This is a genomic window from Alistipes sp. AM16-43, assembly GCF_003435745.1.
GTDB classification, from domain to species: Bacteria; Bacteroidota; Bacteroidia; order Bacteroidales; family Rikenellaceae; genus Alistipes; species Alistipes onderdonkii.
Window position 1 is genome coordinate 115,343 of the sequence record NZ_QTUQ01000004.1, and the last position, 57,671, is coordinate 173,013.

Genomic DNA, 57,671 nt, shown 5'->3' on the forward strand with positions numbered 1-57,671 from the left:
GGGGTAAATCTCGGTATAGAGCGACCCGTCGGGTTTACGGCACGACGCGTCGTAACCGCGGTCGCGCTTATAGCTGTCGGCCGCCGGATCCCAGAGCCGGCCGTTGATATAGGGCGTCACACGCGCCCCCAAAGACTGGGCGCTCCGCACCATCCCTGCGAAACGCTCCTGTGCGGGCAGGTAATCGGGATAGTGGGTATCGTAGGGGTAATGATGCCAGAAATACCAGTGCACCCCCAGCCCTTGCCCGAAATACCGGGCGGCACGCCGGACGGCATCGTACGTCCGGTCGGTCACATGCTTGGCACGCACCCACGCGTCGGCATCGTAACACCACTGCGGGATATTGCGCAAGGCGAGCGGCTTACGACCCCACTCGGTCGTGAAGGTAAACGGACGGTACCACCTGACAACGGCATCTTCCCAACCCTTCGGCGTGAAACCCGTGACCGAGATCCACGGCAGGCGGAACGTCCCGTCCGCGATCCACCCGGCCGAGGCGGGGATGGCATCGCTGAACGCAACCGTCGTCGGCGTACACTGCGCCGAATAGGTCTTTCCGCAGCCGCGGCGGTCTTCCGTCCCGTAATAGAACGCACCCTCGGCATTGTGTACCACGAGGAACTGCATGGCGGAGGCATGCGACGGGTAACGGGCTTCGAACGTGGCGATGTCGAGCGGCTTCTCGACGCCCCAGCCTTCGGTGGTGATGATCCTGCCGTCTTCGGGGCGTTCGATCACGACATTGGGGAATTTCAGATCCGTGACCAGCCACCCGGCGGGCAGGTCGGCCTCTATGTTCCATTGCAGCAGCTCGCCGCCGTCGGGAAGCGTCACGTACATCCGCACGGGATATTTCACCGGCGAGTAGTCCAGCGTCAGCTCCCACGTGAACACCAAAGTTTTGGCATGGGCGTCATCGCGCACCTGCACCCCACGGTAAACGGCATGTTCGGGTTTCAACTCCGGGTTTTCTCCCTGGGAACCTTTGTATATCAGGATCCACGGCGTTTCGTTCTTGCCTGCCGCGACGACCTGTTTCCCGTTGAGCACCAGTTTCTCGATGTCGAAGCTTCCGCTCCCGCTGAAAACGGCCTCGACCGCACCGTTCGACAGGGTGTAGTCCTCGCCTGTACGGCTTGCGGCCGTTTTATCCTGTGCGAATATTTGCGTGTGTAGCAGGAGGCCCGCCACCAGCATACAACAATTTTTAATCATCATTTATTCCGGGTATTTTATTGAATTTTCAACTCAGCGCAGTTCCATGCGGTACGGCCGGCGTAGCCGGATGCGGGCATAAACGGCAAATATAATATACATAGGTATACCTTGTTAGCCGGTAAGCCCGAAAGTTTACAGGACAAAAATAAGCAAAAATATTTTACTTACAAGCCCAGGAACAGTAAAAAACTTTTCAAATCATTGAAGCGGCAAAAATCAGGGCATGCAATTATTATCCGTCAGGAACAATTCGGGAACAAGCGAAATATAAAAATATAAAATATTGTATTACACAATCTTAAGAACAAAGACCAGCCTAAGCCAGTGCCCAGAAGCCAAGTGCCTGATAAAAAGGATATTAGTTTTTCAAAAAAAATCACGGTTCGAAAGCAAGGAACAAAATATTGATAATCAATAAATTATATATACAAATTCGCCAACAGGCAAATCGCACCGCACCGCATTAAAGTAAAAAAACTTATCAAAAATAGTAATGATAATAATTTTATTGTTATATTTGTTACCGGATAATGAATACTTTTAACTGAATTTCACAGAAAAGAAAGTACCACACAGGCCGTATGTTGTCGTGTATCAAGTTCTTTCGGCATTGACGGCCGTATCGGCAGACGAATTATAAAACCGACTAATTATTCACCATACCTAAAAACTAAAACATGCCTATGGTAAAACAGACGAGACCCGAACTATTGACTTCCTGAAAACACTAATCCAAAGTGCTTCTAGCCAAGCAAGGATCAATCCAACACGTACGGGCCTGCGGCGCCCGACCGACGCCCGAACCGTACAAATCTACATTAAGTAATTATAAATGAGGAAATATGACAATGACTATACAAAAGCTCTTTTGTAAAATAATGCTCCGGTCATTCGTGTTGATACTGGGGCTTATATCGGTTACGGAATTGAGCGCAAATCCCGAATTTGTGTATTCCGCAAGCAGCCTGGAATCGTCTGTTACCGCCCCGCAAGGGGGGGGGAACGTCAAGATGACCGGACGCGTCCTGGACGAGACCAAGGCGGGTGTACCGGGAGCCACCGTGATCGTCAAGGGCAGTACCCGCGGTGTCATCACGGGTAATGACGGTACTTTCTCGATCGACGTGAAGCCGACCGATGTAATCGAGATTTCGTACCTGGGTTATGAAACCCAGAGCATTCCCGTCGGAACGAAGACCAACATCGTGACCGAGCTGGTGCGCAAGGTTTCCGAACTGGAGGCGGTAACCGTAGTCGCATACGGTAAACAGCGCAAGGAGAGTATCATCGGCGCCATCAACACCATCGACGCCGGCGAACTGGAAGTGGCAAGCGGCTCGCTCTCCTCGAACCTCGCCGGCAAACTGGCGGGTATCGTCGTAATGCAGCGTACGGGCGAACCCGGATCGAGCGCCGAGTTCTGGATCCGCGGACAGAGTACGTTCGGTGCCAAAACCACCCCGCTGGTGCTCGTCGACGGTATCGAGCGCGACATGGACTTTGTCGACGCGGACGACATCGCCACGTTCTCCATCCTGAAGGACGCAACGGCGACCGCCCTCTACGGTGTGCGCGGTGCGAATGGCATCATCCTGATCACCACCAAACGAGGCACCGAAATGACGGCGCCCCAGATCCGCGTCAAGGCCGAATTCGGCATTACGCAGCCTGTCCAGCTGCCCGAGCTGGCGAACGCTTCGCAGTGGATCGACTACTACAACGAACTCTACCGCGACAGCGGCAGCACCGAGATGCCGATTTCGGACTATGCCCGCCAGATGTACCTGAGCGGCCGCGACCCCGACCTCTATCCGAACGTCGACTGGGTCAACACCATCTTCAAGGACTTGGCCATGACCGGGCGCGTACACGCGAGCGTCACGGGTGGCTCCCCGAAAATCCGTTACTACGTTTCGGCATCCTACTACACGGAAGGCGGTATGTTCAATGTCGCGGACAATGACCGTTACGATGCCCAGATGAACTTCAACAAGTACAGCTTCCGCTCGAACATCGACATCGACATTACCAAGTCGACGCAGCTGGGTCTTTCGCTGTCTACGCAGTATACCACCAAGAACGCGCCATGTACGAGCACGAACGACCTGTACGCCTATACGATGTACGTAACCCCCGTGGCTACGCCGACCGTATATTCCAACGGCATGCTGGCGATCCCGCAGGAGTCGGGCTCGGTCAACCCCTACAACATGCTGAACAACACCGGATACAGACGTTACAACACCATGGTGGCGCAATCCCTGTTGTCGCTTACGCAGGATTTCTCGGACATCATTACCCCCGGACTGAAAGCCAATGTGAAATTCGCATGGGACGCCCAGAATGCGACCCTCCTGGAGCGGGCAATGTCCCCGGTAACCTACTACGCCACCGGGCGCGATGAAAACGGCGAACTGATGCTGACCGCTGCCAATCCCAACGGCAGTAACTATATGAAGCTCGCAACATCGGACTCCTCGGGTACGACGGCCATCAATTTCGAGGGCTCGCTTATCTATGAGCGCCTCTTCGCGGAAGACCACCGCGTAAGCGGCATGTTCCTCTACTCGGTACGCAGCAAATCCAAGAACAGGCCGCTCAATTACATCGACGCCTACCCGACTAAGAACATGGGTATCGCCGGACGTTTCACCTATGCCTTCCGCGACAAGTATTTCGCCGAGTTCAACTTCGGTTACAACGGTTCGGAGAATTTCGCTCCCGGCAAGCGCTACGGCTTCTTCCCCTCCTACGCCGTAGGATACATGATCAGCAACGAAAAATTCTGGGAGCCGCTGCGCGACAAGATCAACATCCTGAAGATCCGCGCCTCGTACGGTAAGATCGGTAACGACGAAATCGGCGGAAGCCGCCGCTTCGCCTACAACACGACCATGAACACCAATGCCGGCGGGTTCACTTTCGGTGACATGGGACAAACCTACCTGCCCGGCTATTCGACCGGCGAGTACGGCAATCCCGACGTTGCCTGGGAAGAGGCTACGAAGGCCGACGTCGGTATCGAACTGGGGCTGTTCAACAAGATCAAGATCCAGGCGGACTATTTCTATGAGAAACGCGAAGGCATCTTCATCCAGCGCGAATCCACCCCGTCGGTGGTCGGCACGAAAACGGCGCAGTGGGTCAACCTCGGCCGCATGAAGAACCAGGGTTTCGACATGTCGCTCGAATTCGACCACAGCTTCAACAAGGATTTCAGCATATCGGCACGCGGTAACTTCACCTACAACCGCAACAAGAAACTCTACGACGACAAACCCGACCAGATCTGGAAATACCAGAACCTCGCCGGCTTTGCCAACAACCAGCAGTTCGGCCTGATTGCCGAAGGACTGTTCGAGTCGGAAGAGGATATCGCCAACTGGCCCAAGCAGGATTTCGGTACCGTACGCCCGGGTGACATCAAGTACCGCGACGTCAACGGCGACGGCGTGGTCAACACCTTCGACAAGGTGGCCATCGGCTATACGCTCGTACCGGAGATCAACTACGGTTTCGGCGCCAGCCTCAAATGGAAAGGCATCGACGTATCGGTATTCTTCTCGGGCGTGGGCCACGTGACCCGCATCATCCAGGGCCAGAACCTCTTCGGCGCTTCGTCGACGATCCTCCGCATGGGACAGATTTTCGAGGATGTGGCCAAGAACCGCTGGACGCTCGACAACCAGAATCCCAACGCACCCTACCCCCGTCTGTCGCTCAACAAGGTGGACAACAACCAGCAACTTTCGACCTACTGGCAGCGCGACATGAGTTTCCTGCGTCTGAAAGACGCGGAGATCGGCTATACACTCCCCGAAAGCATGACCAAGAAATGGGGCCTGTCCAAGATCAGGTTCTATATCCAGGGAAAGAACCTGGTTACATTCAGCGATTTCAAGCTCTGGGATCCTGAGGTAAATGCGAATTACGGTAATGTATACCCCCTTATACGTACCTTTGCAATCGGTGCAAACGTCAACTTCTAAAAAAGGATAAGCTATGAAAAAAATACGAATATTCGCAACCGCCCTCTTACTGGCCTTTACGCTGTCCTCCTGCGAGTCGTTCTTCGACGTGGAACTGGACGACCAGGCCAAGATCGAGGATATTTTCCGGCAAAAAACCGAAGTCCAGAAATACCTGAGCCACCTTTACTCCTACATTCCCCAGGAAGAAGAGGTCGTAGGCATGCACGGCTGGACGGTAGGACGCTCCGACGAAGCGCTCTTCTCGTGGTACCAGTGGGTCTACTACACCCAGTTCAGAACCGGTAATTACAGTAGCGCCACGACCAACTTCAATTACTGGCCGGATTACTACATCGGCATCAACCAGTGCTCCATCTTCCTGAAATATATCGACCTCGACAAGGAAGACACCCCGACGACAGTTGCCTATATGAAGGCCGAGGCCCGCTTCCTGCGCGCCTACTACTACTTCCTGCTGTTCCGCCAATACGGCCCGGTATTCATCTGGGGCGACCAGATCGCCGACGAGACGATCGACGCCAAGAGCGTAGACCGCCACACCGTACAGCAGAACATCGACTTCATGGTCGGGGAGCTCGACGCAATCAAGAACGACCTGCCGGTACGCACCGACGACATCGGTATCGACGGCAAACAGTGGGCCGGCCGTGTTACGCGCGGTGCAGCCCTGGCGCTGAAATCGCGCATACTGCTTTACGCAGCATCGCCGTTATACAACGGGTGCGACCTTTACAAAGGCCAGATGCAGAACATTCGCGGGGAATTCCTCTTCCCGCAGAGCAAAGACGAGACCAAATGGGAGGCAGCCGCACAGGCAGCCTGGGATGTGATCGAGTTGGCTGAGACCGGTTTGTACGATCTCTACAAGGATACGGAACAGACCGATGAGTTCACGCGTTACATGTCCTCTTATCAGGGCGTAAGGCTGAAGCCCTGGAACAAGGAGACCATCTGGGGCTGGTGGAGCCGCTCGGGCGGTTATTCGTGGCTTGGCGGCACCGGAGGTCTGCTGGCATGCGCCATGCCCGGCATGACAAGCGGCGGCGCATCGGGTGTCGTTTACCAGGGATACGGCGGTATCCAACCTTCGCTGAAATTGGTAGACAGCTATCCCATGTACACGACCGGACGCTATCCCGTGACAGGCTACCAGGGTGAGAACGACATGTCGAAACCCATCGTCGACCCGCAATCGGGTTATCAGGCCACCGGCTTCACCGAAGGGTACAAACAGCCCGGTATCGACTGGGGCGACGGCATCAAGGCCCACAACAGTTGTATCAACCGCGATCCCCGTTATTACGCCTGCCTCGTACCCAACGGTTTCTGGTGGCCCAACAAGACGGAGAATATCAAGTTCACCTGCTACAACAACGATGCTTGCACCAATAAGTGGAATGCTGGTGAAGGCGGCGGTATCACCCGCGTAGGCTATGTATGGCGCCGTTTGCTCGAAACCAACAAGTCGCTGCGCGAAGCCAAGGATTACACTTCGATGCAAACGGTTTATCCGGCCTTCCGCCTGGCGGAAATCTATCTCAACTACGCCGAGGCCTGCAACGAAAAGCCCCAGCGCGACGAGACCGCAGCGCTCGAATACCTGAACAAGGTGCGCGAACGTGTCGGACTGAAAAAGATCGAGGTCGCTTACCCCGAAATCAAAGGGAACAAGGAGCTGCTCCGCTGGTGCATCCAGAAAGAACGCATGGTAGAGTTCGGACTGGAAGCGATGCGCCACTACGACGCCTGCCGCTGGATGATCGCCAAGGAAGAATACCCGAGCGAGAACTGGACGCTGCACGTAAGCGCCACCACGTACGAAGAGTCCTACGAACGCGTACACACCGACTACGTCGGCGCCCCGGCCGTATTCCGCGACAAGGACTATCTCCACCCGATCAATGCGGCACAGATGGCCGAAATGACCAATATGACCCAGAATTACGGACATTAATAAATGCTCGAACCTATGAAAATAAATATGTGGAAACTGTTGATTGCAGGACTGTTTGCTTCGGCCGCTCTGGCCGGCTGCGAGGACAATCGCAACAACTTCATGGTAGACGATACGCTCTCATTCGTCAATGAGGAACAATATGCAGGCGTATCGGTTTATAATGGGAAATACGAATTCGCCATACTGAAAAACGGCAAGGGGCAGCAAAGCGCCAAAGCGCTCCTCAGCGTCTCGGAAACTGCCCTGGCCGAGTACAACGCGGCCAACGGCACCAACTACGCGGTGCTGCCGGCGAATTGTTACAAACTCTCCTCTTCGACGATCGGGTTCTCGGATGGCGACACCCGTAAATTCGTTGAGGTTACGTGGGATGACGCAGCCATCTTCGCCCTCGGCGAGGGTACGGAGTATGCCATTCCGCTTGAGCTCACCACGGTCAACGACGCGCTGGCCGTCGACGCGAACCGCAATGTGAAGATCATCAACCCCAAGCGCGCTTCGATCGGCATGGAGAAGGAACTGGCAACACCGTTCCACCCCACCGCTACGCACGAGGAGATTACCTTCGACGGCAACATCGTGCTCGACAATGCCATCACGACAATGGATCTGACGGTGAACTACGCGATCGACAACAGCCTCGTGGAGGCCTACAACCAGGCCAACGGGACGAACTACCTGGCCGCGCCCGAAGGATTCGCCAGGCTCGACGCCGCCAGCTCGCAGATCGCAGCAGGCGAGACGACGGCCAAGTTCTCGGGCAAGATCAACTCCGACAAGCTGTTCACGGGCAGCAACCTCGATATCGTGGGCGACCTGCTCGTGCCGGTGCGCATCACCTCCGCGTCGCTGGACGGTATCACCGTCACCACCGAGGTCATGTATGTCCCCTTCTCGATGGACAAGGAACTGAAGGGCCCGTGGAAATTACTCGAAGGCGAGGATAACTGCTATGCAAAAGACCCGAACAACGGCGGGGCCGCATGGATCATGCAGTATACAGCCGACAAACTGTTCGATGGGGAAATTACCGCCGGCCACGAATGGATATCCTGGTTCGCCACTCAAATCGAATTCCCGATAACGTTCGTCGTGGATATGGGACAGCGGCAGGTGTTCACGAAGTTCCGGATCAGCGATTACTCGACCCACCAGGGTAACTACCGGGATTATGAGATCTACACGGCCGAAGAGTATAGCGGTGCAAGCACCCAGTGGAATCTGGTAGCCAGCGGTAAGCGTGATTTCAACTGGACAGGTGTGCCGACGCCCTATGACTATGCAGTCCAGAAAACGATCGCAGGCCGTTACCTGAAATTCGTGATTGTCAAACCCGAATACGCCCAAACCGGAGACTATCTGTATGGCCGCGGTAAACTGGCTGACGTACAGGGTCTGGGATTCTAACGACAGATGTTGAATAATTAATCCCGTTGTGAGTTCATTCTCTTTCACAACGGGATTAATTTTAATTTTACGAATTACGACTTACCGACTACGATGCTCAAATTCCTGAAAAATATCGTTCCGTTCGCAGCGGCCGCAGGATGCCTGCTTCTCGCGGGCGGTTGTTCCCGGACTATGTACCCGCAGGGGCAGCACCGCAGAGACCTGCAAACCCCCACGGATGCCGTGTTATGTTACGGCGGCAGCCACCACCGAACCCCTTTCCTGTGGGATAAGGAGCGGCTGGCACCCTATGTCACCTATGTCGATAAAGAGGGCACAGAGCACTGGCTCTTCGACGGGTTCATCTTCCTGGAATTCCAGGACACGAACCGCCCCGACGCAGAACTCTACGCCTTCGAGACGGGGCATCTGCGTGACACGGGCGAATCGGCCGGCAAAGCGCAATGGCAGGAGCTGATCGACTATTATTTCACGGACGGCAACGGGGTCGAGGCCCTCGAAGAGGCCGTGAAGGAGGCCGCCGCGCGGTTGGGCAAAGCCCCGCAGAAGCGCAAGGTCATCATGGTACTCCCCGACCCGGTGATTCACCGGCACTATATCGACACGACGTCGAGTACGACCTATTGGGGAGCATTGGACGGGCGGCAGTTGGATTTCAGCAGGAACGAAGACCGCATAGCCGCCTGCAAATGGTATATCGACCGGGTACGGGAGCGGTTCGCCCGGGGCAACTACGAACACGTCGAGCTGGCGGGATTCTACTGGCTGCGCGAGATCGTCACCCGGCCGGTGGACACGCAGTACAGCTACCACCTGACCCGCTCGGACATCATGCTCCCGCATATCGCCGACTACCTCCACAAGCTGGATTATACGTTCAGCTGGATACCCTACTACGGCTCGCGCGGGTACGACGTATGGCAGCAGTTCGGGTTCGACCAGGTCTACCTGCAACCCAACTATTACTGGAAGCCGCAGAACGACATGGATGAGGTTTGCAGACAGATCGACAGCCTGGGCATCGGCATGGAAATAGAGTTCGAACCCACGCTGCTCAACGCACGCGAAGGCAGCGGAACATTCCGCAAGCGGCTGCGCGACTACATCGACTACGCCAAACGACGCAACATCTACGGCAAACGGCCGTTCGCATATTACCACGGCACCAACGGGTTCTACGACCTCCACGCTTCGGACGACGAGGCCGACCGGGAGTTGTTCGACGAACTTTGCCAGTTCATCATAAACAATCCGTTACGGGCACAACGACCGACAACGGACAGGAAATAACCCATAAACGGATATATTGACCCCGGACGGAAGAGACTGCTCCGGGGTCGGATAAAAACGACAAGACATGACTCGCAGACTTTTTACAGTAGCAATTGCAGTGGTAACAGCCTTGGTTTTCACGCTCCCGACCGGCACCGCAGGCCCGAAGGACAAGCTGTACCCGTGGGAGAAGAAACACAAGAGTCCGGCGACCACGACCGATGCCGTATTATGCTACGGTGCCAGCCATCACCGCAACCCCTTCCTGTGGGACAAGGGGCGCTTCGCCCCCTATGTCACCTACGTCGACCCCGACGGGAAGGAACAATGGCTATTCGACGGCTTCATCTTCCTGGAATCGCAGGATGTCGACCGCCCCGACAGCGGCGCCTACTCGTTTATGACGGGCGTGCTGCGCGACACGGGCGTATCGGCCGGCAAGGAGCAGTGGCAGGAGCTGATCGACTACTATTTCACAAAGGGCAACTGTGTCGACGCCCTGGAACAGGCCGGCAAGGAGGCCACCGCACGGTTGGGCAAAGCGCCCTGCAAACGCCGCGTGATCATGATGCTCCCCGATCCGATCATCCACCGACACTACATCGACACGACCACCACGACCACCTACTGGGGAGAACTCGGCGGGCGCCGGTTGGATTTCAACAGCAACGAAGACCGCGTAGCGGCCTGCAGGTGGTACATCGACCAGGTGCGGGCACGGTTCGCCCAGGGCGATTACAAATACATCGACCTGGCCGGGTTCTACTGGATCCGCGAGATCGCCGCCCAGCCGCACGACACGGAGTACAGCTACCACCTGACCCGTTCGGACATCCTGCTCCCCGAGATCGCCGACTACCTCCACCGGCTCAACTACACGTTCAGCTGGATTCCGTTCTACGACGCCCGCGGCCATGACGACTGGCGCAAATTCGGCTTCGACCAGGTCTACATGCAGCCCAACCACTACTGGAAGCCGGAAAACGACCTGGATTCCGCCTGCATGAAGATCAACCGTGCCGGGACGAGCATCGAGTTCGAATTCGAGGCTTCGATCCTCAGCGCGGATCCGCACAGCGACATATACCGGGCACGGATGCGCAAATACATGGAATACGCAAAGAAACACGGCATCTACGGCACCCGCCCGCTGGCCTATTACCAGGGGAGTAATGCCCTCTACGACCTCTCGGTCTCCACGGACGAAACGGACAGGGAGTTCTTCCACGAATTCTGCAGTTTCGTCGTAAACAACCCGGTACGGACGCAACACTCCGGAAAGGGAAACAAATAAAAAAAAACTGACATCCCATGACGAACTACCGAATCATTTTCACGCTTCTCTGCTGCCTGTCGTTCATCGGCTGCGGAGACGGGGACGACGAGCCCTCCGGGGGCCCGAAACCGGCCCTGAGCATGACGATCGCATCGTCGGGCGCCAACTCGGTGACGCTGAACATGAAGCGCACGAACGCCACGTCCGTCAAAATCATATACAAGGCCACAGGGGTCATTACGTCCGAAACGGCGCAGAGCGTCGCCCAGAACGGCACGCAATACACCGGGACGACGGTCGAGATCGACGGCCTGGCGGCGCAGACGACCTACACGGTCTTCGCCGTGGCCTGCAACGACTCGGGCGAATACAGCCAGATGCAGTATGTCCGGTTCACCACCGACGCCCCCGGCCCGCAGATGTACCCGTGGGAACAAAGCCGCAACGGGATACTCTCCTATACGGACATGGTGCTGTGCTATGGCGGCAGCCACCACCGCACCCCGTACCGCTGGGACAAGGAGCGTTTCGCCCCGAGCGTGAGCTACGTGGACGAACAGGGCAAGGAACATTGGCTGTTCGACAGCTTCCTGTTCATCGAATTCCAGGACAGCAGCCGTCCCGACGGCGGTTATTACGCCTACATGGTTGGGCTGATGAAGGACTACGGGTTCTCGGCCGGAAAGACGCAATGGAAAGAGCTGATCGACTATTGGTTCGCCGGCGGCAGCGGCATGGATGCCCTCGAAGGAGCCGTGAAGGACGCTTCGGCACGCCTGGGCGCACCCCCGTCCAAACGCAAGGTCATCATGGTACTTCCCGACCCGATCATCTACAAGGTTTACGACGGCAAGGGCAACGGCAAGGGCGACCCCGGCTCCACGGTTTACTGGGGCGAGCTGAACGGCCGCAAAATGGACTTTTCGACGGCCGAAGACCGCATCGCGGCCTACAAGTGGTATGTCGACGAGGTACGCAGGCGTTTCGACCTGAGTAACTACCAGTATATCGACCTGGCGGGGTTCTACATCATCTCCGAGGAACTCGTCACGCCGGGCGACGGCTGGAACCACGAACTGAAGAAATCGGACGAGATCATCCCTCCGCTCGCGGAATACCTGCATGCGATCAACCAATCCCTGAACTGGATCCCGTACAACCGCGCCGCAGGGTATAAGAAATGGAAGCAGCTGGGCGTAGACTACGCCTATATGCAGCCCAACTATTTCTGGGAGGGACAGAAACCGCTGTCGCAGTTCTTCTCCGACGTCAAGGCCAACGGCCTGGGCATGGAATTCGAATTCGACGAGGCGCTCCTCGAGGGCAATGCCGACTGCGACACCTACAAGAAGCGTTTCCGCGAATACATGTCCGGAGCCAGGCTGAACAATGTCTACGGCACAAAGCCGCTGAGCTACTACCACGGCACCAACGCCTTATACGACCTGTCGAAATCGACGGCAGCCAAAGACAGGGAGTTCTACCACGAATTCTGCCGTTTCGTACTCGACAACCCGATGCGCAAATAACGATTAACGACCCGTAAACAGATGAAAAAACTCAAGACCTTCGCATTTTGCACCCTCTTAGCGGCATTGGCCGCAAACCATACGCCCGCCACAGCGGCGAACGGCCCCACGGGCGACGCGGCCCCGGCAACCCGCGATTCCGAACCGAAAATGTATGCCTGGGAACAGGAACGCGACGCGATACCGTCCTATACCGACCTGGTATTGTGCTACGGTGGCAGCCACCACCGCACCCCGTACCGCTGGGACAAGGAGCGTTTCACCCCGTTCGTGACCTATGTGGACGAGAGCGGCAGGGAGCACTGGCTCTTCGACGGGTTCCTCTGCCTCGAATTCCAGGACAGCAGCCGCCCCGACGGCGGTAAATACGCCTACATGGTAGGCGTGCTGCGGGGCCAGGGCATTTCGGCCGGCAAGCAGCAGTGGAAGGAGCTGATCGACTACTGGTTCGACGGTGACAACGGCGTGAACGCCCTCGAAGCGGCCGTAAAGGAGGCTTCACAGCGGCTGGGCACGCCCCCGGCCAAGCGCAAGGTCGTCATGGTAATGCCCGACCCGATCATCTACCGGAAATACGACGACACGAAGGAGTCGACAACCTACTGGGGTTCGCTCGACGGGCGGCGGATGGATTTCGCCAAGGGTGCCGACCGCGTTGCGGCCTGCAAATGGTATATCGACCAGGTGCGCAGGCGCTTCGACGAGGGGAATTACCAGTATGTCGAACTGGCGGGGTTCTACCCCATCTCCGAGGAGATCGTAACGCCGGGCGACGGCTACTGCCACGAACTGAAAAAGTCGGAAGAGGTCATCCCCCAGGTTGCGGAATACCTGCATTCGATCAACCAGAGTTTCTGCTGGATACCCTACAACCGTGCCGCAGGCTACACCAAATGGAAGGAGATGGGCATCGACTACGCCTATATGCAGCCCAACCACTATTGGGACGACAAGGGCGCAAGGCCGCTGTCACGCTATTTCTCCGACATCAAGGCGCACGACCTGGCGATGGAATTCGAATTCGACGAGAACATCCTCGAGGGGGAGCAGAACTCCGAGGTTTACAAAAAAAGATTCCGCGAGTATATGGAAGGAGCGAAAAAACACGGCGTATACGGAAGCAAGCCGCTGAGCTATTACCACGGCACCAACCGTTTTTACGATCTGTGGGCATCGACGGCCGCAAAGGACAAAGAACTGTTCCATGAATTCTGCCGGTTCGTGATCGGCAACCCGCTGCGGCAACAGCCCGCCGCGTCCGGCAAACCCGCCGCCGAGCAGGGCTACCGGACGACCGGAATTCAGGATTTGGCTCTGATCTACCAGGGCGGCAGCCACCGGCTGGACTGGACGGTCGATGAATTCCGTCCCTATGTCGTACACCGGTTTGCCGACGGCTCGAAAGACTGGCTCTTCGACGGCTTCCTGTTCCTCGAGTTCAAGGACGGCTCGGGACGCAACTACACCGTGGGCTACGAGAAACTCAACGCCCGCAGGACAGAATGGGAGTGGCTGCTGGATCGGATTTTCGAGCAGGGCAAGTCGCTTTCGGCGCTCGACCGTTGCATCGGACAGGAGATAAAAGAGCTCGGAAAGCCCGCCTTCAGGCATCAAATCGTACTGGGGCTTCCCGAAGCGATCCGCGGCCAGAAGGACTGGGGCAAGCTCGACGGCCGGGAGATGGATTTCTCGAAAGAGGAGGATCAGATCGCCGCGACCAAATGGTACATCGGGGAGCTGGTCGAACGTTTCAAGGCCGCCAAATACAAGCACCTGGAACTCTCGGGCTTCTACTGGGTCGCCGAGGACACCCACCACTGCGCGGAGCTCACCATTCCGCTGAGCGAATACATCCACTCCGAAGGCAAGCTTTTCTACTGGATTCCCTACTGGCAGGCCAAAGGCCATGAGGAGTGGAAACGCCTGAGCTTCGACGTGGCTTACCAGCAGCCCAACCACTTCTTCAACCACTCGATCCCCGACAGCCGCCTCGACGAGGCCTGTGCCACGGCCCGCCGCCACGGGATGGCCATGGAGTTCGAATTCGACGAGAAGGCCACGGCGGCGATCCCCAATTCGTCATACGACCGAATGGTGGCTTACATCGACCATTTCGAAAAGAACGACGTCTTCAACTCTTCGGCCGTCGCCTACTACTGCGGGAACCGCGGCGTACTGACCCTCGACGAGTCGGACAACCCGAAAGACAAGGCCCTGATGGATCGCCTGGCCCGGATCATCCAGGCACGCCGCTACCTGAAATACGGCATCCCGATGAAGAACAAGACCCGCGTGGTCGCACACCGGGGCTTCTGGCACACCGACGGCTCGGCACAGAATTCGATCGCCTCGCTCCTCAAGGCCGACCAGCTGGGCGTGTACGGCGTGGAATTCGACGTATGGATGGCCTCGGACGGCGTTCCGGTGCTCAACCACGACGGCTGGCACGACGGATACGAGGTACAGAGCACCCCTTCGACCGTGCTGACGACGCTCAAGCTCGAAAACGGGGAGCCGATGCCCACGCTGGCGCAATACCTCGAGGCCGCCAAGGATACGAAGGTACACCTCGTTCTGGAACTCAAGCCCCACGCCACACCCGAGGCGGAAACCGCAGCGGCCGAGGCCGTGGTGAAGATGGTCGGCCGGTACGGGCTTTCGAAACGCGTGACCTACATCTCGTTCTCACTCCACATAATGAAAGAGCTGGCACGGCTGGCCCCCGCAAAGACGCAGCTGATGTACCTGGGAGGCGGCACGTTGCCCAAAGACCTGAAGGCGATGGGGCTGACGGGCTGCGATTTCAACTACGGCGTATACCTGAACAACCCGACGTGGCTCAACGACATCAAGGCGTTGAAGATGGCCTCGAACGTCTGGACGGTAAACAACCCGGCCGACATGATGTGGGCCATCGAAAACCGGGTCGACTTCATCACCACAGACCGTCCCGACCTCTTCCTGAAGCTCACCCGCAAGTAAGCGGGCCGGGCATCGGATACCCCGGTATACAGGCGATGCATCCGGGACGCGCCCGGATGCATCGCTTCCCTATAAAAACGCAACGATGAAACATTTGAGAATCATGACCTGCCTGCTGTTGCTGGGCAGCATGGCGCCCGCAACGGCGCTCTGTACCGGCAAGGATGCCCCCAAGCGCAGCAAGGAAAAAGGATGCAACCGCCCCTATTCCGAAGCGATGTATGTCAAACGCCAGGGCGGCGACCTCTATATTTCGGCCAAGCTGGACGGGCGGACGGATATCACCTATTGGTTCAGGCGGTGCATGTTCAACGAGCTCTACACGTTCTACCGCGTAGGCATCACGCGCAACAGGGCAGCGCTTCCCTCCACGCAGCCCGAGGCCGAACCCGCCGTCCTGCTCAACTCGACGTACAGCGACAACATCGGGCCTTTCGCCATCCCCGGATGCGGGTGGTGCGGGGGCAACCACAAATACAGGGAACGCACGGCGCGCACGGCACGCAGCGAGGGTTACACCCTGCTGGCCGACGGCAACCGCATCGAGGGCGACACGACGCTATGGGCAAATCGGGTGACGGTCGAGGCCGAAAACGTAATCCTCGACCCGACACGCCCCTACCGGAACGCCGCGGGCGGCGACGAACTGCGCGACACCCTGTGCCGGGAATCGGTGACATACACTGTCCGCCGCAACAACATCGAGGTCGCGGCCTCACACCGGTTCTGCAACGCCGCGCCCGTAACCATCGCCATCTATTACGGGATGCAGTCGATGTTCGAAGGCGAGACGCACGTACTCACCCCGGGCGGGGCCTACACGGACTGGACGGAAGTGGCGAAGGCATCGACGTTCACCAAACAGGAGCACCCCCTTTTCCGGCGCTACGTCGAAAAGAACAGACAGGGGTACCAATCGACCTGGCTGCTGCCCGACGGGCTGGGAGACCACGCGCTGCTGGACGGGCAGGACGACATCTTCATCTATGCGCCCTACGGCAAGAGCTACCACAAGCTCATCGGGAACAAACGGATCAAGAACGGCGACAAGACCTGCTGGCGGGGTGTCTACACCTGGTTCGAGACGCCCGTCGCCGACGATGCCGACCTGTTGTGCTACGAAGGCAGCGCCGGGGGACATACGGCCGTGTTCATCGACTGCAAGCGGGCTTGCAAGAGGACGCTGGCACTGCCCGGATACCTCGACCTGCGGCATTTCGGAACGGCCGAACAGAACGGCGGCATCCGCATTTCGGCCGCCGGACGGAATAAACTGAAGATAAAGGCCGGCGCACCGGGCAGCTGTGTATTGCTGCTCCGGGAATAAGGTCACGGGGGCAAAATAACGGAAGGCCGCTGCGATCTGCCTGCAAGAATAAGAGGGCCGGGGAAATAAGCATTCCCCGGCCCTCTTATAATTCTGCCCCTGCCTGCTATTAACGCCGTCGATACCGTTTCGGATTCTTCAGCACCGCGTCGACGACGGGCGGCAGGATCTGCTCCATCACGTCGTACCCCGCGGCCGTGGGATGGACTTCGTCGTAGGTATAGGCCGCTACCATGCCTCCGTCCGGTTCGGACATCGCCGCGTGGTAATCCACAAAGGGGATATTCTCCCTGCGGGCATACTCGCGGATCATGGCGTTCAGCTCGATGATCCGGGGCGCGGGTTCAAGCTCCTTGCGCCAGCCGAATTCACGCGCGGGCAACAACGAACACAGCACGGGGGCGATGCCGTTGGCACGCGCCAGCTCGACCATCGACACGAGGTTGCCCAGGATATGCGGGAGCGATATATAACCGGTATTCCGGGCTATGTCGTTCGTCCCGCCGCAGATGACGACCACCTGCGGGTGCAAGTCCAGCACGTCGGCCCGGAAGCGCACGAGCATCTGCGAGGTGGTCTGCCCGCTGATGCCGCGGCTCACATAACCGTGTGCCGTAAAAAAGTCGGGATGCGTCTTGATCCACAGTTCGGTGATCGAGTTGCCCATGAGGACGACCTTCGGATTGCGCACCTCGTCGTTGGCCTGTTCGAAACGGCCGAAGTTCGCCCAGTCCTGGGTTTGCGCAGCAGCGCAGAGGAAACCCGCAAGGGCAAGGGCGGTAAAAAAAAGTTTTTTCATCGTTCCAATAGTTATTGAATGACCTCTACCGGCATCTCCCACCCCATGATCGTCGAGATGTAGGGGATGACCGCAGCGGCGAACTTCCGGTGTCCGCGGTGGTTGGGGTGGTACCCGGCCCCCAGGTCGCCGTCCTGGTTGGTGATGCCCGTAAAATGCATGACGCAATGCAGGTCGCTATCCTCCAGACCGGCCATAACGGACTGCATATAGGGATAGAACGCCTCCGCACCGTCGGGGACGACATAGAGGATCGGCACGGAGTCGTAGTGTTCGCGCAGGGCGCCGTAAAGCTCGCGGAAAGCCTTGCCGAAGGCGGCCTCGGAGGGTGTAATGCCCGTGCTGCAATCGTTCGTGCCCAGTTTTATCACCACGATATCGGGCTTGTAGCCCCGGAAATCCCACCGCGGCGAGTCGGTCATGTCGAATGTCCGCAGGATGCGCTGGCGCATAGTCAGGTCGGAGGTTTCCTTTTCATCGGCCCAGTTACGGACGATCCCCTGCCCCGAATGGGCCGTGAGCACGTAATCGGCATCGAAACAGCGCGCCACGATGCAGCCCCATGCCAGGTCGCAGTTCTCGGTCTCGGGGGTGAAAGGCTCCGAGACGGTTTTCCCCTCGGTACCGTAGCCGCACGTGTGCGAGTCGCCGATGAACTCGATCAGCCGCGACGGGGCGGGCGGCAGGTCGAGCAGAGCACCGTCGGCCTCGATGCCGTAGAGCGTCGTGCGCCCCTGCTCGGCTTCGGTGCGTTTCTGCACCGTCACGGTGTGCGGCCCCGGCGCAAGCCCTTCGGCGAGGGGTACGCACGACGAGGCTCCCTCAACGGTCGCCTTACCGCACAGGCGCCCGTCGACGAATACGTTGTAGTAGTTACGCCCGGTATCCGCAGCACGCATCGCGCAGCGGCTGCCGTCGAAACGGAACGTGAAATGACAGCCGCTCCAGTCGAACGACAGGCTGCCGTCGCCGTTTTCGGCGGCGCGGCCGGTAAAGCGGATCTTATCCGAACGGACTTCATAGAAGCGCATGTCGCCGCCGGCCATGCAGGCCCCCGACGCCGCGCACAATGCCAGCGCGAAAAACAGACGTTTCATCCGGGCAGCTTATTTGACGTATGGCCTGATTTTCTCGATCCACACGGCATAACCCGCCGCCTTGAGGTGGATGCCGTCGAACGTGTACTCTTCGGGCAGTTCCCCGTTGCGTTGCATACCGCTCCAGATGTCGATGAAGGTCAGCCCGCGGCGTTCGGCCATGGCACGCAGCAGGGCGTTGAACTCGGCGAAACGGGCATTCTTGCCTTTCATAAAAGCTTCGTTATGCGCCTCGTTGAGCGGCAGCAGGCTCTGGATATAGACCTTCGTGCGGGGTGTTCCCCGGGCGATGATGTCCAGCAGGCGTTCGTATTGCTGCAGGAGTTTTTCGTTCGAAATCTTCGAGAAAAGCAGGTCGTTGGCACCGCCCATGATGAAGATGGCCTTCGGTCGTCCGTCGACGATCGGCTGCACGCGGTTGATCATGCCCGATATGCAGTCGCCGCCGATGCCGCGGTTGAGCACGCGTTTCTCCTGGAAATACTCCGCCCAGAAACCGCGTTCGGTCAGGCTGTTGCCCAGCATCACGATGTTTTGCCCGGTGACCGGCACCAGTTCCTCGACATTGCGCTTGGAGAAATAATAGTCGTTGTTGAAGGTCAGCGTATCGCGCTGCGCCTGTGCGGCTGCGGTCGTCGCGACGGCAGCGGCCAGCAGCAGGAGGATGAGTTTCTTCATGGTTCGTTATTTTATCAGGTTTCCTTCGAAATCGACGTCGCGGTCGAACGGATGCAGCGCTTCGTCCGTCATCCGCGCCGCTTCGCGCCGCGTCAGGGGCTCCGTACCGTCGGCAGCGATGGCAGCACCGGCCTTGCGGAGCATGGCGGCAGCCGACGCCGCCGTAAGCGGCGCGGGGTCGTCGGACACTTCGACCTGCGGCGCATAGTCGTGCAGGCCGCGGCTGAACTCACCGACGGAGATCCCGCGCTCGGGATAGAACCACGTGCGGTTCGCCCACTGGAATGGCTCGCCCGTCATACGCAGGATGCCCGTCGCTGCGATGCGCTGCAACATCGCGAAGTCGGGGTCGCCGGGTTTCACGTCGTACAACGGCGCGATATACGCATCCTGCGCCAGCAGGGCGGCCTGCAACCTGCGCACCGGAACTTCGCGGGGCGTACACCCTTCCCGGGCGGCGATGGCCGCCAATGTCCCTGCGGCCTGTCCCGTGAGCAGGACTACCGGCTGTAAGCGTGTCGAACCGTTGATAAGGTTCGAAACCGATATGGCCTTGTCCGAAACCACCAGGTTATCCGTCCCGGCAGGGATCATCACCCCCATCGGCACCGAAAACGACGGCACGGGCGGGAAGGGTATCTTCCCGATCTGCGGGAGGCAATCGTGGTGGTGGTCGACGGGATAGTCGCCGACCGAAATGCCGGTACGGTAAAGTGCCGACGGGCGGCCGTAACGATCCGTCACATCATCGAGCGTCATGCGGATCACCCCGTCCAGGCGCCGCCCCTCGCGGTGGTAAGGCAGGTATGGCAGTCCGTCCGCGGTGCCGAACTCGTCATCGGCGATCCCCAGGTGGCTGAAACCCAGTTCGTGCTGGATATAGTAGATGAACCGCAGGGTCTTCTCGCGGGCGGGGCGCAGCGCAGCGTCACGCCGGGCATAGGGCACCTCGACGATATTCATGTAGACGTCGTTGCCGTTGACCGGCCAGTTGAGCATGTATTTGCCATTGGGCAGGCGGCCGTAGTTGAGCATCGCCTCCGCCGAAATCGGCTGCCCCGCAGCGGTCTGGCAGGCCGCAGCGAACTCCGCAGGGTCGTACCCTTCGGGGCGGGGGATGGTCTTGTCGGCACCCTTGCCGTAATCCTTGAGGATGGCGACGAAAGTCAGGTCTTGCACGATGTCGTTCGCCTCGGCAGGCGCCAGCGCCTCGCCCGTGTCGGCACGGGCGTCCATCCCGATGCGGTAGGGCGTGCCGCTCATGGGCAGCGCATCGCCCAGGTCGGTGGCATCGACCGTAATGCGTGCCGAGACCTCGAGCCTGTCGCCCCCGCCATGCGAGAAACGGGCGCCCGTCACGCTGTTGCCGCGCTTGTATACCTTATCGAGCACATACCCGTGCAGGACTTCGAGCCGCGGCTCGGCCGCAGCCATCGCCCTGAAGATGCTGTCCGCCACGTGGGGTTCGAAGAGCGTATTGCTCACCCAGCCCGTGGCAAGCGCTTCGGCCCCGCCGTAATGGGCGCGCAAAGCCTCGCGAAATTCGTTCCACAGCCCCGAGGGCAGGTGGTGGTTACCGTCGGCAGCCGGGACACCCTGCGCCGAGAACATCCCCCCGAGCATGGGCGTGGGTTCGACGATCAGCGTGGCCGCCCCCTGACGCGCCGCGGCGATGGCCGCCGAAGTGCCCGAAGTCGTGCCGCCGATAACCAGCACGTCGACCGTGCGGCGTATCGTTTTGGCTTGTGCGGGACGTACGTGCCCGATTGCGAGGGACAACACCGCCGAAAGTAAGAATCCTATACGTGTCATGCTTGTTTCGTTTCTTTTAAATATCACGGCACCGTTTGAGGCCGGCAAATCGTTTATCAGGCATCGGGAACGAGCCGCCTATTTGCATTGTTCGAGGATCTGCCATATCTGGTAAAGTCCGCGCGGAACATGGAAACACCCCTTCCACTTGCCGCCCTTGAGCGGGAGGAGTACCTCCCCGCGGCGGTTGAGGTAACCGAACCATTCGGGATATTTCGGATCTTTGAAGTGCGTCCACATGTAATCGTGCAGTTTCTGGAACCACGCGAGGCACTCCTTGTTGCCCGTCAGCTGGTAGGCCTTGATCATCGTAATCGCGGATTCGATATGCACCCACCACAGTTTCTGATCCCATTCGAGCTGCTGCTGCGGACGCCCGAGGCGATCCATGAAATAGAATATGCCGCCGTACTGTTTGTCCCAGCCGTATTCGATGGTCGAAAGCGCAATCTTCACGGCTTTGTCGATCAGTTCGGGACGACCGAGCCGCTTGCCCAAGTCCATGATGAACCACATCGCCTCGAGCGAATGCCCCGGGTTGACCGAGCGTCCCTCGAAGGAGTCGACCAGCGAATTGTCCTCCGCCGAGACATTCTCGACGATAAGCCCGAGGTCTTTCTGGTAAAAGACCTCCATCACCTCGTGCAGGCATGTTTCGATCGTTTCGTCGATGAGTTGCTTGTCGATGAGCTGCTCGATTTCGAGCGACAGGTTGCACAGGATCATCGGCAGCGCGAAATCCTTGATCGGACGCGTCCCCGGATGTGCCTTGCACCACTTGCCCTTGGGGTTCGAACGCTTCTCGAGCACCCGGTCGAAAGTCTTTTTGGCGATGGCGGCATACCCGGCGTCGCCCGAGGCGATGGCCAGCTGCGCGAAGGCCATCGTGGCGAAGGTATACGAGAAAATGTTGTAGGGGTCGACCAGCGGCCGGCCGTCGCGCGTGAGCGAGAAATACCAGTTGTAATTGCCGTCATGGCCGTATTTCTTCAGGAACTCCGCACCCTGCAAAGCACACTCGAGCCACTCGGGGCGTTTCGCCACCTTGTTATAGAGCATCGAGAAAAGCCACACCTCACGGCCTTGCAGCCAGATGAACTTGTCGGTGTCGTAGACGCTGCCGTCGCGTTCGAGGCAGGTGAAATACCCCCCGTATTGTTTATCCTGGGAGTGTTCGAGCCAAAACGGCAGGACGCTGTCCAGCAGCTCCGACTTATACTCGCCGGCCAGTTTCTGAAAATCCATAGTGTCGGTTGTTAAATTGATGTCCCGGAGGTGATCCAGACGACGGAGGTCTCCGGCCTGAATGCGCACAGCACCGGATTCATTATTCGTGTTATTCATTTTTTTGCCAGTATTTCTCTATTTCTTCAAGCGAGCGCCCCGTGGTTTCGGGAACGGCACGCCAGATAATCAACATATAGGGGACGCACATCGCCGCGAAGAGGAAGAACGTGCCGGCGGGCGTAAGGTTTTCGAGCATCCACGGCGTCAGCTGCCCGATGAGGTAGGTGCCCACCCACAGCGCAAGCCCGGCGATCGACATCGCCAGCCCGCGCACCCGGGTGGGATACATCTCCGAGAGCAGCACCCACACCACGGCGCAGATCGAAACGGCGCAGCAGAAAATATAGGCCAGGAAGAACACCAGCAGGAATACGCTGGGTAATCCCAGCGCCGCGCCGCACATGAAATAGAACCCGATGCAGAGCAGCGAAACGATCATGCCCGACACACCCCAGTAGACCAGTTGTTTGCGTCCCACGCGGTCGATGATGACAAGCGCCAGCACCGAGGTCAGCATGTTGACCACACCCACGAGCACCTGCGAGAAGAGCGAATCGCCGCTCGACAGCCCTGCATTTTCGAAGATCGTCGGGCCGTAGTACAGCACGGCGTTCACGCCCATGAACTGCCCCAGGATGGCGATGAAAACGCCTATGACGACCGCCTTGCGGATACCCGGCTCGAACAGCACGCGCCATTCGGACTTCGACGAAGCGGAAGCCGTGCCGTGTACGGCAGCGATCTCCTCGTCGGCGGCTTCCGACGAACGGTAGATACGCTGCAACACGGCATGCGCACGCACGTCGCGGCCGCGCAGCACGAGCCAGCGGGGGCTTTCGGGAATGAAGAATATAACGGTGAAGAAGAGCAACGCCGGCAGCGTTTCGGCACCGAACATGCCGCGCCACAACTCCGTAACCCATATCTTCTGCATCCACGGGGAGGCGTAGACGGCCGTTTCGGCCGATTTGAGTATCTGGAAGTTCACGAGGTAGGCCGCCAGGAACCCGACCGTGATGGCCAGCTGGTAAAGCGACACGAGTGTCCCGCGCCAGCGTGCCACGGCGACCTCGGAAATATACATCGGCGAAACGATCGACACCACGCCAATGCCCACGCCGCCCACGATGCGGTAAACGACCAGTTGGATGAAGTCGGCGCTGACGGCACAGCCGACAGCCGAAACGGTGAACAGCACGGCCGACAGCAACATCGTCAGCTTGCGCCCGAAACGGTCGCTCAGCACACCGGCCACGGCCACGCCGCCGATCGAACCGACGAGCGCACACCCGACGAACCATCCCTGCTGCATGGCGTCCAGCGAGAACTGCGAGGCCACACCGGATATCGTACCCGAAATGACCGCCGTGTCGTACCCGAACAAAATCCCGCCTATGGCGGCTACCAGTGACAGGAATGCCACATATCCCGTATTCGTCTGTGATTTCATCGGCTAACGGATGTTAAAGTATTCCTTGTAACGGTCGAAGAGATGTCCCGCCTGCAGGTATGCCGACTGGGGGCTCATGAAATGCGAAAATTCGAACGTGATGGCCTTGTCGTAGCCCGCACGCCTGGCGGCTTCGAGCTTCATGCGCAGCTTGTCGAACTTGATGGGCAGGAACTTGATGGGCATGTCGCGGTCGAACGACTCGGCGTTGGTCCAGCATTGCATGCCGTACTTGTCGGCCAGGCGTTTGTTGACCGCGAAGAACGCGTCCAGCTCGTCGTAGTCGATATGCCCGTCCTGAAACGCACAGGCATCCACCACATCGTGAATCCCGTCGAATATCTCGTCCCATTCGCGTTCGTGCTGCTCGACGGAAACAGCTTGCTCCTTGGTCAGTTTGCTCCCGCTGGCCATCACCGCCTTCTTGCCGTCGATCCACGGCGAGATGAAGGTGGGCAGCCCGCCCGAAACCTCCTTGCACTGCTTGCCCAGGGCATGGAACGTCCCGATGGCACCCTTGGTGGCACGGCTGATCTCGCCGCTCAGGTACCAGCCGCCGAAACTCTCGTATTTGCGACCGTACATGTTCCACACCTCGTCGATTACATATTTGTTATGTTCGACCTCATGCGACATGTCGCCCGTGTCCCAGTATTCGCCCGAGTCGTAAAGCCCGAAGTAGAACTTCATGCCGTACTTGCCGGCCAGGCGCAGGAACAGGTCGAGCAGGTCGACCGACGGCATGTAACACCCTTTTTTGAGCAGGTAGGGCGAAGGGTAGGTAATGAACTTGCGGTAGCCCGAGCGAATCCCGATCACCGTGTCGATGCCGATCGACTTCATATGGCGGAAATCGGCGTCCCACTCCTTCTCGCCCCAGTTCTGGTGCGGGATGTCGTGCGAGATTTCGTCGAGGAACGTACCCGTGATGCGCAACCCCTCCCCCTTGGGGACGATCAGCCCGCCGTGCCCCGGAGCGGATGCGGCCAGGGCATCGTCCATCCCTTCTGCACCCAACTCCGAAGCTGCCTTGACCAGTCCGGGGACGGCGACAGCCGAAGCCGCCGTCACAGCTACTTTCTTAAGAAAATTCCTTCGACTCGAAGTTTTCATATCAGACGGGATTTTATAGTTTGCATAAAATAAAGTAAATTTTATCGTTTTTCTATGCAAATATAATAAATAAATTTACAATGAGGCAATATTATAGTCTTTTTTATTCTAATCGACCAAAAAAAACATTTGTGACAGGTAATATCGGACAATAACGGGTATAAAAAAAAGTCCGTAAGGCTACGGACTTCTCTTTATAGCTAATTTTTTTGGTTCCGGACTACATCAGCCCCAGCATCTTGCTACGGCTCAGCATACAGGCGCCCACGGCCCCGGCTTTTTCACCCAACTTACTGAGTTTTATGGTAGTATCCTTATTCACGAGTTGCAGAGAATATTTATTGATGGCACTCTTGAGCGGCAACATGATATAATCCTTGGCCACGGCCAGCGTCCCGCCCAGCACGATGAGGTCGGGATTGAAGAGGTTGATGAGCCCCGCCATGGCCTTGCCGAGCGTATGCCCGACGGTTTCCATGACTTCGATGGCAAGCACGTCCTCCTGTCCCAGCGCTTCGAGAATATCCTCCAACAGGATCTGTTCGCCGCGATTGTACTTGTCGGAAAGCATCGAAACACGCTTCTGCGCCAGCTTCTCCATGAATATACGGTGCACGGCCGAGCCCGAGGCACCGGTTTCGAGGCAGCCGCGCTTGCCGCACCGGCAGATCACCTCGTTGTCGAGCAGCGGGAAATGCCCGAACTCGCCCGAGAATCCCGACCGGCCATAGAACAGTTTGCGGTCGATGACCAGCCCGACGCCCAAACCCCAGCTGGCATTGACGAATATCATCGTATCCTCGTTGTTACCCACACCGCACATGTACTCCCCGTAGGTCATCGCCCGGGTATCGTTCTCGACATAGACCTTGCAGCCCAGGCGTTTCTCCAGCAGCATCGTGAGCGGCTCCTCCTCGACGAAGAAATAGCTGTAACTGTACCCCGTCTTGGAATTGACCCGCCCCGAGAGGTTGAAGCCGGCCGAAAAAATCTTGGCACGGTCGATCTTGCTCTTGGCGATGAACCCGTTGACCACGTCGCATAACCGGTCGAGCGCCTGCACCGAATTTTCCATGACGAACGGCACGCAATCGCGCATGTCGACGACCTGCCCCTTGAAATTGATGATCGCCAGGGTGATGATGTCCTTCTTGATGTCGACACCGACGAAATAACCCGCGTAAGGGTTCAGTCCGTAGATGTTGGGCCGGCGCCCTCCGGCAGTGCCCTGCTTCCCGAAATCGTGCACGAAGCCCTCTTCGATCAGTTCGCTGACCAGTTTGGTGACCGTCGGCACCGACAGGTTCATTTCATGGCTCAGATCCGTGATACTGAAATCCCCTCCCATGATGTAGTGTCCGATCAACTGCAGTTTCAGCAGAGCGGTTTTATTGCCTTCTTCGGCTTGTCCCAAAAAAGAATCGACCATAATTCGCAATGATTATTTGGTTTGGTGCTGTACTCCCGCAAAGATAATAATTTTTACTTTAAACAAGCTTTTTTCTACGGTAATTGGCCGTCTGCAACAGGCAAAATAAATAAATACGGAGAAAGCCGGGGAAAATGCGAATTTTATTTCTTTCCCGCTGCCGCCTGCCGTCGCCACACCGGACAATTCCGTCCGGGCAAACGAAAACGGGGAAGCCGCAGGCACGATGCCTGCGGCTTCGGCGCGCTGTGAGGGGCCTCCCCGGCAGGGCGCTATGCCGGCAACAGGATCGAAAAGCGGCTTCCCTTGCCGATCCCGCTTTCGACCGAGATCGTACCGCCGTGCGCCTCGACAAACTCCTTGGAGATGGCCAGCCCCAACCCGCTGCCCTGCACTTTGGTACCCGGCACGCGGAAATAACGCTCGAAAATGCTCTTATGGTAACGCGGGTCGATGCCCCGTCCGAAATCCTGCACGAAAATCTCGACCGCCTTTTCATGCTGCACGGCCCCGACGATGATGCGCGAATTCTCGGGGGAATGGTGGATGGCGTTGGAGAGGAGGTTGGTGATGACCCATGCGATCTTTTCGTTGTCGACGAACAGTTTCGAAATCTTCTCGGGATACTCCACCTCGACGAAGCAGCGGAAACGCTCGGCCAGCACCTGTGTCGCCTTGACCGCATAGTCGATCAGCTCGACAGGCTTCACGACCTTGGGCATGAGCCTGAGTTTCCCGGACTCGACCTGCGTCATGTTGAGCAATTCGCCCGTGATATTCAACAGGCGGTCGCTGCTCTCGCGGATGCTGCCCACGAGTTGTTTCTGTTCTTCGTTGAGCTGCCCGAGACGGTTGTCGCCGAGCAGTTGCAGGCTCATCAGGATCGACGAGATGGGAGTTTTCATCTCGTGCGAAACCGTCGAGATGAAATTGGTCTTGGCCGAGTCCAGCTCCTTGTACTTGGTGATGTTGTTCAGGACGATCAGGTTGCCGACGAACTGTTGCTCCCGGCTGCCGACCGGCATGATGTAGAGCGGCGTATCTTCCATCTGGAAATAGCTCTCCTTGTTGTCGGCATAGATCTTCAGCGGTTCCTGCCCGGCGTTTTTCTTCTCGCCGTAAAGCTCGCGCAGCAGGCGCCGGAGCAGGTCGTTGGCGAGCGCCACCTCGGCGGCATCGCGCCCGATGACGGTTTCGGGCAGGTTGAGCACCGACAGCGCCTCGCGGTTCATGAAGAGGATGGTCTTCCGGGGATCGAGACCGATGATCGGTTCGTGGAGCGAATTGACGATCGCCTCGATCCGCGTCTTGGCCGTCATCAGGTCGTCGAGCGAACTGCGGCGGTACTCGTCGAGCTTGGCCGCCATGTTGTTGAACGACTCGGCGACGGATTCGAACTCGCGGTTGCCCGTGAAGTCGAGCCGCTTGCCGTAATTATGACTGGCGATCTCCTTGATCCCCTTCTTCAGCTCGTCGATCGGGCGCAGCACCATCCGCGGGAACCACACCAGCACGGCGCCCGCTACCAGGGCGCACAGGGCGGCCACGACGATCAGCCACCACATGACATAGTCGGCACGCTCCTCGACCTGCGAGCTCTTGGCCCGGATGGCCGCCATGTTCACCTCCATAATGCGGTAGAGGTCGGCACGCACGGTCTGTATCTCGGCCTCGGTGACGGGGTCGCTCAGGCTGGCGACATGCTGCTGCAAGGCCGCCGTAAGCTCCTTTTCGCTGACTTCGGTGATGTTCTGCTGCTGGAGCGCCAGGCTCTGGCGCAGGGCGTGCCGCGAGACGGAATCCTGGCCGATGTCGTTCAGCGAACGGAGCATGTCCCCGGCGTATTGCAGCGAATTATAGTTGTCGGCCAGGATGGTGCCCGTAGCGCGCGAAAGCTGGCGGACATAGCTGACCGACTGGATGCCGAGCAACAGGATCATGGCGAACAGCACGCCAATGCCCAGGGTAAGCCTCCCTTGTATTTTCATAGTCATGACATAATAAAAAGGTCGATGTTCATACGCGACAGGCGGCCGATCAGGCTGCGCAGCACGATCGCGTTCTTCAGCAGCGAAAATAATGAAAATTCGGGCCGCCCGACGCAGACGATACTGATTTTTTGTTCCCGGCAGGTTTCGAGGATCGCCTCGACCGGACGGTTGGAATGCACCCGGCGGATTTCGCCGCCGAGCTCCGTGGCGAGGTTCAGGTTGTTGATCAGGTAACGCTGGTTGGCCAGCGGGATCCGGTCGGCGGCCTCGCGGTCGCCCTGCACGTAGAGCACGACGAACGAGGTGTTGATGTGCGTGGCCATGCGCGCCGTCTTGCGGATCACGCGGCGCGACCGCTTTTCCGAGGAGTCGATGACGGCCAGCAACCTGTCGTGGCGGCACTTGTCGCCTGCGGCGACCTCGTTCTCGACCTTCTTCTCCACGCGCAGCGCCACCTCCTTGAGCGCCAGTTCGCGCAGTTGGAGGATGTTCTCCTGCGTGAAGAAATTGTTGAGTGCCGCAGCGACCTTGTCGGGTTTATAGATTTTGCCTGCCTTCAGGCGGTCGATCAGTTCGTCGGCCGTGAGGTCGATGTTCACCACTTCGTCGGCCATGGCCAGCACGCTGTCCGGCACGCGCTCGTGCACCTCGACGCCCGTAATCTCCTGCACGGACTCGTTCAGCCCCTCGATATGCTGGATGTTGACCGCCGTGATGACGCTGATCCCCGCATCGAGCAGTTGCATCACGTCCTGCCAGCGCTTGGGATTGCCGCTGCCTTCGATATTGGTGTGCGCCAGTTCGTCCACGACCACGATCTCGGGATGCAGGTTCAGGATGGCCTGCGTGTCCATCTCCTCGAGTTCCTTGCCTTTGTAGAAGAGCCTGCGGCGCGGCACGAGGGGAAGCCCTGCGACGAGGGCTTCCGTTTCGGCACGGCCGTGCGTTTCGATAAATCCGATGCAGACGTCCACGCCTGCGTCGAGCAACTGATGCGCTTCCTGCAACATGCGGTAACTCTTACCCACCCCGGCACTCATGCCGATGTAGATTTTGAACTTGCCCCGGTGCGAGCGGCGGATCAGATCCAGGAACCGCTGAACACTGCCTTCCTTGTCCATAATCACATGCGGAACGATATTCCGCCCACGAAATTAACGTCCTCGGCCGCCGGGTTCCAGCTCAGCGAAGTGAAAAGTCCCAGTTGCAACGACCCCGCTACCGTCCAGCCCTTCGCTGCATTGACGAAGACGTTTTGCACATAGAAATCGCGGTCGATGCCATAGGTGCCGACGGCGTTCCACGGTACGACGCCTACGCCGGCCTTCATATCTATGCCCTTCACGGCGAAAGGATAGGATGCCTCGATGTAGGTGGCATAGGCACGGTCGCCGGCGGCATCGACATCCGCGGCGCCGAACAGTACCGTGTTCCATGCCAGGGTCAGGGGCACCCTGGGCGAGATGCACCAGGCTATCCCAGCCTCGACACGGTGCGGGGAGTCGGCACCGAAACGGAAATAGTTACGACTGATTGTGCCCCGGTCACCGGCGCCGCCTTCCCAGTAAAGGTCGGCCAGCGAGAAAGTCACGGGGCCGAGGGCATAAGCCATCGTCAAGTCCATCTCCTTGTAGGAGGTCGCCGCAAAATCGACCGAACCCCAGGCGGTCACCGAAAAATTCCCGGCAGCCAGTGCCAGCGTGGGCTGAAGGCTCACGCCCGCTTCCCAGACACCGCGCCATACATAGCCGCTCACGAGGTCGGTGCCACCCGAAATTTCCACACCGCGCTGCCTATCCTGCGCACAGAGGTCGACGGTGAGCATTACCGCCATGGCGGTTAGCAGAATTACGATCCAGCGTTTCATATATTTATCCTTTTCAGTTTTCTTTTCCATATCCGTTTCATGTAGTTTCCATTAGTTTTCCGGGGATACACCCTCCCCGCACCCGCCGGCCTGCCGGACACCGGCCGAGGCCGTGACGTTCGGTTGCAGGGTTTCCAGCGCGATATTCAGGCGCAGGACGTTGACCTTCGCCGTGCCGAAAAGCCCCAGCCACGGTTTTTGCGTCAGCGAGTCGACCAGCCGCTGCACGACGGCCTCGTCGAGCCCGCGGGCCGCGGCGACGCGGCGCACCTGCACCTGCGCCCCGCGGGGCGAGATGTCGGGATCGAGGCCCGAACCGCTGGCTGTCACCATTTCCGAAGGCACCTCTCCGCGGGAGAGGTAAGGATGCGCCGCGAGGAAATCCTGCACGCGCTGCTCCACATCGGCCAGGTATTCGGGATTGGTCGTAGCCTTGTTGCTGCCGCCCGAGCCGCCGCCGTTGTAATCCACGGCCGAGGGACGCCCCCAGAAATAGCGCCCGCCGGTGAACTGCTGGCCTACGTTCGCGGCGCCGACGACCCGGCCATCGAGCGTAAGCGTTTCGGCCTGCCCGCCGTTGGGGCCCGCAAGGGCCGAAACCCCGCGCAGCACGAGTACATATCCCACGCCGAGCAACAGGCACATTGCCAGCGTTATCTTCACTGAAATCCAAAGGTTTTTCATAATTGCAACACGTTAAAAGAATACACTTACCAACATATCTATCAGTTTGATGCCCACGAACGGCACGATGACACCTCCGAGCCCGTAGATGAAGAGGTTGCGGCGCAGCAGGGCCGAAGCCCCGATCGGCTTGTACGTCACGCCGCGCAGCGCCAGCGGGATCAGCAGCGGGATGATGACCGCGTTGAAAATCACGGCCGACAGGATAGCGCTTTCGGGCGAATCGAGGTGCATGATGTTCAGAGCCTGCAACGAAGGGATGGAGGCGATGAACAGCGCCGGGACGATGGCGAAATACTTGGCCACGTCGTTGGCGATCGAGAAGGTGGTCAGCGTACCGCGCGTCATCAGGAGCTGCTTGCCGATCTCGACGATCTCGATCAGTTTCGTGGGGTCATTGTCCAGGTCGACCATGTTGCCGGCCTCCTTGGCGGCCTGCGTACCGCTGTTCATCGCCACGCCCACGTCGGCCTGCGCCAGCGCCGGGGCATCGTTCGTGCCGTCGCCCATCATGGCGACCAGTTTACCGGCCCGCTGCTCGCGGCGGATGTATTCGAGTTTATCCTCGGGGCGGGCTTCGGCGATGAAGTCGTCGACGCCTGCCTGTTCGGCAATGTATTTTGCCGTCAGCGGGTTGTCGCCCGTCACCATCACGGTTTTCACGCCCATCTTGCGCAGACGCTCGAAACGCTCGCGGATACCCGTCTTGATGATGTCCTGCAATTCGACCACCCCCCTGATCCGCTCGTCCTCGCAGACGATGAGCGGCGTTCCGCCGTTCTCGGAGATACGGCGCACGGTGGCTTCGATACCTGCGGGGCATTCGTGCCCCGCCTCGGCACACATGCGCAGGATCGCTTCCGAAGCGCCCTTGCGGATACGGCGGCCGTCGGGCATGTCCACACCCGAGCACTTGGTCTCGGCGGTGAACTTCACCATGTGCACGCCGACCAGTTGCAGGGGATCGGTCTTGATGCCCTGCTCGGCACCCAGTTCGACGATGGACTTGCCTTCGGGCGTCGGATCGGACACCGACGAGAGGACGCACAGCCGGACAAACTCCCGGGCACCGAACCCGTCGACCGGATAGAAGCCCGTGGCCTTGCGGTTACCGATGGTGATCGTACCGGTCTTGTCGAGCAGCAGTGTGTCGATGTCGCCGGCAGTCTCGACGGCCTTGCCCGACTTGGTGATGACGTTGGCGCGGAGCGCACGATCCATACCGGCGATGCCGATGGCCGAAAGCAGGCCGCCGATGGTGGTCGGGATCAGGCAGACGAACAGCGAGATGAACGCCGCGACGGTGATGTTGGCGCCGACGTAATCGGCAAAGGGCTTGAGCGTCGCGCAGACGATGACGAACACGATCGTAAAGCCTGCCAGCAGGATGGTCAGGGCGATTTCGTTGGGCGTCTTCTGGCGCGAGGAGCCTTCCACGAGGGCGATCATCTTGTCGAGGAAACTTTCGCCCGGACGCGCCGTAACCTTCACCAGGATGCGGTCGGAAAGCACTTTGGTACCGCCCGTGACGGAACTTTTGTCGCCGCCCGCCTCGCGGATCACAGGGGCGGACTCGCCCGTGATGGCGCTCTCGTCGATCGAAGCGAGCCCCTCGACGATCTCGCCGTCGGCGGCGACCGTGTCACCGGCGACGCATTCGAAGAGGTCACCCTGCCTGAGGTCGGAACTGCTCACGATATGCGACTGTCCGTCGGGGTCGATCCGCTTGGCAGGGGTTTCCTCACGGGTCTTGCGCAGCGAGTCGGCCTGCGCCTTGCCGCGCGCCTCGGCAATGGCCTCGGCGAAGTTGGCGAAGAGCACCGTGGCGAAAAGCACCAGGAAGACCACGACGTTATAGAGCAGCGACCCCTGCGAGGTATTGCCCGTCACGGCAATCCACACGATCAGCAGCAACATGACGAAGGTGACGGCTTCGACGGTGAACATGATGGGGTTCTTGACCATCTTGCGCGGGTCGAGCTTCTGGAACGAGGCGCGCAGGCTCTGGCGCAGCAGGGTACGGTCGAACAAGGAATTATTTCTGTTTCGTTTCATAGTCGTAACATTTTAGAAAGTCAGGTAATCGGCGATCGGGCCCAGTGCCAGCGCAGGGAAGAACGAGAGCGCAGCGACGATGATGATGACGGCGAAAGTCATCAGCGAGAAGGTTCCCGTATCGGTCTTGAGCGTACCGGCACTTTCGGGGATATATTTCTTCGAAGCGAGCAGCCCGGCGATGGCGACCTGCCCCACGATCGGGAAATAACGCCCCATGATCAGCGCAATGCCGGTCGAAATATTCCAGAACGGCGTATTGTCGGCCAGCCCCTCGAAACCCGAACCGTTGTTGGCGGCCGAGGAGGTGTACTCGTAGAGCATTTCGCTCAGGCCGTGGAACGAGGGGTTGTTGAGCCAGCCGATCTCCGGGTCGGCAGCGGCTACGGCGGCTGAAATTCCCGTGCCGACGAGGATCAGGAAGGGGTGCATCAGCACGACCAGCGTGGCGATCTTCATCTCTCGCGCCTCGACCTTCTTGCCGAGGAACTCGGGGGTACGGCCCACCATCAGGCCGCTGATGAAGACCGCGATAATAAGAAATGCGAAGTAGTTCATCCATCCCACGCCGACACCGCCGAACCAGCAGTTGATCTGCATGTTGAGCATTTGCAGCATACCGCTCAGCGGGGTCTGCGAATCGTGCATCGAGTCGACCGACCCGTTCGAGGTGACGGTCGTCGTCATGCCCCACATGGCCGAAGCCGCCGAACCGATGCGGATCTCCTTGCCCTCCATCGAACCGAGCTCCTGCGCGATACCCATCCGGTCGATCTGCCGGCTGCCGCCCGTCTCCTGCCATACCGAAAAGACGACGCCCGCGGTATAGGCGAAGAGCATCACGGCGAAAATCCATGCGGCGAGCCTACGGCGGCGCGTATAGAAGCCGAACGCGAAGGCCATCGCCATCGGAAGGATCAGGATCGACCAGCACTCGAGGATGTTGGTAAAGGCATTGGGGTTTTCGAGCGGGTGTGCCGAGTTGGTGCCGAAATAGCCGCCGCCGTTGGTGCCCAGTTGTTTGATAGGCACGATGGCCGCTGTAGGGCCCTGCGAGATGACCTGCTCCTGGCCTTCGAGCGTAGTGATGGTCTGTTTGCCGTCGAACGACATCGGGGTTCCGTTGATGACGAGCAGGATACCCACGACGAGCGACAACGGCATCAGAATACGGGTTACGCTCTTGGTAAGGAACACCCAGAAGTTGCCGATGGTCTTCGTGGTCTTGGCAGCCAGCGCCTTCATGACACCTGCCATGGCTGCCATGCCGCAGGCTGCGGTGACGAACTGGAAGAGCATGATGACGAACAGCTGGGTGAAATAGCTCAACCCCGTCTCGCCGCTGTAATGTTGCAGGTTGCAGTTGACCATGAACGAGATACAGGTGTTGAACGCCAGATCGGGCGACTGCCCGGGGTTGCCGTCGGGGTTGAGCGGCAGCCAGCCCTGGAAAACCAGCAGCAGCATGCCCCAGAAGAACCAGAAGAGGTTGACCATCAGCAGCGCCTTGAGAAACTGTTTCCAGTCCATCTCCTGCGCGGGGTCGATACCGCACACGCGGTAGACGAACCGTTCGACAGGAGCCATGAAGTCGAGCCACGTGCGCTCACCTCGGTATACTTTGGCAATGTAGCGTCCCAGCGGATAGCAAAGCACCACCAGAGCCACCCATTGCAGGATAACGCCTAAAATTTCGGTATTCATTTATTTGCGTTTTTTCGGGGTCAGACAATCAGAATCTTTCGGGTTTTACGAGCACGTACATCAGATAGACGAATCCGACGATGCTCAGAATAAGCAGTCCTGTAAACATTTTTCATCAGATTTTTTCAAACCAATCCACACATTTCGAATAAAACCAGTAACACAGCGACCCGAGGGCGCACAGCAACAGGAACAACACAGTTCCATTCATCTTCGTTCTTTTTTTGAGTTAGACAACAATTTCGTAAAACCGCAAAGCATCCGGCACAGCAACAGCATTGCGCCGCAGAATATCAGGATCAGGATCAGGATCACGATTACCATGTCGATTTCTTCTTTCGGTTTGTGTCCAAAGGAATACGAAGGGAGTGCCAAAACAGGAATTTCGGCACTATGCGACTAATTGTCAAACAGATGCGACTTTGGCATACCTGCCAAAAAGAACGGCCGCCCTATCAAAATGATAAGGCGGCCGTCTCAGAATGATACGCCTGGCGCCGGCGTCAGGGCTTCATGCCGTAACTTTCCAGCTTGCGGTAAAGCGTGGCGATGCCGATGCCCAGCAGGCGGGCGGCCTCGGCCTTGTTGCCTTTCGTGTATTCGAGTACCCTGAGGATGTGGTGCCGTTCGAGGGCGTCGAGCGCCATCGAGTCGGGCACGGAGCCGTCGCACGACGCGGCATGGAATTCGGGGGAGAGGCAGCCGACGGTGAGGGCGTTGCCTTCGGCCATGATCAGACTGCGCTCCACGACGTTGCGCAGTTCGCGGACGTTGCCGTGCCAGGCATGGCGTTCCAGTGCGGCGATATATCCCTTGTCGATCGTGTCGATCCGGCGCCCCATCCTGTCGGCGAACTGCGCCGCAAAGAACCGGGCATATTCGGCGATATCGCCCGGCCGTTCGCGCAGCGACGGCAGGTGGATGCGGAAAACAGAAAGTCGGAAGAAGAGGTCTTCGCGGAAATTCCCGGAAACGATCTCCTTTTCGAGGTCGCGGTTCGTGGCGGCGATGATCCGCAGGTCGACCTTGGTCGGGCGGGTCTCGCCGATTTTGATGAACTCGCCGCATTCGAGCACGCGCAGCAGCTTGGCCTGCAGCTCGACGGGCATCTCGCCGATCTCGTCGAGGAAAAGCGTCCCCTTGTCGGCCTCCTCGAACAACCCTTTCTTATCCTTGGTGGGACCCGTGAAGCTGCCGGCACGGTGGCCGAACAATTCGCTTTCGAGCAGTTCCTTGGAGAAAGCCGAACAGTTGACGGCGACGAACGCCCCCTTCGCGCGCGGGCTGGCGTGGTGGATGGCCTGCGCAAAAACCTCCTTGCCGGTTCCGGTTTCACCCGTGAGCAGCACCGAGGTATCCGTGACGGCGACCTTGCGCGCCAGCGCGACCGCACTGCGGAGGGCTTCCGACGAACCGATGATGCGGTCGAACGAATGCTCTTCGGAGAGTTTGTCCTCGAGACGAGCCAGCCGGCGCTGCATCTGCGCTTTCTCGGTGGCACGGCTCAGCAGCGGCAGTATCTTGTTGTTGTCGTCGCCCTTGGTTATGTAATCGAATGCCCCGTTCTTGATGGCCTGCACGCCGTCGGGGATATTGCCGTAGGCCGTCAGCAGGATGACCTCGGCCGACGGCATGGCCTGCTTGATCCGTCCGACCATCTCGACACCGTTGCCGTCGGGCAGCTTGACGTCGCACAGCACGACATCGGGTTCATAGCGGCGGAGCATCCTGAGCCCCCCGGCACAATCGGCGGCCTCGGCCACCTCGTAACCTTCCAGAGCGATGATGCGGGCCAGCAGCTTGCGCAACTGTTCCTCGTCGTCGATAATAAGAATCTTTGCCATTCGGTTCGTTCATTCTTTTCGGCAAAGGTAACACAATAATTCCACATATCGTTCCGGCAGCCCCATACAACACGGAGCCCCCGCGATGCAGGGGCTCCGTGCGAACCGGCAATACCGGGTCTATTTCACGGAGTTCTTATACCACTCCTTGTGTTTTTCGCCACGGCTCTTCACCCAGTCGGCGAAATAGGGATAGAAGACGTCGATTTTCACCATCTCGTCCGGGATCCGGTAATCGGTAACGGGCAGGTCGATGGCAAAAGGATACAACTCGGAAGTCGCATAATAATAGGGCCCGATGGGGTTCCCCGCCTTGTCCAGCGAGCTCTTGTCATCGTTGCGGCCGAAAGGATAGGGGTCGGCCAGCGACGTGGGCGGATAGTTGGTCAGGTGTATTTCCTTGCGGACGGCCCCGGGAACAAACCCTTTGTCGCTCACGCAGATGAACGGGTTGTAGAGCGACTTGCGGGTCACCTTGTCCATCGACAGGCTCCCGTCCAGTTTGATCTCGACGCTAACGGGCCCCCGGGCCACGGCCTGCTCGATGTCGTCGAAGAGTATCACCACGGCTTTATCCTGGTTCTTTTCGAGTCCGGCCGTCGAAGACCCGTTTTCGATCTTCACGCCTTTGACGGCGGTTACGGGAATGTCGAGCTGGTAACCGAAGGCGCTCCGGAGTTTACCGCCGCTGTGCAACGGAGTGACGACATCCCGGATCGCCACGATCCGGTTGTCTTTGTCGACCGTGAAGGTCGTGCTGTACCCGACCACCACGTCGTTCATGTCGTAATCGCCCTGGCTCGGCCACAGATCCTCGAAAGCCAGCGTGCCGACCACAGGGTCGCCCGCCACGTCGGGATACTTCTCGTCACCGGGGTCGGTCGTCGGGCGGTCGGGGTCGTAAATGGCATCGGCAGGATCGGAGTCCACATAGAAAAGCACGTCCTTATAGTCGTTGTCGCCGCCATCCTCGAAGCCGAGCACGGTTTTGCCGCTCACTTTGTCGTAAAGGCTGACCATATAGCGGCCGTTCTCCGCATTGAACTCATTGTTCGAATAGCGTGCCGGGTGTTTCGAACCGGTGATATCGAGTTTTCCGGTATAGTCATAAGCCGAAATTTCATACGCATCGGGCAGCATGAACCAGCCCACAGTCGTACCGGCTGGGAAAATGTCGGTAGCCTTGCCTCCCCTGAAACAGGTCAGCCGCAGCTGTTCGCCGAAAAACAGGGGTGCCGTCCAATCGCCGCCACCCGACCCCAAATCGTCCGGGTCGTCGAAATTGGTCGTAAAAGAAGAGCAGTTGGGGAAGGCCACGTACTTGGGCAGCGCATCGAACTCGGCTTGCGTCCGGGGAGGGTTCTGCGTATCATAATAATAATAACCGATGGCATTGCGCCATGCTGCCAGTTCTGCGGCGAACACCAGCGTCAGATGGGCATCCTTCGTCACATTGAGGTTGACCACCCCGGTCGGCATGGCGTATTTCGAATTGTCGACGCCCGGCATCAGTACGTTCTGAATGCGGTTCATCATCCCCGCAGGTGTCTGTGCGTAATCAGGTGCGATATTCAGGTAGGGTTTCTGACCATACACTGTACCGAGGATGTAGAGCGGTTTGCCTTCCCAAGTCCAGTCGCCGAGCTGCTGCACGTTATAAGGATTGGCCGCATCGGCACGGGTCGCCGCAACCCGGTCGGCAACCGCGGCGCCGGAGACCTTCCCGGCCGCCTTTTCGTAGAACTGCCGCACGTTGCACGAAATACCGCCGGCAGTCACGTCGGCCTCGATACAGGCGGGGAAACCGTAGGATTCGCTATACACGTACACCTTGCCTACGGCAGTCGGGAGGTTGACCACTCCCGAATATTTACCGTCGTTATCGGTATAGGCCCTGAGCAGGGCTTTTACGCCGGGTTTCAGAGTAAACGCACCGTCCACGGCATTCACAGGGTTCTGGGCATAAATTTCAAACAGCGCCTTGCTGCCCCTGCGGGCATAGTCCAGATTAAGAGGAATATCCCGCGTCGTGGCGTAATCGTATTTATTTCCGCCTTGGGCCGTGTCATCCGGGCCGGGAACTTCATCCGGCCGTTCGATACAGCCGGTCGGTAACATGGTGCATACTGCGAGGGCACACAGCAGGCACAGGTATCGTAAATTTTTCATATGAGAAAAAATTGGTTTATCACATCCTTTTCCGACAGCCATCCGCACCTACCGTTCTGCCCTGCGAAAGCAAATTCCGCAGAAGCCCGCATTTCTATCTTGACAAATGTAAAAAAATAAACCCAATTTCGCCAAACTTTGGGCGAAAATCGCATATTATTAGTGAAATACACACCAAAAGCACAACAAATACGGCTACCATTTAAAACATTTCAGCCCTACATTCTACAAAAAAAGAAGCCGGGCTTCCGCCCGGCTTAAAGCTCAGAAATGAATATTCTTCCGATACCGGGACGGGGACATGCCCGTGTACCTGCGGAAAAAGCGGCTCAGGGTAGACTGGTCGGGAAAATTGACACGCGCCACGATCGTCTTCAAGTCCATCGCCGATTCCCGGAGCAGCGCCTTGATCTCGAAAATCGTGAAGCAGACGATCCAGTCCCGTGCCGACTGCCCGCTGATCTCGTTCATCAGGTTGGTCAGGTACTTCGGAGTGATCCCGAGCCTCTCGGCGAAATACGCCACGTCCCTGTTGGGAGAATGTTCCTCGACGACCGTCCGCATGAACCGGAATGCCAGTTCTTCCTTATGGGTATAAGCAGTCTTTTCAGCCTGCGGATCATTGAGATAGATGGTGTAGACGTCCCAATAGAACACCCGCAAAAGTTGCATTACCGACTCACGGCGACAGATGACGGGAGCATTTTCGGCACGGTAAGCCAGCAAGTCGCAGAAATTCAGGAACCGCCCGACATACTCTTCCCGCGGCTCCGAGGCGATATGCGTGCGCATGTAAAAAAAAGAAACCGGGCCTGGCCCTCCACAGGGAACTGAGGGTATCGGTAAACATATCGTGCGATATGCGGAAAAACCTGATCCCGAAATCGTCGCTTACCTCCTTGATGGAAATCAACTGCCAGGGAAACAGGGCAAGCACCATCCCGCGCACGATCCGGAAGCGATGGCTGAAAACCTGTACCGTAGCCGTACCCGACAGGCAGATGCCTCCGACCCCTTCCATAAGGTATACCGGACAATCGGATACCGGTAATTCGTCAGACTGTGTGTAGATACCGAACTCCCCGGGCTCGAGCAACCTGAAAAGTTTCGTATCGTCTTCATCTATATTCATTGTTACAAATTTAGATATTTGTCCGTTCTGAAAGCACCTCGCTTTTCACCAATAACATGCAAAAATTGCCGCACATGAAAATTCGTACTTTCATCCGCATTTCTCGGATCACAGCGGGTGAAGCTTCCTTGCCCGAACCTTTTTCCGCACGCAAAAGATCCCGGAAAACTTTGCCGGTTCGGAATTAATGCCTACCTTCGTGCAAAACATCAGATGATATGATGAAACCCGGTTCGAACATGCAACTCAGCAAGAAATCGCTGGCCGAAGAGCTGGCCGGCCGGTTGCAGGGGCAATTCATGTCCGGAAAATTCGAGGTGGGCGAAAAACTACCGCCCGAACCGGAGTTGATGCAGATTTTCGGGGTCGGCCGCTCGACCGTGCGCGAAGCGGTCAGAATCCTGTCCAACATGGGGTTCCTGAAGGTACGGCAAGGTGCCGGGACATTTGTCGAACGCCTCACGCCCCCGGACGAACCGATGGAGCGGCGCCTCGGGCGCGCCGACCTGCACGACCTGGACGAAGTGCGGAAAATACTGGAAGCCGCGATCGCCGAAAAAGCCGCCGAACGGCGAACGGCACACGACGCCGCAGTCCTCGAAAAGCACCTCGCGGAGCGGGGAGCGACCGCAGCTGCCGGGGCATTGCAGGCCTGTATCGAAGCCGACGTCAACTTCCACATCGCCCTGGCCGAGGCCACGCACAACGAAATCCTGTGCGAGCTGTACCGCTCGACGGCCGCCCATCTGAAAAAGAGGTTCAGCAATATATACAGGGACACGGAGTGCCTGCTCGCCACCCAGCCCACGCACGGGCAGTTACTCGGATACATCCTTGCCGGGGACGTGCGGAATGCCCGGGAGGCGATCACGCGGATACTCGAAGAACCATAGCCCGCAGCAATGGAGACGCTTACAAAACCCACGGACACACGCCTGCGGCGCTTCACGGAGACCGGAACGGTCTACCCGATACTGTTCATGATCAGCATCACCCACCTGCTGAACGACATGATGCAGTCGGTGATCCCGGCCGTCTACCCGCTCCTTAAGGAGAAATTCGGCTTCACGTTCGCCCAGATCGGAATCATCACGCTGGTTTTCCAGATGACCTCGTCGCTGCTGCAACCCTTCATCGGACTCTACGCAGACCGCCATCCGCGCCCCTACTCGCTCGCCGCGGGGATGTGCTTCACGCTGCTCGGGCTGTTCACCCTCTCCGTCGCCCCGGGCTTCGTACCCATCCTGCTGGCGGTAGGGCTGATCGGCTGCGGCTCTTCGGTCTTCCACCCCGAATCCTCCCGGGTGGCGCAACTCGCTTCGGGAGGCCGGAAAGGACTGGCACAGTCGATATTCCAGGTCGGCGGCAACGCCGGGGGCGCCATGGGGCCGCTGCTGGCCGCGCTGGTCGTCATCCCCTTCGGGCAGGCCTCGATCGGCTGGTTCGCTTTGGCCGCAATCCTCGCCATCCTCATCCTCTCGAGAATCGGGAGGTGGTATAAACTTCGCCTCACCGTCACCGCAAACCGCCCCGCGGCAGCCGCAGCGGCCCCGGCACACCACCTGGGGAAACGCAAAATCCGCCTCGCACTGGGCATCCTGGGCGTACTGGTATTCTCGAAATACTTTTACATCGCCAGCATGACCAACTACTTCACATTCTTCCTGATGGATAAATTCGAAATCTCGGTGCAGGGGGCGCAGTACTGCCTCTTCACATTCCTCGGGGCATCGGCTGTCGGCACGGTCGCCGGCGGGCCGCTGGGCGACCGTTTCGGGCGTAAATACGTGATCTGGGGCTCCATCCTCGGGGCTGCGCCCTTCACCCTGCTGCTGCCCTATGCGAACCTGACCTGCACGATCGTGCTCGCCGTCATCATCGGACTCGTCATCTCCTCGGCATTCTCCGCCATCCTGGTCTACGCCACCGACCTGATGCCCGGCAAGGTCGGGATGGTCGCCGGGATCTTTTTCGGGCTGATGTTCGGCCTCGGCGGCCTCGGCTCGGCCTTCTTCGGCTGGCTGGCCGACAAGACCAGCATCGAATTCATCTTTCGGATCAGCACCCTGCTGCCCCTGTTGGGGATAATCACGGGTTTCCTGCCGAATATCGAAGGCAAAACGACAAACACATAACCGATGAAAGCATGCCAAATGTAATCGTACTACGCCCCCGGGCTGTTGCACGATAGCTTCGAGAGAAGAAGCCCCGGAAGATTCCAACCTTTACTTTAACCGATAACACCATGCAGTACATTTGTAAATACCAGTCGCCCCTCGGCGGGATAACGGTCTCCGCCGACGGCAACAGCCTGACCGGGCTCTGGTTCGACGGGCAAAAATACTTTGCCGCCACACTGCCGGCAGCACACGAAGAGAAGCAGCTCCCCGTATTCGACCAGACACAGCGGTGGCTGGACTGCTACTTCAGCGGGAAAAACCCGGGATTTACACCCTCGCTGCGCCCCGAAGGGTCGCCCTTCCGGCAGGCCGTATGGGAAATATTACTGCAAATACCGTACGGGGAAACAATCACCTATAAGGATATTGCGGAAGAAATCGCACGGCAGCAGGGAAAGCAAACCATGTCGGCGCAGGCCATAGGCGGTGCCGTAGGGCACAATCCGATCAGCATTATCATCCCCTGCCACCGGGTCGTGGGCAGCGACGGCAGCCTGACGGGATATGCCGGCGGCATTCCTAAAAAGGTCAGGCTCCTCACCCTCGAACAGGCGAACATGTCCGGACTGTTCATCCCGGAAAAGTAATTCCCCCTGCGGAAGCAAAAGATCCGCCGACGGGTATAAAAGAAAAATCCTCACAACTCGCTGATTCGCTTGTCGCAAGGATTTAATTGTCTGTTTGGAGCGGAAAACGGGAGTCTGACCTACGACTTCCTTATGCTTTGTTCATCAAGCACTTCCCTTTGTTTTGCCGGGTTGTTTTCCCAAAGTGGGACACCGGCGGGGACATTTTTCGAAACCCCTTTCCTTTGGTGTTTTCACCCTTCTGGAAACTGTTTTTCTCGGTTTACTGATACAAATATAGTGTTATTTTTTGTGATGTGCTATCAAGTCCTGCAAACACTCATCGGTACTCTTGATTACGTTCGCTTTGAGTAGTTTTTTGATCTCGCCGATCTGGTAGTAATACTTCCCACCCATGCAGGAGTGGGTGATCTTTCCGTTTGTCCGAAGCCGTTGCAACGTCCGTTCGATTATCTCCAAAAATCGACAGACTTTCTGACTATCTACCCAAGTTTCATCGTCATTCCCTATCACTGGTCGCTCCATCGAGCACACGTACTCCGACAATGCATCCAATTTTTCGACAAGCTGCTTAAAAGCTCTCGACTCTATCGTTATGACCTCCATAATTAACCTGCTTTAACTACACAAGAATAGTGGTTAATACCCCGAGCAGGTTAGGAAAGATGTTATTAGTCTTTGTCCTTATACTTAATTGCCGGAGGAAAATCGGCATCCCACCTCCAAGAGTGATTAATTATAGTTGTCAGTCCGAGTTTAAGTTTGAGCCCTACATCTTCATGAAGCCTACTTCTATCTAAATTGAAGTATGGAGAACCCTATATAACCCCGTATGCTTTAAGTAATTTCAACTGTTTCTCTAATTTCTCTGGATCCATTGATGGATCAATATCAATGTTTATACTGACATTAGAAATTGGACCTGATTTTCTACTAATATGGGTTGGCTGAGGTGATTCATCATTTACCGATGCCCCATTGCTGGCATCATGTTCCTCCGCATGGGTTGTGCTTTCCTCCTCTTCTATTGAGGGCAGATCCGTATTGGCACTCACGGGCAGATTAAAATCTAAAGTGGTTCCATTATCGGTACACAGTTTTGCCTCCTTAGCTGATTCGCTAAAAATTTTCACAAATTCGTCCCTTAAATCAGGATGGATTTTGAGCGTCTGAGACGCGTAATTACCAATTTTCTGCTTGTCGGTAGTTGATCCTCCTTTGTATGTCTCATAAGTATTTTTAAAGACACTAACATTAAAGAATGCCGTTTGCAATGCTGCTGTTTTTTGAGTGCCCTCAGACAACACTATTTGGGAAGCCAATTCAGTCGCATTAAAAGCCTTATAATCACCCGATAAGAGTTTAAATTGCTTTAAGGCAGAACTTTTAATCTTCCCTTTATCTGAATTAGACCCAACCTTGAATACTCCTGCATTCAATTGAGCAATAGTAATAGAGTTGGTATGAGTCTTACTCACTAAGTCTTTTAATAGAGGCTCCAGGTGCTCTAAACTGTAACGAGGGAATTTGGTTCCACCTTTTCTTGTAAGTTTGCTCTCATCTGTGCTTGCGTTCTTCTTAGCCATATATTTATTCTTTTAATGTTTTTATCAATTCATTTAAACCACTCTTATATGAAGACGTAAAGTCAGCGTGTTTTTTGTCTCTAAGAAGTACTGGGATTTGACAGTCTGATATTTTAACTGGGAGCACATGTACTTTCTTGGACTCAATCTCAGTTATCATCGCTGAATTTAACTCTCTCTTAACCCATTCAGAATTAATTGAATGCTGGCTGAGAGCTATCACAAAATAATCTGATTCTGCTAAGCCTTGGCTTATCTTGTCGTTTATTGAATCTCCAACTTTAATCTGCTGCTCATCCAACCATACGATTATTCCTTCTTTTGAAAGATCAGCAGCGAGTTGTCGAATGAATGGTTTATCCTGAGAGCTATGTGATAGGAAAATGACCGGAGCATTAGATGCGGATTGATGCCGTTCTTCTTTTATTTGTACTCCCTCTTCAGCAAAATCCTCATACATCGTATCTAGAGAAAGAGCACCTAATTGATCTGCCCATTTGATCAATGGCTCAATGGCTAGTTTCTCATAATTAGTAATCTTCTGAACAGTGGCGGCTTTCCTCGTGGCATTGTCTATTGTGTCTCCTAATTTTAGAAATTGTCTAACGCTAGCTATCAGAGGCATTTTGAAAATAGCTTCTTTAAGGACTGTTTTCTTTTGTGATTCACTACCTTTAAATGGGTATGGAATAGTCAATACATAAGCACCTCTGGAAGATTCGGTTACTATCCCCATATTTAGACAGTTTTTAATTGCCTTGCCGACAGTACGCGGATCCAGCCCGGAAAATTGAGAAATTTCTGAGTTATCGGGCTTATCTAACCAAGAAACTCCGTCCAAAACATGAAATATTGAATCCAATTTTATTGGTTCAAATCTCAAACTACATTTCTTTTCAACTTTGGGACTCACTTGTAATGTCTATTTATGAAGATTTAATGCCAAAGATATAAAATAAATTAGCTGTTTAGTCTGAATATCTCATATTTAGTATTTATATGTTAATATCTAACTGTATTTATCTAGACATAATAGATAGGTATTTTGACTTACAATATCCTATTCATCTCCTCCCGCATCGCCTCTTTATTGGTGTTTGAATAATAGTATTTATAAATCGTATGCGGAGAATTACCGGTCTGTTCGGCAATCTGGAGTGGATGGTAGCCCTCATCGATCAGGCGGGAAATGAAGCTGCCGCGGGCGGAACTCCAAACCACCGTTTCGGTGATTCCAGCCTCGTCGCAGATTTTTCGAAGAAGCTGGCAAACCAAACTCGATAAGCGCTTTACACGCTCATACATCTTGAGTTCCGTATTATGCTTTCTCGTAAATACCGGGAAAATATAGTCGAGAGAACGTCTGTACGTTGTTCTATACCGGTCGATAATCACTTTGGCTTTATCAACTAATATGAGCTGCGCCCGCTTGTCGCATTTCATTCGCTCATAAAGAATCATATCGTCCTTGATCAGATCGGCCGTAAGGAAGCAGGTGTCAATAGCCGACATCCCGCCGGCATAATAGCTGAACAGAAACATGTCGAGATACAGTTGTTCTTTCTCTTTCAACCTCTGCCGGTCGAATTGTTCGATGGCACTGATCGTGGCTTGGGAAACGGATTTCGGACAATGGACCGGCCCCTTTACTTTACCACGGACAGCCTTAAAGACGGACAGCCGGACATTATAGACGCCCCGATGTTTGGCCTCGACAAAAGTTGCATGGAGAATCTTTAGCTTTTGCTGCACTCCGCCAAGATTGCCATTGCGGGCGCCACGTTGCTGTTCGTACATAGCGAACTCAAGAAGAAACTTCTCAGTTATATCTCGGAAGAGGTATTTGGAGAACTCCCGGCGGTATTTGTTATGGGTAAATTCAGTGAGTTGCTTTTTCAAGCGGCGATACTTCTCTGCGTTCCTCTGGCTGGTTATGATCCAGCCATTTTTGAATCGCTCCCGTTCGAGAAATTTCTCGACCATCAGATCGAGCATTTTCGGCACAGTAATATACCGATCGCGAATTATTTTCTCTTTGTTGAAGTAGTGGGACAACTCGACCGGCGTCCAATCCTTCTTCTCGGCCTCCCATCGCTCAGCGATCTCCAGATATTTGAGTTTGAGATTTCGGAGCAGTTGATTTTTGTGTTTGATCTGCGGACTGTCACCACGGAATGATTGGGCCTTCGGGCTCCAGTCTTTATACAGTCCGGAAATGTAAAATTCTTTCGAGACTCTGGCGAAACCTGTCTTGTGGAAGATCAAAGTGAGTTTGACTAAATCGAGGTCTTTCGGATTGCGACGACCCTTGATGCGAATGGTAAACATAGCGATTGAGTTTTAGAATTTGCAACTCAAAATTCGTTATGTTTTGGGCGGAAAAATCTCGGTATATTTAGGTTAGAAGAAAACAAAAAGGGTGCCTCCGGGAGTCCTACATCTTTGTTTTATGCGAAATTCTCGATAATTGACAAAGCATTCATTATGAGTACATTGTAAAAACGACTCGATTTGAATAAAAAGAGGCGGTCCCGAAAGGAACCGCCTTTTTTATTTAATAACCTCCTGATTTCATGTAGGCCAATATGTAGTCTCGCCCCAAAACCGCTCAAAAATCTCGTTACATTTCACCGTGCATAATTGGTATGGAATAGTATCCACAAATGCGTGCCGGATGGAGGCCGACAATCTCCGCCAAGGCCATCTCGGTATAGTCCGCTTTAAGCATTTCAACGATGAATGTTCCGCGTGCTCCGGCCCATATTGGTTGCTCATCGCAGCCGATAAGTTTCTGTACTTTTCGGAAAGTATCGGATGCTCTTTCGTAGATGCGCTTCACCCTGTCGGTCTGCTTGGCCTCGGTGTTATGCTTATGAGTGAATATGGGCAAGAGATAATTTCCGACGGTCATCCCCTTGTATTTTTCAACGATGGCCTTCGCTCTTGGAATAAATGGAATAATAGCATTTTTCGGAGCCTTATCTCTCTTTTAAGAAAAAAATTTGGTCTTCTATTTATTTCTCTTAAAAGCTTTTTATTTCGTTCAAAGTCTTCTTGGATGATATATGGAAGAGCTCCTCCACCTGATGCTACATGTATTGGCATATCGTTAATCTGGATAAACCAATCAATGTCTCTATTACGAAAATAATCGTTTTGAAGCAACACTAATTATGAATATTAAAAGTATCTAAACAATTTTGACAATAATCGTGTTTTTGTAAGGTTCGGGGGCGATATGCATTTGAAAATGTTAATTGGTTGATTGATATTATACAGTTTTGCCCCAATACCTTATTAGCAGCATGTACCTCGGCGCAATTTCCAAGCCTATTATGAAATCTTTTAGTTGATAGTCTACCAAGTGTTTGTAATTTAAGAGCTAATCGGTTATCTAATAACTGCAATAATTGTTTTTCAGTTAAACGACTTTTATTGCAACTCCATCCTTTATATTGATGAAATTCTGCTCCTACAAACATCTCACGATCTTTTCCGAAACGTCTAAAATAGAATGCTTTACGTATTATTAACTTTTCAAAGGCAATGGAGCAATTCATTTTTAATTCTTTAAAAATTCTTTATATTAGTAGGATACGTTTCTGATTTCAATCAATACCTAATTTGTCGAATAAAATTCTGTTGCGTTTTTTTGCATTTGTGACTACTTTTTCGAATGGTATAACTTCTATATAAGCAGAATAATACTCTGATTTAAAGTAAAAATAGCCTTGCCCATCAGGCATTGGCTTGAACTCTCTTTTTTTCAATATTTTTTCGAAAGACTTGGTAATGTCACAAACAATATAAACATAGAACGGAGTATTAGTATCGACTATAATTTTTCTTCCTCGCCGGTTAGTTACCTTGCCCTCTAATAGTTCTTCAATATATGTTTCGACTTGATCCAAAGGATTATGCTTCGGATCATTATCTATATAATTATTCCGTTGTGGCTTTTTGAACTCAACTATAGTAAAAGAGTTATATGGCCCAGATTCATCCTCCGTAAAAGCAATAGCATCATTAAAAATCAGTAGGTCTGGCCTGTCTGTACTCTTGGAATCAAGTTGTTGTATAGATTCAAATGTTTTGTCTGAAGACAAAAAAGAATGGTATGCAAGACGTTCATCCAATAACCATAAGTTTTGTTTGTTAAATGGGACTTCATCCGAACTAGTTCGAATTGGAAAAAATATACTATGAATAATATCTTCGTTCGTAAATGTATCTTCGTCTGTTTTCCCTATTAATTCATCCAGTAATTCAATCACAGCTTTTCTGTGTACGACATATCTTGCTAGTTCAGATTTGCCTACATCATTGAATTCTGTTAAGAATTGGTCGTATTTTTCTTTATATTCACTTAATGTTGTGACATCTTTTTTCTCTTCAAGCAAAGCGATGCACTTTTCCTTTACCTCTAATTTCCAGTCGGATGCAATTTTGTATAATTCAATATCTAGTTTCTCCGGTGAGAGATTCGGTGATAATAATTTCACCTTATCGCCTTTATAATGTACAACGCTTTTATATTGAGGCATGGTCTCATCGATCACAGGCATATATTTTTTTATTTTTTCTGCCCGAACTTTTTCCAGATAATCTGCAAGTAACTTTTCGATTGTTTTGATTGCCTCCCGCCGTATCTTTGCTAGCGAGGCATCCGTTGAATTATCATCTTCGTCATCCTCAATGTCATTATCATTGCCTAAATTGAAACTTGTGCGCTCTATATCAACATGTTCATCGAGTAGGGCTCCTATTACAAATGCTTGGTAATAAAACCCGTCTTCACCCTCCTTCTCTTTGACTGAGAATTTACCTAAATCAATGATTTTATTATATAAGCCTTCGATCTTTACAGCTCTATTATGGGCACAAAAGATTAGTTTATGACTTTGTGCCTTATATGATTTTGTAAGAATGACTTTGAATTCGTTCCAAGCAACAAAAAAGCTACTTTCTTGTATACCTTTAATATACTCATTTTCAAATAATAAATTCAAATCAACACTAACGGAATTTTGGTTGTGAATTGTAATTTTTGGGGCTTCCCTATTCAAGAAAAATAATTGAAAATGAGTGACAATCTCTCTCGATATTTCAACTATATCAGTAGGCGTGTATTTTTTATTATCTCTATATTCGGGTCGAAAGCCAACTAAAGAAATGGTTGTCTTTCGCTCTTGTGATACATTTTCCTGCTCAATGTAGTTTTCAAACCCTTGTGGAGTCGGGACAAAAGAGAATGAGCGGTAGTTATTATGACCGTTTTCGTAGTATATACTTTTAACAGACATTGATTTGAATGCCTTCAAACAGACAAACCGACCAACTCCTTTTCCGCCGATTTCTCTTTTATGGTCGGTATCGGCCTCGGCAAAAAAGTTCAGATTATCATTGGTAAAGCCTATGCCATTATCTGTAACTTCAAATGAATCAATCGAGTATCTATCTAAACCATCTCCAAATGTTGAAAACAAATCTTCTTCAGCACCATACCTAATAATTTTAATATTAATTTTGGCATCTTTGAAATCCAAAACTTCGGCATCTACAGCTTCCTTGATTGAATGAATAGCATTGCTTACTACTTCAAAAAGAGGCAATAAAGGCTTTGTACGAGGTAAATTTGTATTCTTAACCTTATTAGCAATATTACATTTAGGAGTTAACAGGCTTGTATTCATATCTGAATCGCAATTATTTGAAACAAATATAATAAATGAATTTTACTATTTTGCATTTAAAAGATCTAATTATAGATGGCGTCCTCGTTTTTTAGGTGATATTGTAATCACCTGCGGCCTCGGTTTTGCTGCTGTTCCGGTTTCACCTGCGGCTTTGTGTCGGGCTTCGCCTCTTGCGGCTGTTGCACGGATAATACGCACTCGGACAGCATATCTTTCTGTCCGGACTTTGCTTCCACCCCGAACCGGGAGCGGTAAACCGTTCCGTCCTGCCTGCGGAACGCCTTAATCAACCCTTGTTCGGAATACAACTGTTTCTGTTCCTGCACCGTCAGCCGACAGCCTTTTATCGCCGTAACCAATTCACGGGTAAAGGCTTCATCCCTGCGGCGCAGGGCGATAAGAGTGTATTGCAACCCGCCTGCATTGTCGAACCAGTATTCGCGCAGCATATTTGCATCGCTCCGGCGAACGATTATCCGCAGCATCCGGTTCTCCTGCAACTGCCGCCATTGCTCCTGCGTAAAGCGCGTACCGCCGATTTCGACCTGCTGCGGCGCGGAGGGCTTCAGTACGGCTGAAACCGGTTGTATCTGCCGCGACTGTTGCAGGCGGGGTGTTTCTTCCCGTTTGACCTGCGGCGGTTGCGGCTTTTCTGCTTTCCGCGGCTTCGGCGTTGTGTTGCGTTCCTGCTCCCGCCGTCTTTCCCGCATGTATTTGATTTCCTCGTCGGCTGCTTCCCGTGCCAACGTCTCGACCCGTTCGCGGATCATCTTCGACAATCCGGCATAGCTGAATTTGCGGTCTACTTGCGAGCCTTTGAATGTCAGTCCGTCTTTGGTAAAGGTTACGCCCTGAACCGCTTTCTTCGGGTCGTTACCCCGGTGGATGAACTGCATGCCGATCCCCTGCCGTTTCAGCTTGGCCGACAGGTCGGCGATCCGGTCGCATTTGGGCAGGATGCGGGTTATGGCGTCGAACACCTCCTGCCGCACTTTATCCGCTCCGTGCAGCCGTTCGGTCTTTATGTTCTGCCTACCGTTGGAGAATGTCAGCCCGTATCGGCGTTTAAGCTGTTTGCAGACTTTGACGTTCCGGCGGCGTTCGTTCTTATCCGCCACAAGCGTCCGGCGTATTTCACCCGGTTGTAGATAATATGCAGGTGGGGATGTTCCGTGTCGTTGTGCCGGGCGACGATATACTGCGTATCGGCAATACCCATGCACTCCATGTAGGCCGCCGCCAGTTCCCGCATCCGCTCGTCGGTCAGCGTCGGCGCATCGTCCCGGTGGAACGACAGCGAGATATGCCCCACGACCTTTGCGATCTCCCGGCGGGCCTTGCGCTGGAAGTTGAAGTCGTCGATTATCGACCGGATGCCTTCGGTATCTACCCCGTCGCTCTCCAGCAGGCGGGCTTTCTCTTTCCTGAGGACATACTCGACGGCTCCGCCGAACGATTTGCCCGTTACGATTTTTCCTATCATTGTATGGGTGATTTCTACGTGTGATTGATTTCAACCGCTGAAACCAATCAGCGACAGCGTGATTTCAGACTACGGTTGATTTCTTCCTCTGCTTGATTCAGTCTTACGTTTCAATCGGTTTATAGTCTGGTTATAAAACCGGATGATCCGCATTAGTTCCGCTTCCCGCGTTGCGGCTCCTGCGGCATTCTGGACTTTGGCAAGCTGGTTCAGGTTGTTCTTCTCGCGGGTCAGTTCGGCGACGAGGCCCAGTTCTTCGGGGCTGGCCGGGGCGATGATCTTTCCGGCAAGCACCATTTGCCGGGCATATTCCGACAGGGTCAGCCTGCCTTTCGCTGCGCTTTGTTGCAGGGTTTGCATCTGGGCGGCCGTTACGCGGAAACGGACGGTTTCGGAGTGCTTTGCGGAGGCGGTTTTGGGCGGTCTGCCGCCCTTGTTCTTTCGGTTCTCGGCCATGTGCGAACCCGTGTTAGTTCAGCGCATGGCCGCACGTCCGACCGCTGCCGGATGACCGAGTAAAACGAGTGGAGCAGGCACGGTCGTAAACCCGCGTCGCAGACGCCCCGAATCCCAAGCCCGCGGCGACCGCAGGGAGCGGCGGGCGTTTCGGAATGCGACCCGTGCCGGGAGCAGTCCGAATGGGATGGCCTCGCAGAGCAAGGTTGTTTGAAGTGGTCGCAAAAAACGTCGGAGACGAATTTTTGTGGCACGAAAACACAACCTTGCTTCCTCCCGTTTCGGGAGCGGTCGATGCCGGGGCCGAAGCCCCGGACACGGCCCGCCGAAGCTGGCCCGCAAGACCCGCCGGATATAGTCGGCGGAGGCTTAGGGCGGCAAAGGCGGGACGTATCGCATCGACGCTCACGCAAAGGCGCAGGCGGACAGATCGGGAAAGTCAGTACCCCGAAAGGTGGAAGATCAGAAAGCTGATTTCAGGGCGGGCGGCTCTTCACGACAGGCGGAAGATCGCCGGAGCAGGATGGATGGTTCGAGTGGTCATAAATACGTCGGATTTTAAGGTTTGCGGCGAAGATAATACACAATTTGCCAATCTGTTACACGCCTGATATTATTGCGCCCTGCTGCGCGGAACTGCTCCGTAGTATGGACAAAACCTCCGGATGTTGGATTTTGGCACTGATACCCCGAAACTGCGGCTGATTTTGTCCGGTTTTCGGGGTCAATTAGCACCGTTCATAACCGTTCACTCCCCGGACAGCACCAAGTCGGGACGCTGCCCTTATCTTGTCGCCAAGTTTGCAGGAACGCCGAGGGGAGAGGCCGGGAGTTATGCCGCGGAATCCGCCCGATTCATGGGGCCAATTAGGGCGAATGAGGGAGAACGAGGGCGTAAACAGCATCAAAACAACGGGACGTTCCTTATATTGCCGCCGGATTTGCAATAGAGAACGAGGGCGGACGGTCTGGAACGGTCTGGAGCGGCCATGTATCCGGAAACTTTCGGTTCGGTATTACCTTGCAAACGAAATTTATTATTAACCTATTCAATTCAAATTTCTATGACAAGTATTTGTATGGACGAGCGCGTATGAAGAACGCTCACAGAACGGCTGAAAACATTGGCTGCTCAATCACAACGAACCGGGAAGCGTTATAACCCGCCGTCGCCCGACGGCTGACTGGACGGGCCGGAGGTTTGTCAGCGATTGCGGATTTCCAAGCGCACGCTCCAAAGCTACCGCGACAAGCGGGTACTGCCCTATTCGAATGTCGGCGGTAAGTTCTTCTATCGGGAAACCGACGTAACCGGGTTTCTGCGGGCGCGGACAATCAGAAAAGGGGTGTAGCATGGAATCGGACTATTTAACGATGGAGAGCGAGGAAGTCCGGGAGTTGCTCGCTATGATCGACCGGGCCGAAGAAACCCTGCAACTGGCTGCTGCGAACTATCAGCCATTAATAGGCTCGGAACGCTATCTTACTGGGGAGGAAGTTTGCGAATACCTGCACATCTCGCCCCGAACCTTGCAGACGCTCCGCGATACGCGGCAGATACCGTTTGTCGCAATAAGCGGGCGCAACATCCTCTATCCCGAATCGGCAATTCGGGAAATGCTGACAAAGAATTACAAACCAACCTATCACCCGCAATAGGTCGGAGTGTGTAAACGTAAAGGCGGGGCGCGTTAGGGATCATTCCGAATCCCGTGCGCCCCGCCTTTCTTGTTATCCCTTTTTATATTGCTATTTATTGCATTGGGCAGAATATTATTAACTTTGTTTTGATTAATAATTCCTAAGGATATGAAGAAAATCAAAAAGCGGTCTCAATACCGTTCAACTATCCGGCTCGATTTGACCTTGTATGCAAGCGTTAGTTTTATATTTGTAGTGGTTTATGAAATTTGGCTAATCCACATACCTGCGATTTTTCCCTCTGCCGATAGTATTGGCAAAATATTTAACATGCTGCTTTCCGGTTACTTACTTGCTTATCTAATTTATCTGGTAGATCACCATGCAGAAGAGATGAGAGCTTTTCGCAAGATATATCCTATTGTTGGGCAACATATTGTCGATATTATCAATACCGGAAAAGGAATAATTCATAATATGGCAAATGTACAAAATATCAATGAAATTGCCGATTATCCTGATAAGAAAACCGTATTCCAAATTTTCGACAATCTAAAGCTCGGTGATAGGACTGCCCCTATGGTAGATAGCAAAAATCTAAAGAATCTTACTTGGATAGAATACATTTCGTATGTAAATTTATATAATAGGCAAAATATTATGGCTATCTTTTTTTTCGAGAAGTATATAGATGCAGAATTAATGGCAATCTTATCCAAGATACGCGGTTGCTTTTTTATGTCCATTTTTGATAATCCAATAATTGATCGAATGAAGAATGACGGCGGTAATTTTGCATTTATGTATGAGGAGTTTTTGGATTTGATTCATCAACTTGACAATTATTATAAGAAGCACATCGCTTTATTTTCTAAAATCTAATTTAACAGACTTCCGAATTTCTGCATCTCCCGGCCTATCAAGCCCTCCGAGAATTTCGCGTAATGCCGGGTCATATTCGTATTGGTATGGCCTAAAATCTTCGCCAGCACATCTATCGGCATTCCGTACTCCACGGCAAGGCAGGCGAACGTATGCCGGGCGACGTGCGTTGTCAGCGTCTTGTCGATATTGCAGATGCCCGCCAGCTCTTTCAGGTATGCGTTCATCTTCGAATTGCTCGGTACAGGTAACATCTTTCCGCGCTGTCGGCAATTCGGGTCGTGCTCGTACTTTCGCAGAAGTTTCACCGGATGCGGCAACAAGGGGATGCGGCTCATTACGGCGGTTTTCTCGCGGGGCTTGTGAATCCACAACTGCCCGCTATCATCCACGCTGATATGCTCCGGGCGCAGGTGGTCGGCATCCGTAAAGGCTAATCCCGAGCAGCAGAACGCGAACACGTCCCGGATGCGTTCTATCCGTTCGTTCGGCATAGGTTTGTTTATCAAAACATCCAATTCCACTTTGGTCAGGTGGTCTTTGGACTTGTTGTGTTCGGGTTTCAGTTTGTAGTACTGAAACGGATTCTTTTCGATCCACTCGTTGCGGATAGCATACAGCATAAAGTTTTTAAGACAGCACAACAGATTGACCGCACCGTTGGTCTTGCAGTTATGGGCCGTCTGGATAAAGGTGTTCAGTCCGTCGAGGTACTCGTAATTAACCATATCCAGCGGAATATCTTCCTTTTTGTATTGCGCCTGCATATACTCTTTCAGGTAGCGAAGCAGACGGTGATACTTGTTTGCCGTGAGTTGGGTGATCCGTGTTCCGACCTCTTTCTGCCGTTTGTCGCAATATTTCCCGAACTCGGCAAGAAACAGACGCGCATTGCCCGCGGGGTTTTCAAGACGGTGTTTGATAGCAAAGCACGTCGGCTCTTTGCCCTCCTTGATTAATTGGTCATAGGCCGCGAGGACATTGGCCCGGTAACTGGCGACGATGCTGTTGATCTGTTGGTCTACCTCGTCTTTGTAGAGCGACCGTTCAAGCCGTTGATTCCAACGCTCCGGTTCGATTTGGCATCGCGTGTAAATCTCCGTAGCCGTGCCGCAGATCTTGATGCGTACATAGATCGGGGCCTTGCCCTTTTTCGTTACTTTGGTTTTCTTGCAGAAGAAAACCACGCTGAAAGTTCGCCGAGCCGAGGGCATAGCCGAACTTGTTCGAGCTATGCCGAGGCGAGAATGAACTTCAACTTTGTTGAAAGTCTTTCTTTCCATACTGCTGTAAATAGTTTGTTAGTAATACGTTTACAGCATAGAATTGTTGCGTGGCAAAAAGCTGATAATTAATGCAATAACTTACATTAGTGACCTATTTTAGGTTCGAGCGAAACAGGTCACCGATAAGGTCGTAAAAACCTGCATTCCGTTGCTTTTTTCGGCTTCATCCTAAAAACGAAAAAACCTTACATATCATTGATACATAAGGTTTTTGCTCTTTATTACCGCCTCTTTCTCAAGGCTCCCGGAGCGGAAAACGAGACTCGAACTCGCGACCCCAACCTTGGCAAGGTTGTGCTCTACCAACTGAGCTATTTCCGCAATATGTTTTTCGGCCTGCGAAAAGGCTTTCACCCCTCCTCTTGGCATCCGAAACTCGCGTTTCGGGATTGCAAATATAAACTGAAAAATCTATTCTGCAAAATTTTCCGGCAAATTTTGTCGCAAAACGATGTCCCCGGCCTTCGGAAAAGCCGGGGACACTGTATGGGAAACCCTTATATCCGGGCGGCGGAATGAACCGTCCTGCCGGGAAGCGGGGAATTAACGAACAAGAAAACCTTCGTCGGCACGCTCCGGGATGGGCAGTTTGGCATAAATACCGTCCTGGAGCTTGCTGCGTACGGCCTTGAACGCCTCGATGGTGACATTCACGTCCTCGAGGGTATGGACTGCGGTCGGGATGATGCGCAGGATGATCTCGCCTTTCGGGATTACGGGGTAAACGACCATCGAACAGAAGATGCCGTGGTTCTCACGCAGGTCGACGACCAGGTTCGTAGCCTCGGGGATGCCGCCCTTCAGGAACACGGGCGTCACGGGCGAATTGGTCACGCCGATCTCGAAGCCGTTCTCTTTGAGGCTGTTTTGCAACACGCGTACGATCTCCCAGAGTTTCTGCTGGTATTCGGGGTGGTTGCGGATCAGCTCCAGGCGTTTCAGGGCACCGATAACCATCGGCATCGGGAGCGACTTGGCGTAAAGCTGCGAACGCATGTTGTAACGCAGCAGGTTGATCAGCCAGCGGGGGCCGCAGACGAATGCACCGATACCGGCCATCGACTTGGCAAAGGTGTTGAACAGCACGTCTACGCCGTCCACTACGCCGAAATGCGACGCCGTACCGCGGCCGCCCTCACCCATCGTACCGAAGCCGTGGGCATCGTCGACCAGAAGGCGGAACTGGAAATCCTTTTTCAGGGCCACGATCTCGTCGAGCTTGCCCAGGTCGCCTTTCATGCCGAAGACACCCTCGGTGATCACGAGCACGCCGCCGTTCTGCTCTTCGGCCAGGTCGGTGGCATGCTGCAATTGCAGGCGCAGCGACTCCATGTCGTTGTGGCCGTATACGAAACGCTTGCCCTTGTGCAGGCGCAGGCCGTCGATGATGCAGGCATGCGCTTCGGCATCGTAGACCACCACGTCGCGCGGCGTCAGCAGGCAGTCGATGATCGAAATCATGCCCTGATAACCGAAGTTCAGCAGGAAGGCGTCCTCCTTGCCGACGAACTCGGCCAGTTCGCGCTCGAGACGCTCGTGGTAGACGGTCTGGCCGCTCATCATGCGGGCGCCCATCGGGGCCGCCATGCCGAACTGTGCGGCACCCTCGGCGTCGGCCTTGCGGACTTCGGGGTGGTTGGCCAGCCCGAGGTAATTGTTCAGACTCCAGTTGAGCATCTTCTTGCCCCGGAAAGTCATGTGGGGGCCGATATCGCCTTCCAGTTTGGGGAACGCGTAATAACCGTGGGCGTACGACATGTACTGACCGATGGGGCCACCTGCATTTTTCTCCAGGCG

At 55.2% G+C, this 57,671-nt stretch carries 43 protein-coding genes, 1 tRNA gene and 1 pseudogene (2 of these 45 running past the window's edge); 14 read left to right on the forward strand and 31 right to left on the reverse strand.

Features of this window, described 5'->3' with window-relative positions; translation table 11 throughout:
- A protein-coding gene (locus DW189_RS09015; protein ID WP_232045440.1) for a DUF6259 domain-containing protein crosses the window boundary here: on the reverse strand, positions 1-1,221 show its 5' portion. It extends 819 nt beyond the left edge of the window; only the first 1,221 of its 2,040 coding nucleotides appear in the window; its start codon is at positions 1,219-1,221; its stop codon lies beyond the left edge, outside the window.
- A 1,010-nt stretch (positions 1,222-2,231) separates the two neighbouring features.
- Between DW189_RS09015 and DW189_RS09020 the strand changes: the two genes are divergently transcribed.
- The 8 genes from DW189_RS09020 (at position 2,232) to DW189_RS09055 (ending at position 16,966) form a co-directional block, all read left to right on the forward strand.
- A complete protein-coding gene (locus DW189_RS09020) occupies positions 2,232-5,210 on the forward strand; it encodes a SusC/RagA family TonB-linked outer membrane protein (protein ID WP_141417821.1) in 2,979 nt (992 codons plus the stop codon).
- A 13-nt stretch (positions 5,211-5,223) separates the two neighbouring features.
- On the forward strand, positions 5,224-7,167 hold the full coding sequence (locus DW189_RS09025; RefSeq protein WP_117507662.1) for a RagB/SusD family nutrient uptake outer membrane protein: 1,944 nt from the start codon (positions 5,224-5,226) through the stop codon (positions 7,165-7,167).
- Positions 7,168-7,182: 15 nt separating this feature from the next.
- Positions 7,183-8,577, forward strand: a complete 1,395-nt coding sequence (locus tag DW189_RS09030; protein WP_022333908.1) for a DUF1735 domain-containing protein — start codon at positions 7,183-7,185, stop codon at positions 8,575-8,577.
- Between the two features lie 93 nt (positions 8,578-8,670).
- Positions 8,671-9,870, forward strand: coding sequence for a DUF4855 domain-containing protein (locus tag DW189_RS09035; RefSeq protein ID WP_117507666.1), 1,200 nt, complete (start codon positions 8,671-8,673; stop codon positions 9,868-9,870).
- Between the two features lie 67 nt (positions 9,871-9,937).
- On the forward strand, positions 9,938-11,146 hold the full coding sequence (locus DW189_RS09040; protein WP_232045433.1) for a DUF4855 domain-containing protein: 1,209 nt from the start codon (positions 9,938-9,940) through the stop codon (positions 11,144-11,146).
- A 17-nt stretch (positions 11,147-11,163) separates the two neighbouring features.
- Positions 11,164-12,657, forward strand: coding sequence for a DUF4855 domain-containing protein (locus tag DW189_RS09045; RefSeq protein WP_117507671.1), 1,494 nt, complete (start codon positions 11,164-11,166; stop codon positions 12,655-12,657).
- A gap of 21 nt (positions 12,658-12,678) precedes the next feature.
- Complete coding sequence (locus DW189_RS14620; protein WP_232045431.1) at positions 12,679-15,639, forward strand: DUF4855 domain-containing protein; 2,961 nt, start codon at positions 12,679-12,681, stop codon at positions 15,637-15,639.
- Between the two features lie 85 nt (positions 15,640-15,724).
- Positions 15,725-16,966 carry a hypothetical protein gene (locus tag DW189_RS09055; protein ID WP_232045429.1) on the forward strand — a complete coding sequence of 414 codons (1,242 nt, stop codon included), beginning with the start codon at positions 15,725-15,727 and terminating at the stop codon, positions 16,964-16,966.
- Positions 16,967-17,075: 109 nt separating this feature from the next.
- Here the strand turns inward: DW189_RS09055 and DW189_RS09060 are convergent, their stop codons facing one another.
- The 18 genes and pseudogenes from DW189_RS09060 to DW189_RS09145 all read right to left on the reverse strand — a co-directional run bounded on the left by DW189_RS09060 (position 17,076) and on the right by DW189_RS09145 (position 40,077).
- Positions 17,076-17,765 (reverse strand): GDSL-type esterase/lipase family protein, encoded by a 690-nt coding sequence (locus tag DW189_RS09060; protein WP_117507675.1) that lies wholly within the window; start codon positions 17,763-17,765, stop codon positions 17,076-17,078.
- Positions 17,766-17,776: 11 nt separating this feature from the next.
- Positions 17,777-18,862: an SGNH/GDSL hydrolase family protein gene (locus tag DW189_RS09065; RefSeq protein WP_117507677.1), complete on the reverse strand. Its 1,086-nt coding sequence runs from the start codon at positions 18,860-18,862 to the stop codon at positions 17,777-17,779.
- A gap of 9 nt (positions 18,863-18,871) precedes the next feature.
- Positions 18,872-19,540 carry a GDSL-type esterase/lipase family protein gene (locus tag DW189_RS09070; RefSeq protein ID WP_117507679.1) on the reverse strand — a complete coding sequence of 223 codons (669 nt, stop codon included), beginning with the start codon at positions 19,538-19,540 and terminating at the stop codon, positions 18,872-18,874.
- A gap of 6 nt (positions 19,541-19,546) precedes the next feature.
- Positions 19,547-21,352, reverse strand: coding sequence for an FAD-dependent oxidoreductase (locus DW189_RS09075; protein ID WP_117507681.1), 1,806 nt, complete (start codon positions 21,350-21,352; stop codon positions 19,547-19,549).
- A gap of 78 nt (positions 21,353-21,430) precedes the next feature.
- Entirely contained in the window at positions 21,431-22,597 is a 1,167-nt protein-coding gene (locus DW189_RS09080; protein ID WP_117507683.1) for an AGE family epimerase/isomerase, read from the reverse strand.
- Positions 22,598-22,688: 91 nt separating this feature from the next.
- The gene (locus DW189_RS09085; protein WP_117507684.1) at positions 22,689-24,089 is read right to left on the reverse strand and encodes a sugar porter family MFS transporter; all 1,401 of its coding nucleotides are present in this window, start codon (positions 24,087-24,089) and stop codon (positions 22,689-22,691) included.
- Between the two features lie 3 nt (positions 24,090-24,092).
- A complete protein-coding gene (locus tag DW189_RS09090) occupies positions 24,093-25,202 on the reverse strand; it encodes a DUF4434 domain-containing protein (RefSeq protein ID WP_117507686.1) in 1,110 nt (369 codons plus the stop codon).
- 220 nt (positions 25,203-25,422) lie between these two features.
- Positions 25,423-26,631: an ROK family protein gene (locus DW189_RS09095; protein WP_117507687.1), complete on the reverse strand. Its 1,209-nt coding sequence runs from the start codon at positions 26,629-26,631 to the stop codon at positions 25,423-25,425.
- A 272-nt stretch (positions 26,632-26,903) separates the two neighbouring features.
- Entirely contained in the window at positions 26,904-28,619 is a 1,716-nt protein-coding gene (locus DW189_RS09100; RefSeq protein ID WP_117507688.1) for an ATP-binding protein, read from the reverse strand.
- Between the two features lie 2 nt (positions 28,620-28,621).
- A complete protein-coding gene (locus tag DW189_RS09105; RefSeq protein ID WP_022333923.1) occupies positions 28,622-29,743 on the reverse strand; it encodes a sensor protein KdpD in 1,122 nt (373 codons plus the stop codon).
- A gap of 2 nt (positions 29,744-29,745) precedes the next feature.
- On the reverse strand, positions 29,746-30,519 hold the full coding sequence (locus DW189_RS09110; RefSeq protein ID WP_232045426.1) for a hypothetical protein: 774 nt from the start codon (positions 30,517-30,519) through the stop codon (positions 29,746-29,748).
- 21 nt (positions 30,520-30,540) lie between these two features.
- A complete protein-coding gene (kdpC, locus tag DW189_RS09115) occupies positions 30,541-31,173 on the reverse strand; it encodes a potassium-transporting ATPase subunit KdpC (protein ID WP_117507689.1) in 633 nt (210 codons plus the stop codon).
- Between the two features lie 12 nt (positions 31,174-31,185).
- Positions 31,186-33,228: a potassium-transporting ATPase subunit KdpB gene (gene kdpB, locus DW189_RS09120; protein WP_055202333.1), complete on the reverse strand. Its 2,043-nt coding sequence runs from the start codon at positions 33,226-33,228 to the stop codon at positions 31,186-31,188.
- A 12-nt stretch (positions 33,229-33,240) separates the two neighbouring features.
- Complete coding sequence (gene kdpA, locus DW189_RS09125; RefSeq protein WP_055202331.1) at positions 33,241-34,932, reverse strand: potassium-transporting ATPase subunit KdpA; 1,692 nt, start codon at positions 34,930-34,932, stop codon at positions 33,241-33,243.
- 28 nt (positions 34,933-34,960) lie between these two features.
- Positions 34,961-35,041 carry a potassium-transporting ATPase subunit F gene (locus DW189_RS14780; RefSeq protein WP_055202329.1) on the reverse strand — a complete coding sequence of 27 codons (81 nt, stop codon included), beginning with the start codon at positions 35,039-35,041 and terminating at the stop codon, positions 34,961-34,963.
- A 394-nt stretch (positions 35,042-35,435) separates the two neighbouring features.
- On the reverse strand, positions 35,436-36,776 hold the full coding sequence (locus DW189_RS09135; protein ID WP_117507690.1) for a sigma-54-dependent transcriptional regulator: 1,341 nt from the start codon (positions 36,774-36,776) through the stop codon (positions 35,436-35,438).
- Between the two features lie 120 nt (positions 36,777-36,896).
- The gene (locus DW189_RS09140) at positions 36,897-38,945 is read right to left on the reverse strand and encodes an LruC domain-containing protein (RefSeq protein ID WP_117507691.1); all 2,049 of its coding nucleotides are present in this window, start codon (positions 38,943-38,945) and stop codon (positions 36,897-36,899) included.
- A 264-nt stretch (positions 38,946-39,209) separates the two neighbouring features.
- A pseudogene (locus DW189_RS09145) lies at positions 39,210-40,077 on the reverse strand (helix-turn-helix domain-containing protein).
- Positions 40,078-40,295: 218 nt separating this feature from the next.
- On the opposite strand from DW189_RS09145, the gene DW189_RS09150 reads away from it, so the two are divergent.
- The 3 genes from DW189_RS09150 (at position 40,296) to DW189_RS09165 (ending at position 42,844) form a co-directional block, all read left to right on the forward strand.
- Positions 40,296-40,970 (forward strand): FadR/GntR family transcriptional regulator, encoded by a 675-nt coding sequence (locus tag DW189_RS09150; RefSeq protein ID WP_117507692.1) that lies wholly within the window; start codon positions 40,296-40,298, stop codon positions 40,968-40,970.
- 9 nt (positions 40,971-40,979) lie between these two features.
- On the forward strand, positions 40,980-42,212 hold the full coding sequence (locus DW189_RS09155) for an MFS transporter (protein ID WP_022333934.1): 1,233 nt from the start codon (positions 40,980-40,982) through the stop codon (positions 42,210-42,212).
- 110 nt (positions 42,213-42,322) lie between these two features.
- Positions 42,323-42,844 carry a methylated-DNA--[protein]-cysteine S-methyltransferase gene (locus tag DW189_RS09165; RefSeq protein WP_117507693.1) on the forward strand — a complete coding sequence of 174 codons (522 nt, stop codon included), beginning with the start codon at positions 42,323-42,325 and terminating at the stop codon, positions 42,842-42,844.
- An 818-nt stretch (positions 42,845-43,662) separates the two neighbouring features.
- On the opposite strand, the gene DW189_RS09175 is transcribed toward DW189_RS09165, so the two are convergent.
- The 9 genes from DW189_RS09175 to DW189_RS09210 form a co-directional block, all read right to left on the reverse strand.
- A complete protein-coding gene (locus tag DW189_RS09175) occupies positions 43,663-44,430 on the reverse strand; it encodes a hypothetical protein (RefSeq protein ID WP_117507695.1) in 768 nt (255 codons plus the stop codon).
- A 4-nt stretch (positions 44,431-44,434) separates the two neighbouring features.
- Positions 44,435-45,343 carry a toll/interleukin-1 receptor domain-containing protein gene (locus tag DW189_RS09180; RefSeq protein ID WP_141417818.1) on the reverse strand — a complete coding sequence of 303 codons (909 nt, stop codon included), beginning with the start codon at positions 45,341-45,343 and terminating at the stop codon, positions 44,435-44,437.
- A gap of 137 nt (positions 45,344-45,480) precedes the next feature.
- Positions 45,481-46,758, reverse strand: coding sequence for a phage integrase SAM-like domain-containing protein (locus DW189_RS09185; RefSeq protein WP_117507698.1), 1,278 nt, complete (start codon positions 46,756-46,758; stop codon positions 45,481-45,483).
- Between the two features lie 292 nt (positions 46,759-47,050).
- Complete coding sequence (locus tag DW189_RS09190) at positions 47,051-47,341, reverse strand: hypothetical protein (RefSeq protein WP_117507700.1); 291 nt, start codon at positions 47,339-47,341, stop codon at positions 47,051-47,053.
- Between the two features lie 256 nt (positions 47,342-47,597).
- Positions 47,598-47,990 carry a hypothetical protein gene (locus tag DW189_RS14245; protein WP_141417817.1) on the reverse strand — a complete coding sequence of 131 codons (393 nt, stop codon included), beginning with the start codon at positions 47,988-47,990 and terminating at the stop codon, positions 47,598-47,600.
- Positions 47,991-48,038: 48 nt separating this feature from the next.
- Positions 48,039-50,123 carry an ATP-binding protein gene (locus DW189_RS09195; protein ID WP_117507702.1) on the reverse strand — a complete coding sequence of 695 codons (2,085 nt, stop codon included), beginning with the start codon at positions 50,121-50,123 and terminating at the stop codon, positions 48,039-48,041.
- A 107-nt stretch (positions 50,124-50,230) separates the two neighbouring features.
- Positions 50,231-51,244, reverse strand: a complete 1,014-nt coding sequence (locus DW189_RS09200; RefSeq protein WP_162508136.1) for a relaxase/mobilization nuclease domain-containing protein — start codon at positions 51,242-51,244, stop codon at positions 50,231-50,233.
- Entirely contained in the window at positions 51,175-51,609 is a 435-nt protein-coding gene (locus DW189_RS09205) for a relaxase/mobilization nuclease domain-containing protein (protein WP_117507706.1), read from the reverse strand. The genes DW189_RS09200 and DW189_RS09205 overlap by 70 nt, the downstream gene beginning before the upstream one ends.
- Positions 51,610-51,678: 69 nt before the next feature.
- Positions 51,679-52,065 carry a plasmid mobilization protein gene (locus tag DW189_RS09210; RefSeq protein WP_117507708.1) on the reverse strand — a complete coding sequence of 129 codons (387 nt, stop codon included), beginning with the start codon at positions 52,063-52,065 and terminating at the stop codon, positions 51,679-51,681.
- A gap of 1,184 nt (positions 52,066-53,249) precedes the next feature.
- On the opposite strand from DW189_RS09210, the gene DW189_RS09220 reads away from it, so the two are divergent.
- The 3 genes from DW189_RS09220 to DW189_RS09230 all read left to right on the forward strand — a co-directional run bounded on the left by DW189_RS09220 (position 53,250) and on the right by DW189_RS09230 (position 54,588).
- The gene (locus tag DW189_RS09220) at positions 53,250-53,417 is read left to right on the forward strand and encodes a helix-turn-helix domain-containing protein (RefSeq protein ID WP_117507712.1); all 168 of its coding nucleotides are present in this window, start codon (positions 53,250-53,252) and stop codon (positions 53,415-53,417) included.
- Between the two features lies 1 nt (position 53,418).
- The gene (locus DW189_RS09225; protein WP_117507714.1) at positions 53,419-53,724 is read left to right on the forward strand and encodes a helix-turn-helix domain-containing protein; all 306 of its coding nucleotides are present in this window, start codon (positions 53,419-53,421) and stop codon (positions 53,722-53,724) included.
- Positions 53,725-53,874: 150 nt separating this feature from the next.
- Positions 53,875-54,588 (forward strand): hypothetical protein, encoded by a 714-nt coding sequence (locus DW189_RS09230; protein ID WP_117507715.1) that lies wholly within the window; start codon positions 53,875-53,877, stop codon positions 54,586-54,588.
- Here DW189_RS09230 and DW189_RS09235 read toward each other — a convergent pair.
- The 3 genes from DW189_RS09235 to DW189_RS09245 form a co-directional block, all read right to left on the reverse strand.
- Positions 54,585-55,802 (reverse strand): site-specific integrase, encoded by a 1,218-nt coding sequence (locus tag DW189_RS09235; protein WP_117507717.1) that lies wholly within the window; start codon positions 55,800-55,802, stop codon positions 54,585-54,587. The two genes, DW189_RS09230 and DW189_RS09235, sit on opposite strands and share 4 nt — an antisense overlap.
- 320 nt (positions 55,803-56,122) lie before the next feature.
- Positions 56,123-56,195, reverse strand: a tRNA-Gly gene (locus tag DW189_RS09240).
- 222 nt (positions 56,196-56,417) lie between these two features.
- Positions 56,418-57,671, reverse strand: the 3' portion of a protein-coding gene (locus tag DW189_RS09245) for an aminotransferase class I/II-fold pyridoxal phosphate-dependent enzyme (protein WP_117507718.1). Its footprint extends 18 nt past the window's final position; 1,254 of the gene's 1,272 nt are visible here — the last part of the coding sequence; its start codon lies beyond the right edge, outside the window; its stop codon occupies positions 56,418-56,420.

What these genes read in the sequence shown, in the direction of transcription:
- DW189_RS09020 (WP_141417821.1), top strand. Translation starts at nt 2,232, where the DNA reads ATGACCGGACGCGTCCTGGACGAGACCAAGGCGGGTGTACCGGGAGCC.
- DW189_RS09025 (WP_117507662.1), top strand. Translation starts at nt 5,224, where the DNA reads ATGAAAAAAATACGAATATTCGCAACCGCCCTCTTACTGGCCTTTACG.
- DW189_RS09030 (WP_022333908.1), top strand. Translation starts at nt 7,183, where the DNA reads ATGAAAATAAATATGTGGAAACTGTTGATTGCAGGACTGTTTGCTTCG.
- DW189_RS09035 (WP_117507666.1), top strand. Translation starts at nt 8,671, where the DNA reads ATGCTCAAATTCCTGAAAAATATCGTTCCGTTCGCAGCGGCCGCAGGA.
- DW189_RS09040 (WP_232045433.1), top strand. Translation starts at nt 9,938, where the DNA reads ATGACTCGCAGACTTTTTACAGTAGCAATTGCAGTGGTAACAGCCTTG.
- DW189_RS09045 (WP_117507671.1), top strand. Translation starts at nt 11,164, where the DNA reads ATGACGAACTACCGAATCATTTTCACGCTTCTCTGCTGCCTGTCGTTC.
- DW189_RS14620 (WP_232045431.1), top strand. Translation starts at nt 12,679, where the DNA reads ATGAAAAAACTCAAGACCTTCGCATTTTGCACCCTCTTAGCGGCATTG.
- DW189_RS09055 (WP_232045429.1), top strand. Translation starts at nt 15,725, where the DNA reads ATGAAACATTTGAGAATCATGACCTGCCTGCTGTTGCTGGGCAGCATG.
- DW189_RS09060 (WP_117507675.1), bottom strand. Translation starts at nt 17,765, where the DNA reads ATGAAAAAACTTTTTTTTACCGCCCTTGCCCTTGCGGGTTTCCTCTGC.
- DW189_RS09065 (WP_117507677.1), bottom strand. Translation starts at nt 18,862, where the DNA reads ATGAAACGTCTGTTTTTCGCGCTGGCATTGTGCGCGGCGTCGGGGGCC.
- DW189_RS09070 (WP_117507679.1), bottom strand. Translation starts at nt 19,540, where the DNA reads ATGAAGAAACTCATCCTCCTGCTGCTGGCCGCTGCCGTCGCGACGACC.
- DW189_RS09075 (WP_117507681.1), bottom strand. Translation starts at nt 21,352, where the DNA reads ATGACACGTATAGGATTCTTACTTTCGGCGGTGTTGTCCCTCGCAATC.
- DW189_RS09080 (WP_117507683.1), bottom strand. Translation starts at nt 22,597, where the DNA reads ATGGATTTTCAGAAACTGGCCGGCGAGTATAAGTCGGAGCTGCTGGAC.
- DW189_RS09085 (WP_117507684.1), bottom strand. Translation starts at nt 24,089, where the DNA reads ATGAAATCACAGACGAATACGGGATATGTGGCATTCCTGTCACTGGTA.
- DW189_RS09090 (WP_117507686.1), bottom strand. Translation starts at nt 25,202, where the DNA reads ATGAAAACTTCGAGTCGAAGGAATTTTCTTAAGAAAGTAGCTGTGACG.
- DW189_RS09095 (WP_117507687.1), bottom strand. Translation starts at nt 26,631, where the DNA reads ATGGTCGATTCTTTTTTGGGACAAGCCGAAGAAGGCAATAAAACCGCT.
- DW189_RS09100 (WP_117507688.1), bottom strand. Translation starts at nt 28,619, where the DNA reads ATGAAAATACAAGGGAGGCTTACCCTGGGCATTGGCGTGCTGTTCGCC.
- DW189_RS09105 (WP_022333923.1), bottom strand. Translation starts at nt 29,743, where the DNA reads ATGGACAAGGAAGGCAGTGTTCAGCGGTTCCTGGATCTGATCCGCCGC.
- DW189_RS09110 (WP_232045426.1), bottom strand. Translation starts at nt 30,519, where the DNA reads ATGGAAAAGAAAACTGAAAAGGATAAATATATGAAACGCTGGATCGTA.
- kdpC (WP_117507689.1), bottom strand. Translation starts at nt 31,173, where the DNA reads ATGAAAAACCTTTGGATTTCAGTGAAGATAACGCTGGCAATGTGCCTG.
- kdpB (WP_055202333.1), bottom strand. Translation starts at nt 33,228, where the DNA reads ATGAAACGAAACAGAAATAATTCCTTGTTCGACCGTACCCTGCTGCGC.
- kdpA (WP_055202331.1), bottom strand. Translation starts at nt 34,932, where the DNA reads ATGAATACCGAAATTTTAGGCGTTATCCTGCAATGGGTGGCTCTGGTG.
- DW189_RS14780 (WP_055202329.1), bottom strand. Translation starts at nt 35,041, where the DNA reads ATGTTTACAGGACTGCTTATTCTGAGCATCGTCGGATTCGTCTATCTG.
- DW189_RS09135 (WP_117507690.1), bottom strand. Translation starts at nt 36,776, where the DNA reads ATGGCAAAGATTCTTATTATCGACGACGAGGAACAGTTGCGCAAGCTG.
- DW189_RS09140 (WP_117507691.1), bottom strand. Translation starts at nt 38,945, where the DNA reads ATGAAAAATTTACGATACCTGTGCCTGCTGTGTGCCCTCGCAGTATGC.
- DW189_RS09150 (WP_117507692.1), top strand. Translation starts at nt 40,296, where the DNA reads ATGATGAAACCCGGTTCGAACATGCAACTCAGCAAGAAATCGCTGGCC.
- DW189_RS09155 (WP_022333934.1), top strand. Translation starts at nt 40,980, where the DNA reads ATGGAGACGCTTACAAAACCCACGGACACACGCCTGCGGCGCTTCACG.
- DW189_RS09165 (WP_117507693.1), top strand. Translation starts at nt 42,323, where the DNA reads ATGCAGTACATTTGTAAATACCAGTCGCCCCTCGGCGGGATAACGGTC.
- DW189_RS09175 (WP_117507695.1), bottom strand. Translation starts at nt 44,430, where the DNA reads ATGGCTAAGAAGAACGCAAGCACAGATGAGAGCAAACTTACAAGAAAA.
- DW189_RS09185 (WP_117507698.1), bottom strand. Translation starts at nt 46,758, where the DNA reads ATGTTTACCATTCGCATCAAGGGTCGTCGCAATCCGAAAGACCTCGAT.
- DW189_RS09190 (WP_117507700.1), bottom strand. Translation starts at nt 47,341, where the DNA reads ATGACCGTCGGAAATTATCTCTTGCCCATATTCACTCATAAGCATAAC.
- DW189_RS14245 (WP_141417817.1), bottom strand. Translation starts at nt 47,990, where the DNA reads ATGAATTGCTCCATTGCCTTTGAAAAGTTAATAATACGTAAAGCATTC.
- DW189_RS09195 (WP_117507702.1), bottom strand. Translation starts at nt 50,123, where the DNA reads ATGAATACAAGCCTGTTAACTCCTAAATGTAATATTGCTAATAAGGTT.
- DW189_RS09205 (WP_117507706.1), bottom strand. Translation starts at nt 51,609, where the DNA reads ATGATAGGAAAAATCGTAACGGGCAAATCGTTCGGCGGAGCCGTCGAG.
- DW189_RS09210 (WP_117507708.1), bottom strand. Translation starts at nt 52,065, where the DNA reads ATGGCCGAGAACCGAAAGAACAAGGGCGGCAGACCGCCCAAAACCGCC.
- DW189_RS09225 (WP_117507714.1), top strand. Translation starts at nt 53,419, where the DNA reads ATGGAATCGGACTATTTAACGATGGAGAGCGAGGAAGTCCGGGAGTTG.
- DW189_RS09230 (WP_117507715.1), top strand. Translation starts at nt 53,875, where the DNA reads ATGAAGAAAATCAAAAAGCGGTCTCAATACCGTTCAACTATCCGGCTC.
- DW189_RS09235 (WP_117507717.1), bottom strand. Translation starts at nt 55,802, where the DNA reads ATGCCCTCGGCTCGGCGAACTTTCAGCGTGGTTTTCTTCTGCAAGAAA.